Raw genomic sequence first — 47472 nt, 5'->3', positions numbered from 1 at the left:
AGCTTCTGCCCTTTCAGGGCGTGTGGGGAAAAACGTTAGCGCAGATTTTATTATCTTACTCTTCTCAAGATGTTCTGCAGCTCATAAACGATGCTAGGATGAGTATCTGCTACATTATCCTGCTCATAGAGATTGTCGGAGATGCGGTAGAGCTGAGGAAGAGGATCGTTGCCGGTCTCTATCTTCGGACCCCACTTGATCATCTTGGAACCATCGTTCGGCTCGATGTATTTCCACTCCTTGGTGCGGATGGAAAGTACATGGTTGCTCGACATTTCGGCTACCCATGGACGATGGGTGGTGTCGGTGCCGAGCAGATTGCCAAGATGGTTCCTGCTGTCTGGCGCACTGCCCTTAGGGAAGGTGGCACCAATCAGATTGCCGAATGAAGCCATGAAGTCGATCTGTGACATCAGAACATCGGAGGTCTGACCTGCCTTCACGTTCTTGGGCCAGCGCACGATGACCGGAATCGCCGTACCTCCCTCGAAGGCACTGTATTTGTTGCCGCGCCAAGGACCCGCTGGCTTGTGACCATTCAGGAGTTCCTCTGCCTGGTCCTGATAACCGTCATCTACCACAGGACCATTGTCGCTGGTCAGCAATACGATGGTGTTATCCGCAATGCCCAACTTATCCAGAGTCTCCATAATCTTACCCACCGACCAGTCGAACTGCACGATGGCATCGCCACGCACACCCATAGTGCTCTTTCCACGGAAACGCTGGTGTGGGAAACGAGGCACGTGGACATCATTGGTGGCAAAATAGAGGAAGAAAGGATTGTTGCTGTTCTTCTTGATGAAGTCGATGGCATGGGTAGTAATGGAATCGGCGATGTTCTCGTCTTTCCATAATGCCTTACCGCCACCCTTCATATAACCGATTCTGCCGATGCCGTTCACGATAGACATGTTGTGGCCGTGGCTCGACTTCATATTATAGCACAACTCAGGGTTGTCCTTTCCGGTAGGTTCGCCAGGGAAGTTTCTGTAATAGCTTACTTCGATAGGAGCCGACGGATCGTAGTTAGCCACCTTGCCATCTTCTATGAATACACAAGGCACACGGTCGGCTGTGGCAGCCATGATGTAATGATGGTCGAAGCCGATATCAGCCAGGGCTGACGGCAATGGGGCATTCCAGTCCTGCTTGCCAGTCTCGGCACCCAAGCCCAGATGCCACTTGCCGATAGCACAGGTAGAATAGCCTACGCTCTTGAACATATCTGCCATGGTAAACTGGGTAGGCTTGATAATCATTCCCGCATCGCCCGGAGCCACATCGGTGCCCGGCTTGCGCCACGCATATTCGCCCGTGAGCAGAGAGTAGCGGGATGGGGTACTGGTAGAGGCGATGGCGTGGGCATCGGTGAAACGGATTCCCTGTTCCGCCAGCTTATCCACATTCGGAGTCTCTACGTTCCTGGCACCATAGCATCCCAGGTCGCCATAACCCAGGTCATCGGCAAGGATGATGATGACGTTAGGCTTCTGCTGATTGCTTGCCTTCGCCTTCTTGGCTCCCATCGCAGCCGTGCAAGCCAGCGGCGACAGCAGGGCGATAGTCATATAAGTCTTGTTCATAATGATAATCGTTAGTTATTTTTTTAAAACATTCATGATGTTGGCTGGTGGACGCTGGGCGAGGAGTTCTCGCTTCATGAAGTCCATGTAGGGAGCCACATGCGAATAATACTGGTAATATCCCTGACAGAGATAGTTCAGTCCCGGCTCTCCATACTTATCCTTCTCGAAACGGTTCTTCGGGCATTCACCATGACAGGCGAACTCCATGTCGCACTCCTTGCACTGGCGGGGCAGCGAGGTATGTTTCAACCGGCTGAATGCCTGCTGTTTCTCGCCGTAAAGCATGTCGATGAGCGACTGCTCCCGGATGTTTCCAAGCTTGTATTCCGGAAAGACGAAGTGGTCGCAGGAATACACATCGCCATTGTGCTCCATCACGCCCGCATGACCGCACTCCTTGGAGTAGGCGCAGATGCCCGGCAGCACACCCATCCAGTTGGCAAGCGTGCAGTCGAAGATTTCCACAAACATCTTACCCACATCGTGGCGCACCCAGTCGTCAAAGATGGTGCAGAGGAAGTTGCCCCACTGTTCCGGAGTAACGGAAGCATCCGCAAGCGGAATCTCCCTGTCGTCTGCAAGACTTGCCAGGGTGCGACCGTCTTCATGTTCCGTCAGTCGCTCCACGATAGGGGTAAACTGCAGGTACTGGCAACCGTTGTCCCTGAAGAAATGATAGAACTCCAGCGGATGTTCAGCGTTGTAGGTATTGACCACCGCCATAGCGTTCCATTCCACCCGATGTTTCTTCAGCAGACTGATGCCCTGCATCACCTTTTCCCAGGAAGGCTTTCCGGCAGGAGTTACGCGATAGTGGTCGTGATACTCCTGGGGTCCGTCGATGGAAATGCCTACCAGCCAATGGTTCTGTGCAAAGAACTCGCACCACTCGTCGGTGAGGAGGGTGCCGTTGGTCTGGATGACATTGTCTATCTGTTTGCCGTGGGCGTACTTCTTCTGAAGCGCCAGCGCCTTTTTGTAGAAGTCGATGGAACGCATCAGCGGCTCGCCTCCGTGCCAGGTAAAGAGCACCTGGGGCATGGTCTGTGCCTCGATGTACTCCCGGGTGAATTGCTCCAGCATCTCATCGCTCATCAGATGTCGGGGAGTGTTCTGGTAAAGATGGTTCTTTTCCAGATAATAACAGTATTTGCAAGCCAGGTTGCAATGGGCACCTGCTGGCTTCAGCATCACATACAGGGGCTTGGCAAATGGGGTTGCTATGTTGTCGTTCATCATGTTTTCAAGTTTTACATATGGAGGAAGTTAACTCCTTAATCCACTTTTGTTAAGAATCAGAACTTAGGCAGGGTAATCTTGAAATCCTGGTTGTCTCTGTGCTCCTTCTGTATGGCAGCCAGGAGTTCCTTTACGATTTCAGGATGCTCTGCCGCTACATTATGGTCTTCGTGGATGTCCGATGCCAGGTTGTAGAGACGTGGCTCGCCCTTTACCACTACCATCTTCCAGTCGCCCTTTCTCACACCAATCTGGTCGGTCTCGTGGAACTCCCAGTAGAGATAGTCGTGGTGCTTCTGTTCGGCATCCTTGCCCAGAAGGGTAGGAGCGATGGAGATTCCGTCGAAACCATCACCTGCCAGCTTCTTGTTGGTGTAGCGCTTGGCGAAGTTCTTGATTCCGGCAAGGTCGCAGAAGGTTGGCATCAGGTCGTAGAAGGCAAACTGGGTATCATTTACGCTGCCCGCCTTGATGTGCTCCGGCCACCAGGCGATGAACGGGATGCGGATGCCGCCCTCGTAGCACTGGCGCTTCAAGCCCTTCAGCTTGCCGTCGCGACCGAAGAACTTTGGGTCGGCACCGCCCTCCTCGTGAGGACCGTTATCCGAGGTAAAGATCACCACGGTATTCTTGTCGAGACCCTTCTCCTTCAGCTTGGCGAAGATTTCGCCTACATACTGGTCAAGACGGGTAATCATTCCGGCAAACTGGGCGTGGGTATGAACCACGGCGTTGTATCGGGAACCTTCCTGTCCGCCCCAGGTCTTGTCCTCGAAGAACTTCTTCTGATAGTTCTCCAGGATGGAATCCTCCGGCTGAGCCAGTTCGGCATGAGGCAGGGTATAGGTGAGGAAGCCTACGAATGGATGTTTACTGTCCTGACGGTCAATCCACTCCAGTGCCTTGTCGTGGATGATGCGGGCAGAATACTGGTTGCGCTTGTGATAGTCCTTGCCGAACATCGGATACTGGATGTTCTGCTCCATGATGTCTCTTACCACCGCCGTATCTCCCAAAGCCTTGCTGTAGCGGTTGAGGAAGTTAGGATAGTAAAGATGTGCCTGGAACTGGCAGATGAAGCCGTAGAATTCATCTACGCCACGCTTGTCGGGAGTTGAGGCAGAACCTTCGTATCCGCCTGCCCACTTGCCGAAGACTCCGGTGCGATAACCCTTGTCCTTCAGCATCTCCGGAAGAATCTTATGCTGCGGGTCGTAAGGTTCCTGACCCACAACAGAAAAGTCCTCATTTACTCCATACTTCACCATTGGCACGTTTCTCCAGTACTCCTTGTTGCCTCTTACGTGGGTATGACCGGTATGCTGACCCGTCATGATGGTAGCACGTGATGGGGCTGAAACCGGCGAACCGGCGTATGCCTGGGTGAATCGCATACCCTCTCTTGCCATCTGGTCGATGTTGGGGGTATGGATGTAAGGCTGACCGTAGCAAGCCAAGTCACCATATCCCATATCATCGCAGAGGATGAAGAGAATGTTGGGCTGCTGTACGTTCTGCTTGGCGCACACCAGGGTAGGCAGGCAAATCATGCCTACCCCAGTGAGCCATATTGTCTTGTTTGTCTTCATAAATTTCTGTTTTTGGATTCTATTCATCTATATTTAGAATCTTCTACCTTTAGATTCTACTCATCTACCTTCAGATTCTTGCGGTAGTTGGCGAGCAACTTCTTCAGTTCCTTCTCAATCTTCTGAGTGCCTGGCTTGCCGTAGATGTTGTGTAGCTCGTTAGGGTCGCTCTTGATATCATACAACTCCCAGTAGTCGATGTCGGCATCATCGGTGAAGTAGTTGATTGACTTGAGGGCATTGAAGCAGTTGTTCTCTCTAGTGCCTGGTTGACCCTGGTACTTGTTTTCTACCACGGCTCTCTCGCCACCCTTGCCGTAGAAGTGAATCAGCTTGTAGCGCTCGGTGCGTACACCATCGTGCTTGCGTACCAGGTGGTAGGTAGGGTAATCATAATAATGATAGTACAGGCTCTTGCGCCACTTCTTGACAGGTGCTCCGGCAAACAGAGGCTGGAGTGAAGTGCCAGGCATGTACTTAGGCTTCTGCAAACCTGCCAGGTCGAGGAAGGTAGGTGCGAAGTCGATGTTCTGAACCATCTGGTTGCACTCGCTTCCCTCCTTGATGTGCTTAGGATAGCTGATGATGAGCGGTGTATGGAATGACTCCTCGTACATGAATCGCTTGTCGAACCAGCCGTGCTCGCCCATATAGAATCCCTGGTCGGATGTATAGACGATGATGGTGTTGTCGGTGAGGTTGTTCTTGTCGAGATATTCCAGCAGTCTGCCCACGCTCTCATCTACAGAGGCAATCACGGCCATATAGTCGCGGATGTAGTTCTGGTATTTCCACTCGATCAACTCCTTGCCGGTCAGGTTCTTGCTCAGGAACTCACGGTTTCTTGGCATGTAGTAGGCATCGATGATGGCACGCTGCTGTGGAGTCATGCGGTTCATCTCGCCCATCAGTCCGGCATAGGAATCTCTTCCCTCAGGAGTAGAAGGATCGTACATCTCAGGAACCTTCAGGTCGCGTACCATCTCCATATACTTGTCGATAGACATCTTCTGGGTAGATGCTGCAGAACCACGGGTCTCGTAATCATCCCAGAAAGTCTCTGGCAACGGGAAGTTGACGTTGGCATACTTGCTTACATACTTGGTGTTAGGCATCCAGAGCCGGTGAGGTGCCTTGTGGTGAACCAGCAGGCAGAATGGCTTGTTCTTGTCGCGGTTATTCAGGTACTCGATGGCATGGTCGGTGATGAGGTCGGTGGCATAGCCCATCTCCTGCTTGAAGTTACCGTACTGGCCGGTAGAAGCGAAGGTTGGGTTGTAGTACTGACCCTGGTCATCCAGAACATGATAGTAGTCGAATCCCTTCGGACTGCAGGACATGTGCCACTTGCCCACTACGGCAGTAGAATAGCCTGCCCCCTGCAGCAGTTCTGAGAAGAAGGTCTTGGTAGAGTCGATACCCTCGGCAAGCTGGCGCTGTCCGTTCTGGTGACTGTAAAGACCCGTCATCAGGCACGCACGGCTTGGAGTAGAGAGAGAGTTCTCCACGAAAGCTTCGTTGAATTTCATTCCCCTTTCAGCTAGGCGGTCGATGTTAGGTGTCGGTGCCAATTTGGAGATTGGACTACCGTATGCGCTGATGGCTTGCATGGCATGGTCATCACACATGATGTACAAGATGTTTGGTCGTTCTCCCTGAGCGAAGAGCGACAGCGGCATTACCTGCAAGGCAGCGAATGCCAGTAATGAACGATTGAGTTGATTTCGGTTATTATTCATCATGATTCTGGTGATATATAGTTAATAATGAATGAATTATAGACAAAGATAGTAGAGGTTGATAAAATGCCAAAAAGAGGGGGCGCCATCAGTTGGCGCACCCTCTTCAATTTAAACCTGAACCCAACAATTTCTTCAAGAGAAAACAGTTGAGTTATTCTTATAATAAACAAACCTAGCAAGCTTTTATCTCTTCAGGTTAGGGTTCTTCTCAACGTCTGTTGTTGGATATGGACAGTAGATTCTATCCTCAGACCAAGAACCTGAAACAGTTACACTTTCCTTAGCAGTATAGGTCTTGCCATTCTGCTCTGCTACTACGAGAGGAGCATTCGTTACGCGGTAGTCGAAGTTCTTCTTCAACTCGTTCATACGAAGCTCGTCAGAACGACGGGTAACCATAGATACCCAGTTGCCGGCAACTTCCCATCCGTGCTCAATGTAGCAAGCCTCAGCCAGCTGCTCTGCATTCATATCAGCAATCTTCACGGTAGTACCATCGCTCAAAGTAACGTTCTCAACATCGTTTACGGCACGGCTGCGAACCTGACGGAGGCACTCCTTAGCCTTGTTCAAGTCACCACCAGAGCGAGCTGCGCTCTCAGCATACCAGAGAAGAACCTCTGAATAGCGGATCAGGTTGTGACGACGGTCGTTAACCATACCACCCCAGTTAGGAGCCAGGTAATCGTAAGCCTGACGGAGCATGTTGCCGTTCTCATCAGAGTTAACGGTGAAGATACAGAACATTGGGTGATAAGCCTCAACCTCTGGAGTCTTTCCATCTTCTTTCAGTGCCCACCAATCAACAGCTTTTGTAATCTTGTTTCCATCCTGGAAAGTAACCTTAGGAGCGTAGATAGCATCCTTACGAGCTCCCTCTGGGAATCTCTTCCAGAATGCGATTTCACCCCAGGCGTCACCCCAGCCACCATCGCCGAGACCTTCGAAACGGCAGCAGGAAGAAAGCTGAGAGTCATGATCCCACCAGCCACGAGCATCGTTGTTGATACCAAGCACGGTCTCCATGTTGTAGTTGTTGCCCATAGAGTAAACATCCTTCCACTCTGGGTTCAGGATGAAACCGTAAGAACCGTTGTTGTCAATGACAGACTTAGCCTGCTCTGCAGCGAGCTTGTAGTACTCTGTACCCATATTGAGTGGGTAGCCAGCCATAGACATGTAAACTGCTGACAGGGTAGCCTGTGCAGCCTGCTTGGTTGTCCAGATATCCACACCGAACAAACGGCTAGGCTCCTTCTCATACTTGGTAGGAAGCTCGTTAACGGCTGCCTTCAAGTCTGATACAATCAGTTCATATACATCCTTTACACTAGATGGAGCAACCTCCAACTGTGAAACATCGGTACCGGTAATCAATGGCACAGGACCGAATACACGTACCAGATAGTAGTAAGCGTATGCACGCCAGAAGTGTGCATTACCCAAAGCTACATCAATCTTATCCTGAGCAACAGGAGCCTTGCTTGCACTCTCGGTAATCAGGTTGGCAGCCTTGATTACAGAATAGTGCTGGTTCCAGGCGTCAGTTACACCCTTGTTGGCACCATCAGATGCAAAAGCATCGAGGGCAGCACAAGCCTGCTTGTTAGAACCAGGGTTGGCTGTGATATCATCACCCTGCCACTGTGGGTACATAGGGTTGGTCCAGCTCTGTGTCTGGTTGATTCTGTCATACAGTGCGTTAACACTTGCTGTCAGGTCATCTTCACTATTGAAGAAGTTATCTGGGGTCAACTGTCCCTTAGGTTCCTCATCCAGGAAGTCTCCGCAAGAAGAGAAGGTAAGCAAGGATGCTGCCATGAGACAACCCATATATAATAATTTTCTAGTTCTCATAATTATTTCAGTTTTTAGATGATTGAAGTTAGAAGTTTACACGTACGCCCATTGTGATGGTACGAGGATTAGGGTAAGCACCCATATCCAAACCGTTATCACGGTCAACACCATTATCACTGAATGATGCACCAGCTGGGTCGATACCCTTATAGCCGGTAATGGTGAAGAGGTTCTGAGCTGAGAGAGAGAGACGGATGTCTGCAATCTTTGTCACGCTGCGTGGGAATGTATAAGCAATGCTGATATTCTCGCAACGGAGGTAATCTGCATTCTCCAACCACTTGTCTGAGTTACCGTATGTCTTGTTCTCGGCACCTACTGTTGGCATGGTGATTCCGATGTTGTTGAAGTAATCCTTATCAGTTACGAACATAGAGGCACCTACCATTGAGTTCATCGCGTAACGTACCATGTTCAAACGCTTAGCTCCGAAGGCTGCATTGAAGAATACGTTGAAGTCCCAATTCTTGTAGCTTACGGTGTTGTTCCATCCCAAAGTAACGTCTGGGTTTGAGCGGCCCAATACGAAGCGATCCTTTGATGCATCAGGAGTAGCGGTCTTGGTACCGTCTGCTGCATAATACATATCAACATACTGTCCCTTGTCGTTCTTCTCTACACCTGCCCACTTGAAGCCGTAGAATGTACCGATTGCCTCACCTTCCTTGATGATGGTACATGGGTCAACAGTACCTGGAGAAGGGCTGGTACCATAGAGGATAGGAGCATCTGCTGTCAACTTGGTTACCTCGTTCTTGATGTAGCTGGCATTCAAGGTTGATGACCATGACCAGTCCTTGGTCTGGATAATCTGTGCATTGATGGTTGCATCAAAACCCTTGTTGCTTACCTCACCGGCATTTACCCAGTAAGATGTGCCACCCAGGTAACCTGGAGCTGATGTGGTCAGGAGGGCATCCTTGGTCTTCTTGTCGAAGTAGTCTAAGCTGATGTTCAAGCGGTTGCCGAAGAAACCGAGGTCAACACCGAGGTCAAACTGGTGAACCTTCTCCCATGTCAAATCTGGAGTAGCAAGACCATTTGCCCAGTAACCTGTGTAAGACTGAGTTGTACCGTATGTGAAACCGGTTGTACCCAATGAACCGAGAGTAGAATATGGAGAGATATCCTGGTTACCGATGATACCGTAGCTGGCACGGATCTTCAAGTACTCTACTGCATCCTTGATTGGCTCCCAGAACTTCTCGTTAGAGATGGTCCAAGCTGCAGCTGCAGATGGGAAGTAACCCCACTTCTTGTTGGTAAAGCGGCTAGAACCATCCGCACGGAAGGTACCAGTCAACATATAACGGTCGGCATAGTTGTACATCAAACGAGCTACACCAGAGAGCATGGTCCACTTGCTATAGCCGTTGGTTGGTGTCTTGGAAGCAGCATCAGCTACGTTCCAGTAGCCCAACTGCTCGTGAGCAATACCTGTACCTGACATACCCATGCGGCGAACCTCGTTAGAGGTAACTTCCCATACACCTGTTGCTGTCAAGCCGTGCTCACCCCACTTGTTGCTGTAGGTCAAGTTGTTGGTTGACTGCAAAGCGGTTACGGTAGCATCGTTGTTGCCCATATTGTTACCAGCTGCGTTCACCTTGGTAGATGTGAAGCTGTACCACTTGTAATCGTTATAGTCGATACCGTTGGTGGTAGTGAAGGTCAAGCCCTTGAGAAGGTTGAACTTCAAGTCAACGTGACCAGTTACCATGGTACGCTTGCGGTCGTTCTGGCTGTCGTGGAGAATACCGTAAGGGTTGTTCTGGATGTTGTTGTATGGGTCCAGGTTGTACTTGCCGTTGGCAGCCATCATCTCCATGGTAGGAGAGTAGTTCAAACCTACCCAGATTGGGTTAGACTGGTTCTGAGCGAAGCCAGCACCTGAGTTGTCTGTCTGAGCAAGGTTGAGGTCGGCGGTCAACTCCAACCAGTCGAATACCTTATTATGAATGTTTGCCTTGATAGCGTAACGTCTAGACTTGGTGTCAACGATTACACCCTTCTGATCCATCAAGTTGGCAGAGAAGTAAGTCTGTGTTTTCTCGTTACCCTGTGACAAGGCAACCTTATAGTTCTGAGTAATACCTGTCTGGAGCAACTGATCCATCCAGTCGATACCTGGCTTGGTACCATTCAAATAATCCTGTACAGCGCTCTGATCCACACCCTTGTGGTCAACCAAAGCCTGTGCATACTGCTTGGTACCCATTACCTCTGGGATGTTGTAAGCGTTAGAGAAACCGAAGCTGCCGTCGAAGGTAACCTGGGTAACACCAGCCTTACCGCTCTTGGTCTGTACCATTACAACACCATTGGCACCACGGGCACCATAGATAGCGGTAGAAGAAGCATCCTTCAATACCTGAATGCTCTGGATATCTTCAGGGCTGATACCCTCAAGACCTGTCTCGCGAACGATACCATCTACTACGTAGAGAGGGTCGTTGCTCTTGTTTACTGAGCTGGCACCACGGACACGAATCTTCATGGATCCACCAGGTACGCCGCTAGACATAACCTGTACACCAGACATACGACCGTTGAGGGCATCCTCAACACGTGCAACTGGCTGATCCTTGAAGCTCTTGCCTTCCATCACAGCAACAGAACCTGCCAAGTCTGCCTTCTTTACTGTACCGTAACCGATGACTACAGTCTCCTCGAGTACGTTGGCATCGTCTTGCAAAGTGATGTCTAATGGAGTTCCGTTCCAAGTGATTGTCTGGGCCTTGTAACCTACGTAAGTAATAGTGAGCTTAGCGCCCTTAGTCAAATTGTTAAGGACGAAGTTACCGTCAAGGTCGGTCACGGTACCGCCGGTCTTGCCATCGATACGGATGGTAGCACCAATGATAGGCTCGCCAGAAGCGTCCTTTACTGTACCTTTACATGAGTTTTGCTGCTGGGTAGCGGTTGCAATTGCTGAATTGCTCTGAGCTGCCAATGCAGTGACAGTGCTAAGTGGTGACATGGCACCCAACAGCGCTGCAAAATACAAATTTGCCCTTTTGTTCATAGGACTAATATATGTTTTTGGTTTATTTCATTTATTATCATCAGCTACTTCTTCTGGAGTAGTCTTATATGATTGTTAGCTATTTATTTTTAGCTTTGTTGTTGTCTTTAGAAAGAGGGGGCGCCATTGGTTGGCGCGCCCCTCGTAATTCATATCATTACCCCCTTACAAGGAAGTAACTTTGAACTCAGATTTGCTGCAAACTACAATTTGCCCCTTTGTGTCATAGGTCATTTTAAATTGTTCTCATATAGGTGTAGTAATATTTGCATTTTTTGTCATCAAGCTAAAAGCTAGAATGCAGCGATAATGTTGATATATGGGCACCTATTCGCGCCGCCTAAGACGATGCAGATGCCGCTAGTCGTGATAGGTTTTATATTGTAAGCAACTTCTGTCGAGCTATCAGACACGCTCCGATGACACCGGCCTGGTCTTTCAGCTCAGAAGTGACGATTTGTGAATCTTCGTTCATGACATTGAGCGAATACTTCTTGATTCCCATGTTCACTGGAAGGGTGAGATAATCGCCTGTGACAGACATTTCTCCGCCGATGACCAGCATCTCTGGGTTGAATATATTGATGATGCCTGCCAGTTGCTTGCCCAACTCATCTGCGATGTGTTGCAGGGTGGCGAGACTCAGTACATCTTCCTTAGCGATGGCATCCATGATGTCTTCCAGCGTAAGCTCCTCTTTCTTCTTGAGTACCTTGTCCGAGAGAATGGATGGCTTGCCAGCCAGGATATTCTCCGTTAGTTTTCTCTTGAGTGCTCTGCCCGATACTTCTGTCTCCACGCAGCCGATCTTGCCGCAATGGCAGATGATGTTGTTGTTGTAGGCAGTCATGTGACCGAACTCTCCAGAATATCCCGACTTGCCGTAGTACAGCTTGCCGTCGATGATGATTCCGATGCCCAAACCCCAGCATATGTTGACGAAGATGACATCTTTCTTACCTTTACAGCATCCTTTGATAAACTCTCCGTAGGTCATACTGCGGGAATCGTTCTCGATGCAGGTTGGAAGCTCCAACAGCTTTGTGAGCTTCTCAGCCAGAGGTTCTTCCAGGAACGTGAACATGTTGTATGCTCTTCCTTCCAGAGATCTCACGCGTTCTGCCACGTTGACGCAAATTTCCAGGATTTCTTCTCTTTTAATAGGTAGATTGTCGATAAAGACATTAATAATCTTTCCCATCTCGGCAAGGCTCTCAGGCGTATTCTCATACACATAAGGAACTTTCTGCTTCTCTGTGATCAGATTGCCACAGAAGTCGCTCACTGCCAAAGCGAGGCAGTCCATTTCCGGGTTCACACCAACAAAGTAACCTGCGGTAGGTTCCAGGTCGTAAACCATCGGGATTCGGCCAGCGGAATCGGCTTTCTTTCCGATCTCCCTGACAAGTCCCTGTCCCATCAGTTCATTCAGAGCGTTCGTCGTTGTCGGGAGGCTCACCCCTATACCCTTTGATAATTCAGGTATGGTAGAAGCGCCCTTTGCTATGAACTGCTCTAGTAGTCGTCTAGGAACAGAAGGTTTTCGGTTGATGTTCTTAATATATTTTATTATGTCTTTAGCCATAACTAAAATTTTTTTGTTGCAAAGATACTCTTTTTTAAGTTTGGTACAATGATTTGTGAGTTAATAAAACTTAATTGGGGCTATTTTTATGCAAATTTCCTCTTCGGCGCTTCGTGATTTAGTATTATACCTATTTATATATAGAGACATAAGAGTGATTTTATCTGCAATCATTTCAGCAACAGATAAACCCTATGTAGCCATAACTGATTGATATAATGGTAAAAACGACACTTATTAATAGCCGCTTCTTGTCAATAAACTAAAAAAATAAAAGCCTTTTAGATTTATTAACCTAAAAATGATGGAACTAATTAATAAAAGACGTATCTTTGCAAAATAAAATATTTTATTAAGTATTCAACTAAAAATAAAAGATATTATTATCGAGGTTTCTAACTAACATTAATATATATCTACTTTGCCTTCCAGCCGCAAAAAAGCTGGGAGGCAATCATTGCAACTAACACAATATTCAACTTTATATGAAGAAAATCAACAAATTCTTAGGTTCGTTGGCAGCTTGCGCAGCGATGTTGGGGGGAGTCTCAACTCAGGCTGTAGCTGCAGATATTAATATTATCCCTGTGCCTGTGAAAACACAGGTGCAGAAGGGTGAGTTTGTATTGCCTCAAAAGGTAGTGATCTCTTATCAGACTGCGGATGGCAAGAACATCGCAGAGTATATGGCTGATAAGCTGAAGGCATCTACCGGCTATGATGTAACCGTAGGCGGCAAGAAGGGAAATATCTCTATCCAGATTTCTCCTTCCATGAAGATGGCTGAGGAAGGCTATCGCCTTACAGTTACCAGCAAGGGCGTAGTAATCAAGGCAAAGACCGGTAAGGGTGCTTTCTATGGTATGCAGAGCTTCATGCAGCTCCTGCCTGCACAGGTGGAGAGCGCTACCAAGGTGAGCGGCGTGAAGTGGGTGGCTCAGTGCTGTGACATCCAGGATGCTCCTCGCTTCGGCTACCGTGGCTTCCATCTCGATCCATGCCGTCACTTCATCACCGTAGAAAATGTGAAGAAGCAGCTCGACATCATGTCTATGTTCAAGGTAAACACCATGCACTTCCACCTCACTGAGGACCAGGGCTGGCGTATCGAAATAAAGAAATATCCTGAGCTGACTTCCATCGGCGGCTATCGCCTCCAGGGTGACGGTTCTACCTATGGCGGTTTCTATACACAGGAGGAAATCAAGGACATCGTGGATTATGCAGCCAAGCGCTACATCACCGTGATTCCTGAAATCGACCTTCCTGGCCACATGATGGCAGCAATCGCTGCTTATCCATCTCTCTCCTGCAAGGGCGAGCAGTGGACTCCTAGAATGGTTTGGGGTGTTGAGGATATCGTGATGTGTCCGGGTAAGGAAGATATGTTCAACTTCCTGGAGGATATCGTTCGCGAGGTTGTGCCTCTCTTCCCTGGCAAGTATTTCCACATCGGTGGCGATGAGTGCCCTAAGACTAGCTGGAAGAACTGTCCTACCTGCCAGAAGCGCATCGAGGCCGAAGGCTTGCAGGCTGACGGCAAGCACTCTGCTGAGGAAAGACTCCAGAGCTACGTAATCAAGCGCATGGAGAAGATGCTGGCTAAGTACGGCAGAAAAATCATCGGCTGGGATGAAATCCTCGAAGGTGGTTTGAGCCCTGAGGCTACCGTGATGTCTTGGCGTGGTACATCCGGAGGTATTTCGGCTGCTTTGCAGAAGCATGACGTAATCATGACTCCTGGTAGCGGCGGTTTGTATCTCGACCATTATCAGGGCGACTACAAGATTGAGCCGGTTACTATTCCTAGTGCTCCTGCTTATCTCTCTAGAACATATAACTATGAGCCTGTGCCAGATACCATCAAGTCTCTGGGACTGGAGAAGCATATCCTCGGTGTGCAGTGCAATAACTGGTCGGAGTATATGTACACCAATGCCAAGATGGAGTATCAGATGTATCCTCGCTCTCTCGCTCTCGCTGAGATTGCATGGTCACCAGCCAAGAAGAAGAACTTCACAGACTTCGCCCGCCGTGTAGATGCCAACAGCGTACGCCTGGATGAGCGCCACGTACGTTATCATATCCCATTGCCTGAGCAGCCATACGGTTCTTGCGACAAGGTAGTGATTACCAAGGATACCGTAGTTACCTTCCAGACTTCACGTCCAATGAAGATGGTCTATACCTTGGATGGTACTACTCCAACTCCAGCTTCTGCTGTCTATACCGAGCCTATCAAGGTGAGCGGTAATATGACCATCAAGATTGCTACCGTATTGCCTTCTGGAAAGATGAGCAAGGTGAGAACCATCGACGTAGAGAAGCAGAACTATGCTCCTGCTGTGAATGTAAGCGATACCAAGGCTGGCTTGCAGCTGCGCCGTATCAAGGGTAATTACTTGAAGGTGAATCAGTTGGATTTTGCTGATGCTGAGTGGCAGGACTGCGGTACTGTTACCAACCTGAACAAGATGAAGGTGAGCCAGCCAGACGATGCTGCTACCTTGCGTGGTGCCAACAACTATGGTGCGATTGCTGAGGGATTCATCAATGTTCCTGAGGATGGTGTTTACTATCTCTCTTCCCGCATGGAGCAGGTTTGGATCGACAACAAGCTCGTGATCAACAACGAGGGTGCCGTAAAGGCTGGTACCAACAGCGACAATGCTGTAGCTCTGGCTAAGGGTCTGCATCCTGTGAAGTTCGTTTATCTCTGCAATATCGTTGGTGGATGGCCATCTTGGTGGAGCAACCTCAACCTCGAAATGCGCAAGGATAATCAGAAGAAGTTCACAGCAGTAGAGGGAACTCAGTATTTCCACAAATAATTGAATTAAGAAGTTAAAGGAGTTAAGAAGTAATATCAATAACTGATTAGTAATATGAATATCAGAACCATCGCAAATGTATCACTTTGCCTTGCCATGCTTTCGATGAGCAGTGGGGCGCTGGCTCAGAGTGAGTCTCGCTGGCAGAATGTGAACATCAATCAGCAGAACCGAGAGCCTCGACGTGCCAATTTCTTCGCATTCGAGAATTTGGAGAAGGCGCAGAGTTTTGATAAGAAGAAGTCGGCCAACTACCTTTCCATGGAAGGTATGTGGAAGTTTAATTTCGTGAAGGACCACAACAAGCGTCCTGCCAACTTCTTTGCTCTGAAGTATGATGACTCACAGTGGAAGGATTTCCCTGTGCCTGGTTTGTTTGAGTTGAACGGATATGGTGATGCTACCTATAAGAACATCGGATATGCCTGGGCAACTCAGTTTGACCCGAACCCTCCTTACATCAGCGAGCTCAACAACTATACGGGTTCTTATCGCCGTACGTTCGAGCTTCCTAAGAACTGGAAGGGAAAGGATGTGTATTTCCACGTGGGTTCTGCCACCAGTAACCTGACTCTCTGGGTGAACGGCAAGTACGTGGGATACAGCGAGGACAGCAAGGTGGCTGCCGAGTTCAACATCTCTAAATATCTCAAGCCGGGAAAGAACCTTATTGCCATGCAGGTGATGCGATGGTGCGATGGTTCTTATTTCGAGGACCAGGACTTCTGGCGCTTCACGGGTATCGCCCGTGAGGTGTATCTCTATGCGCGTCCGAAACTGCATGCTGCTGACATCCGTCTGAACGCTGCTTTGGAAAACAACTACCAGGATGGTGTGTTGAACTACAAGGTTTCCTTGAAGGGAGGAAAGACAGACGTTGCCATCACCTTGTGTGATAAGGATGGCAAGCAGATTGCACAGGCTACAGGTGCACAGGGCGTCATCAAGGTGCCAAAGGTAAATGCCTGGACGGCTGAGACTCCTTACTTATATAAGGCATATATCACCCTGAAGAACAAGCAGGGCGCCGCTGAGGTGATTCCGCAAAAAGTGGGATTCCGAAACGTGGAAATCAAGAACGCACAGCTGCTCGTTAACGGACAGCCTGTGCTGGTGAAGGGTGCCGACCGCCACGAGATGGATCCGGACGGTGGATACGTAGTGAGCTTGGAGCGCATGATTCAGGATATCAAGATCATGAAGCAGTTGAACATCAACGCCGTTCGTACCAGCCACTATCCATGTGATCCTCGCTGGTATGACCTTTGTGATGAATACGGTATCTACATCACCGCTGAGGCAAACCTCGAATCTCATGGTATGGGATATGAAGAGAAGTCGCTTGCCAAGTTCCCTGAGTACATCGTGCCTCACATCGAGCGCAACGAGGGCAATGTGAAGCCGCTCATCAATCATCCTTCCGTCATCGTATGGAGTCTGGGTAATGAGTGCGGATACGGCGTCAACTTCGAGAAGGCTTACGACTGGGTGAAGGCGTGCGATAAGACCCGCCCTGCACAATATGAACGTGGCGGATACGACAGCAAGACAGATATCTACTGTCCGATGTACATCGGTTACGAGGAAAGCGAGAGCTATTGCAAGAGCAATGGTACCAAGCCATACATCCAGTGTGAGTATGCCCACGCCATGGGTAACTCTGAGGGTGGTTTCAAGGAGTACTGGGACCTGATCCGCAAGTATCCTAAGTACCAGGGTGGTTATATCTGGGACTTCGTTGATCAGGGTCTGCGCGACAAGAGTCCTGTCACCGGCAAGGAAATCTTTACCTATGGTGGCGACTACGGTCGCTATCCAGGCAGTGACTACAACTTCAACTGCAACGGTATCATCGCTCCTAACCGCCGTCTGAATCCTCATGCGTATGAGATTCAGTATGTTCTCCAGAACGTCTGGATCAAGGATTTTGATGCAGAGAACGGTTCTTTCAATGTCTATAACGAGAATTTCTTCAAGAACATTGATGACTTGAACCTGACAGCTACCCTCTTTGCCAACGGCGTGAAGTTGACTACCGTAACGATTCCTGATACCAAGGGCATTGCTCCACAGGCAACCAAGCTGGTGAAGAGCGAGGCGCTGAAGAGTGCCATCGAAAAGGCTGAGGCTGAGCACGCTACAGAGGAAATCACCATTAACTTTGCCTTTGCAAGTGATGGTAGCCAGCCTCTGGTTGACAAGGGTCAGGTGATGGCTCGCCAGCAGATTGTACTCAACGGATATGAGTTCGACAAGGTAGATGCTCCTGCCAACACCGGCAGCAAGATTGAGGTTGAGGAGACCAACAGCTATGTGAAGGTTTCTGCAGAGAGAATGTCGGTTACCATCGGCAAGAAGACCGGTATGATTGATTACCTCGATGTGGATGGCGAACCAATGTTGAAGTTCCGTGAGAGCATGACTCCAGAGTTCTGGCGTGCTCCTACCGACAACGACTATGGTGCATCTCTCCAGAAGAAGATGAGAGTCTGGAAGAATCCTCAGATGAACCTGAAGTCATTCGACAAGAGTGAGAGCAAGGACAGCGTGGTGCTGACTGCCAATTTCGAGATGCCTGAGGTGAAGGCTGAACTGATGCTCCGCTACCGTATCAATGCGGCTGGTGAAGTGACAGTTACAGAAAAGATGACAACAGACAAGGAGGCTAAGGTAGCTGATCTGTTCCGCTACGGCATGCAGTTGCAGATGCCTGCTTCTTTCTCTAAGTTGGAGTACTATGGTAGAGGTCCGGAGGAGAACTACATCGACCGTCATTCTTCATCTTTCATCGGAAAGTATGAGGCTAACGTGAAGGACGAGTATTATCCATACGTCCGTCCACAGGAGAGCGGTAACCATACAGACATCCGCTACTTCTCTATCTTCAACCCAACCACCGGCAAGGGAATCACCTTCGAGGGCTATGCTCCTATGGAGTGCAGCGCCATCCCTTATCTGGTAGAGGATTTGGATGCAGGTATCGAGAAGGAGCATGCCTGGGGACAGCACAGCGGCGACCTGGTAGAAAAGGGTCTCGTACAGTTGCACATCCAGCAGCGCCAGTTTGGTCTGGGTTGTATTGACAGTTGGGGTTCTTCGCCAATGGAGAAGTACCGCATGCACTATCAGGACCGCTGCTTCAGCTTCGTAATTAAAGCTAAGAAATAAGATATTTACACACTTGTGTATTCATGTAATTCATCGGATAAGTGCTCTTCTTGCAGGGATGCAAGGGGGCACTTTTTCTGTTTTATGGGGGAAAAGTTTAAAAATAGATTAAATCCTTTGTTGATTCCCCCTTTTTTTCTTATTTTTGCAATTCTAACAAAATATAAAGGCAAACATAAGAAAATTAAGATAATGGCAAACGATAACAAAGGTCTTACGCCGATGATGCGACAATTCTTCGAGATGAAATCCAAGCATCCCGAGGCTTTGCTGCTTTTCCGTTGTGGCGACTTCTACGAAACTTACTGCGAAGATGCGGTGGAGGCTTCCCGTATTCTCGGCATCACCCTGACCCGAAGAAACAACGGTGGGGCTACGGGCAGCATCGAGATGGCGGGATTCCCTCATCATGCACTCGATACTTACCTGCCTAAACTCATCAGGGCAGGAAAGCGAGTTGCCGTATGCGATCAGCTGGAAGACCCGAAGAAGAAACGCCTGGAAATCAAGGGCAAGAAGGGATTGAGCCAGATGGACAAGATGGTGAAGCGTGGCATCACCGAACTCGTTACTCCTGGTGTGGCGATGGGCGACAACGTGCTCAACTACAAGGAGAATAACTTCCTGGCTGCCATCCACTTCGGTAAGACTTCCTGCGGCGTAAGCTTCCTCGATATTTCTACCGGTGAATTCCTCACCGGCGAGGGAACCTATGATTATGTAGAGAAACTGATGGGTAACTTCATGCCGAAAGAGGTGCTCTACGACCGTGCCCGAAAGAATGATTTCGAGAAATACTTCGGTACCAAATACTGCACCTTCGAACTCGACGACTGGGTTTTCACCGAGCAGACGGCGATGCAGAAACTCCTGGGACACTTCAAGACCAAGTCGTTGAAAGGCTTCGGTGTGGAACATCTCAAGAATGGTGTCATCGCCAGCGGTGCCATCATGCAGTATCTGGAGATTACCCAGCATACGCAGATCAACCATATCACGGCACTTTCGCGCATCGAAGAGGATAAGTTCGTGCGCATGGACCGATTCACCATCCGAAGTCTGGAGCTGGTGGCTCCGATGCAGGACGATGGTCTGTCTCTGCTCAACGTCATCGACAAGACTGTAACGGCAATGGGCGGTCGAATGCTCCGCCGCTGGCTGGTGTTCCCGCTGAAGGATGTGCGCCCTATCAATGAGCGCCTAGACATCGTGGAGTATTTCTTCAAGGAGCCGGAGTTCCGTCAGCTTCTCGACGACCAGCTTCATCGCATCGGCGACCTGGAGCGTATCATCTCCAAGGTAGCCGTGGGCAGAGTATCGCCTAGAGAAGTGGTGCAGCTGAAGAATGCGCTCGAAGCCATCCAGCCTATCAAGGTGGCTTGCCAGCATGCCAAGAACGATGCCCTGAAGCGAGTGGGAGAGCAGCTCAACGTATGCGAAACCCTGAAGGACCGCATCGCCAGGGAGATTCAGCCTGATCCGCCTCAGCTTGTCAACAAGGGTGATGTGATAGCCGATGGGTATAATGCTGAACTCGACGATTTGCGCTCCATCAGCCGTCATGGCAAGGATTATCTTCTGAAGATTCAGGAGAGGGAGATCGAGAAGACGGGCATCAGCAGTCTGAAGGTAGGATATAATAATGTATTCGGTTATTATCTGGAAGTGCGCAACACCTTCAAGGACAAGGTGCCTGAGGAGTGGATCCGCAAGCAGACGCTGGCACAGGCTGAGCGATATATTACCCAGGAACTCAAGGAATACGAGGAGAAGATTCTCGGTGCCGATGAGAAGATCCTGATTCTGGAGGCACGACTCTTCAATGAGTTGATTGCTGCTATGCAGGAGTATATCCCTCAGATTCAGATCAATGCCAACCTCATCGCCCGCATGGACTGTCTCCTCTCTTTTGCCAAGGCTTCGGATGAGAACCGTTATGTGCGCCCGGTTATTGATGATTCGCAGATACTGGATATCAAGCAGGGACGCCATCCTGTGATTGAAACCCAATTGCCACTGGGCGAGCGATACGTGCCAAACGATGTGTTGCTCGACACCGAGAAGCAGCAGGTGATGATGATTACCGGTCCTAACATGGCGGGTAAATCTGCCTTGCTCCGCCAGACGGCGCTCATCGTGCTGCTGGCTCAGGTGGGCTGCTTTGTTCCTGCCGAGAGTGCAAGGGTGGGTCTGGTGGATAAGATCTTCACCCGTGTGGGAGCCAGCGATAACATCTCGTTGGGTGAATCAACCTTTATGGTGGAGATGACGGAGGCTGCCAACATCCTGAACAATGTGTCGCCCCGTTCGTTGGTACTCTTCGATGAGTTGGGTCGTGGAACATCCACCTACGATGGCATCAGCATCGCCTGGGCTATCGTGGAATATCTTCATGAGCACAAGAAGGCGCAGGCCCGTACGCTCTTTGCCACTCATTATCACGAGTTGAACGAGATGGAGAAGAATTTCCCTCGCATCAAGAACTTCAACGTGAGTGTGAAGGAGGTGGATGGTAAGGTTATCTTCCTTCGCAAGCTGGAGCCGGGTGGCAGCGAGCATTCCTTCGGTATCCATGTGGCAGAGATTGCCGGAATGCCGCGCAGCATCGTGAACCGTGCCAACGATATCCTGAAGCAGTTGGAGCAGGATAATGCTGGAGTTGGAGGTGCTGGCAAGCCGAACGTGCAGCATCTGGATGAACATAAAGAGGGTGTGCAGCTGAGTTTCTTCCAGCTGGATGACCCTGTGCTCAGCCAGATAAGGGATGAGATACTTGGCTTGGATGTGAACAATCTCACGCCAGTTGAGGCTCTCAATAAGCTCAATGACATCAAGAAGATTCTACTGGGTAGATAAAATGCTCTCTAGAACGGATAAAAAAGGTTAAATGTCCCCATTACAGAGGGGATATTTTCCTTCTGCTGCGTTTCCTTGGTAGAAGTATAACTAATATAAAAGGGAAGATTATGAAAGTGAAGTTTTTGCATTGGTACAATGCTTTGGCAGCCACACTCTTGTCGCTGCTGGGATTCTCTTCTTGCGGTGAGATTGGAACTGATGAACCTTGTTTGTATGGCTCTCCAACTAGTTCTTTTCATGCTAAGGGTAATGTTACAGCCGAAGATGGCACCCCTATCCAGGGCATCAAGGCGGTAGTGGTAGATGACTATGGTCATGACGGGGCTTATCGAATAGACTCAGCTTATACCGATAGTAAGGGCAATTATGTTACCAAGGAAAAGAGCATGGATGGCGCCATCGACTGGGTTCATAAAGAGAAACGACTGAAAGTGATTCTCGAAGATGTAGATGGTGAAGCCAATGGTGGTGAATTTGCCACGGATACCATCAAGTCGGAAAATATCACTGTAGAGCAAGTGGAAAAAGGTAAAGGAGATTGGAATTGGGGCTCTTTTGAGGTTACTGCCAATGGCAAGATGAAGAAAAAGAAGTAGTCGTATGACAAATCCAGAATCTTTATCCCTTCGTCGCCGCCTGGCATTGGAGATAGCTCGAAGTCTTTATCAGCAGAAGGTGAAGGAGCATCCTTTGCGCCAACTCTTCTGGGAGTGTACCCTGCGCTGCAACCTGCATTGCCGCCATTGCGGAAGCGACTGCAAGGTGAAGGCAGGGCAGCAAGACATGCCTCTGGCAGACTTCTTGCGAGTACTAGACAACATCGGGCAGCATACCGATCCTCATCAAGTGTTTGTCATCGTAACGGGTGGCGAACCCTTGATGCGTGAAGACATTGCCCAGTGTGGCGCAGCCATCTATCAGAAAGGTTTCCCTTGGGGTATGGTGACCAATGCCCTATATCTTACTCCTCAGAAATTCAATGATTTGCTCCGTGCTGGTCTCCATGCCATGACCATCAGTATGGATGGATTGGGTGAGGAGCACAACTGGATGCGAGGCAACAAGTATAGCTTCGATATGGTTTCTCAGGCGATAGATATGCTGGTGGCTCATCCAGAGATTAAGTTTGACATCCTCACCTGTGTGAATCGTCGCAATTATCCCCACCTCTCTGCCATCAAGCAATTCCTGATAGATAAAGGTGTCAAGCACTGGCGAGTCGTAGCTGTATTCCCAGTGGGTAGGGCAGCCACCGACCCCGATATGCACCTCACTCCCGAAGAATACCGTGGCATCTTAGACTTCATCAAGCTTACTCGTAAGGAGGGCTTGATTGATTGCAGCTACGGCTGTGAGGGCTTTATGGGCAATTACGAGGGCGATATCCGCAATCATTTCTATTCATGCCAAGCTGGCGTAACTGTTGGTTCCGTTTTGGTGGATGGCTCCATCTCTGCCTGTGCCAGCATCCGTTCCAATTATCATCAAGGCAACATCTACCAAGATGATTTTATGGAAGTGTGGCAGCATCGTTTTGCCCCTTATCGCAACCGAGAGTGGATGCGCAAGGATGAGTGCGCCCAGTGCCGCCACTTCCGCTATTGCCTAGGCAGTGGTATGCACTTGCGTGATGATGAGGGAAGGCTCATCATGTGCCCGCTGCATAGGTTGAAATAAGTTTTTAAGATCAGCTCAGATTGGCTAATAATTACAAAAAGTTACCCTAAGGTAAGTTACCTTTGGGTAACTTTTTCCTTTTTTACCGCACAGCAGCTGGATTCCATCCGCACAACACTTGATGTGCATCTGCACAACAGCTGATATGCAAGCGCACAACAGCTGTTGTGCGGTTCAAGGTGTTAACAATCTTGAAGACAGGTATTATATCTTCTGGCAATTTCTCCTATATCTTCCGATTACTTCTATTATACTTTCCTGCTGCTACTCCTATATCTTTCGATCACTTCTCCTATATCTTTCAATGATTATTGATACTTGATTATTATCTTAAATATCCGTAAAATAATTACGGTGCATTGTTTTTTTATATATCTTTGCAAATGCTAAGCAGCACTTGACATTATAATAATTGAATGATGGTTTTCATCGTTTTGGGGTGTGTTTGCTTTGCATCAACAATTTCGTTATCAATTAAAAATAAAGTATATAGAACCATGTTAGTAAAATTTGCCGTAACGAACTATAGAGGATTTGCTAATCGCATAGAATGGGATTTGTCGAAACCAAGTAACTATTCGTTCAATACTTTTGCCATTAAAGATGGTATCATCAAGAATGGCATCGTGTATGGACCTAACGGTTCTGGCAAGTCGAACTTTGCAATGGCCATCTTCGATATCACCAATCATCTTTCACAGAAGTGGAAGAAGGTGAACTATTATGATAACTTTACATATACGGGAAAGTTGAACTTCCCCGTAAAATTTGAATATGCCTTCAAGTTTAGAGATGATACGTTACAATATACATATAGCAAATCGCCTGATGGAAAACTGGAGGAAGAAGAACTTGTTGTGAATAACAAACTTATTTTCTGCAACAAGAATTCTGTCTTGACATTGGATGATGTTGAGTTCCCGATGGATTCTGCGGTGAAGGCAAACCTTGCCAATAACGCCAACAATGTATCCATCGTAAACTTTCTGCTTACTTCCTATCCTCTTGCCAAGGAGCATTATCTTCTGAAGTTGCAGCAATTCGTAAACTCAATGTTATGGTTCAGAAGTGTTGAAAAAAATGAGTTTATGGGGTTGGCTACTGCTCCGGCTAATCTCGATGAGTATATCATCAAGAATCAGCTGACTCGGGACTTTGAGGACTTCATCCATCGGGTAAGTGGACAAAGTTTTGAGTTTCAGGATCCAAAGGATGATGATAAAGAGTTGTATTGCGTATTTGGATTAGGTCGCATTCCATTCGATAAGATTGCATCAACGGGTACTCAATCTCTGATGCTGCTTTATTACTGGCTGAAACAGATGGCAAATGCATCGTTCGTTTTCATCGATGAATTTGATGCTTTCTATCATTTCAGACTCTCTTATGAGGTTTGCAAAACCCTCTTTGCTCTTCCATGTCAAGCTTTTACGTCATCACACAATACCTACCTGATGACCAACGACTTGCTTCGCCCAGACTGCAATTTCATCTTGCAAGACAACAAAATCAAGCCGTTGAGCGACTGCACCCAAAAAGAGTTGAGATTCGGGCATAATATAGAAAAAATGTTTAGAGGTAATGCATTCGAAGTATGATACTATTCGTTTTTGAAGGAGTAAAACGGGAGCCGGATTTGTTCCGCACCATTCAGCGATTATACTTTGCAAACAGAGATGAGCAGATAGTATGTTCCTATAACAACAACATCTATCAACTATACAAAGATTTGCAGGAGTATGATGGCGATGGAGATATTGTGTCTTTACTCATGGAGAAATTTGCCGGTCAAGCAGACAATCCGCTCAAGGATATTGATGCTTCTGCTGACATTTCGGAAATCTATCTGTTCTTCGACTATGACTTTCATAACCGGAATTTATCTCTCGAAGAAATCAACAGGCAGGTAAAGGAAATGCTTGAAACTTTCAATAATGAAACGGAGTTTGGTAGGCTTTATATTGACTATCCGATGGTTGAGTCTATACGATATACTAAGCAGTTGCCCGATGCAAACTATTGGACGTATTCTGTAACACGTTCTGAGTGTGGTAAGTTCAAAGGTGTATCTGCCGATTTTTCTGCGTATGACAGTTTCGATTTCATCCTACTGAAAGATCACCGAGAGCCAACAGAAGAAGAGACGAAGGAAATCAAGCAGAATTGGGAATATTTAAAGGAAATGAATGTGGGAAAAGCGAACTATCTATGTAAGGGGAAGAATTCGATGCCTGCATCTAAAGAAGACATACTTCAAGACAAAATATTCAACTCACAATTAAAGCAGTATGTGAATACCGAAGATTGTAAAGTAGCAGTACTCAATGCTTTCCCGATATTTCTGTTTGACTATTTCAAATGATATTTGTGACACCAGTGACACTTATGACACTTGTTTTCTAAAACTTTCTTCACGCGGGCGGGCAGGAAAAATTTTTCAGAAAAGTTTCCCGCCCGCCTACGTGAGAGAGTTTTTAAGAAAACCCTGTCACCAGTGTCATCCGTCATTCCTAAGTAAGTTACTTAGCTATCGTAACCAAGTCACTTAGCTATCCTAAGCAAGTTACTTAGCCGTCATAAGCAAGTCTCTTTTATCATTGGAATAAATCATCTTTCTGAGCTAATCATCAGAAAAAGAAAGAAAATCCGTGAGAAACAGTGAATAACCGTGAGAAACCGTGAATGCCGGATTCTCAGGGTTGTATCTTTGCATTGTGATTCAGAAAGGACTACAGGCAATGCGCAGCGCTACTTAACTTTGTATTTCAGAAAGTACATATAAAAAGTGTTTGAGAGAAGAATGAGGAAAGTTTACTGGTTATCAGTTACTTTCCTCATTTTGGTTAAAAGTGGCGAGGACAGACGAAGACGGGAATACGACAAGATGAGACAGAGGAACGTTACCTATCCGTAACCTATACCCCAAATGGGGAATGTTGAGGTTCGGAAGAATAAAGAAGGTTACGAATTGAATTTGAATGCTCTGATTTATAGTGAGTTACTAATGAGCAACGTAAGATTTTTGGTTACGAACCAAATTTGCCGTGTTCTGCCGTGAAATGCGTAGCAAGAAAAGACTCTTCATGTATTAATTTTGAACGCAAAAAAGAATGACGTTATGAAGAGTACATTTTCAATTATCTTCTACCTCAAAAGACAGGTAGTAAAGAAAGACGGTACTGTTCCAGTTATGGGACGTATCACAGTGGACGGAACACAGGCACAGTTCAGTTGCAAGATGACTGTGAATCCCAATTTGTGGGACACCAAGGGCGGACGCATGACTGGAAAAAGTATGCAAGCCTTGGAGGTGAACCGCAAACTGGACAAAATGCGTGTGAGTATCAGCAAGCATTATCAGGAGATAATAGATCGAGACAACTTTGTCTCTGCCGACAAGGTTAAGAACGCTTTTCTTGGATTGGAGTATCGCTGCCATACCTTGATGAAAGTCTATGAGCAAAGCAGGGATGAAATGGAAAAACAATACAAGGCTGGCATGAAATCTTTGAGCACATTCACAAAATATAGAATCGGTTGTGCTTACGTGGGCGAGTTTTTGCAGTCGCATTATCGTGTTAAGGACATTGCCTTGAAAGAATTGTCCCTGCCGTTTATTACGAACTATGAGACATTCCTTAGAATAGACAAGCAACTGAAGATAAATTCCGCAATGGTGTTTGTCCGTAATCTCCGTGCCATGATTTTTCGGGCGATTGATAACGAGTGGCTCGTCAAAGACCCTTTCAGACGATACGAGTACAAGAACGAGGAAACAACAAGGGAGATTCTGACAAAAGAAGAAATTCACCTGTTGATGGAAACTCCTATCACCAGAAAGCATATGGGGTTGGTGCGTGACTTGTATCTATTCTGCTGTTTCACAGGTCTCGCATTCATTGACTTGTACAACTTGAAGGAAGAGAACATCAAGACATTTTTTGACGATGGCGAGTGGATTGTTATCCACCGACAGAAGACAGGAACGGAAGCCGACATCAAGTTGCTTGACTATCCCAAGCAGATAATGGAGAAATATCGTGGATTGTGCAAGGATGGCAGAGTCTTTCCTGTACCACCTTATAGAAGTTGTCTGCGTTCGCTCAAAAGATTGGGAAAGAAATGCGGTATCACCAAGCCACTTTCCTGGCATGTCTCAAGGCACTCGTTCGCAACCTCGGTTTGCCTCTCCAATGGTGTACCAATAGAAACAGTAAGTTCCATGCTTGGTCACAAAGACATCAAGACCACGCAAGTGTACGCCAAGATTACCAAGGAAAAGTTGAGCAAGGATGTAGAAAAGTTGTCCCAACAACTCAATCACATTGAGGAATTCACATTCGGGAATATTTGCAGCGATAATACGAACACAAAAAAGGCATAGTATGAAACGACAAGTGATAACAATACAGGAAGATATGGTCATCTACGCCCCACATCATGGTGAGGTGTGGATGACAGTTTGGGAGATTGCCGAACTGTTGAATGTAACAGGGACAGCAGTGAAGAATACCATCAAGCGCATTTGGAAACAAAGTGTGCTGAAAGATTTCCAGCATTCTCAATACATCAAACTTGAAAATGGATATTCTGCGCATGTCTATGATATGGAAGTGATTATCGCCATAGCACTTCAAATGGATACATACCAAGCATTGCTTTTTAGAAGATGGCTTGTTGAAAAGATAGGAAATCGCAAAGAATGTCAAGCTACTCCAGGAAAGCAGGGGCGAACGACGATTATCGTGATGAATGGAACGATGCCTAGAGGTATCAGTTAAGCATTACACCTTAATTATATAATAGCGTACAGAGAAGAAATACCAAATGGTTGTATCACTCTGTGCGCTTTTTGCTTTCTATTTGTAGCGCAGTTTGCATATTTTAGAATGTTTGTCATCTATTACGGTGCGCTTTCTTACACAAAATAATCGAGATATTCAAGCGAATTGGCTTAAATAGTCTTAAATTCACGTCAAATAATAGATTTTCTCAATCATTAGTGCTGTTTTCTCGATTAATTTTCGTACTTTTGTACTCGGACTGTATATGCTCGACCGTTTTTGTCACAGTTAGACGTGTTCTTACAAGATAATCGAGTCGGCAGCCTACGCCGTGCTGAGTGTAGTGAAGTCACTTATCTGACAGATCTATACAAAAGCGGGTGTTGGGTGGGAAAAGCAGTCCAGACATAGAAGGCGTTTATCGACGCTGTGTTTGAGACAGTCTGAAATCTTGCAAACTCTCAGAATCTAAGTCTCGAATATGGTCAACGGTAGATGTCCCGGGTGTGATTATATCAATCCCGTGGAGACCTGTAAGCATGGATTGTACCCTTTTGGGCGCAGTCAAATGTTATATATAGGTCTCTTTGCGGTAATGATTTTCATATCGGCGTGGGCTCTGACGTTGTCTGTTCGACTTAGATAGGCAATGCAAGAGCCTCAGACTGTGGAATGGGCAACAGGACGATTCCACGCTTTTTTGTGTCAATTTATTAACTGGGTTCTGCTTAGAATAAGTTAACACCGATATGAAAGTCGATGAACGTGCATTGCAAGATGTACACACCGTAGGAGGTGGTGAAACTCCTCCCTGTGTTGGACTTACCTCCAACACCCTCCCCAAAGCTCAAAGCACAGTATCTGCGGAGAGTTCACAAACAGGGGTGTCCACCAGAAATGCACATATAGCAGTAAAGCCTAAAGCGCAAAAAGAGGAAGATGTTCCTCATTGGTATGCCTTACGTACCACTTATGGCAGAGAGAAAAAGGCATATGACTATATGACAGCCAAAGGCATTACGGCTTTCTATCCTACCATCGATACGGTTAAACTTATAAATGGTAAGCGCAAAGTTGTTACTGAGTCACGTTTACCTAACATCTTCTTCGCTCACGGAACAGAAGAACAACTCAAACTTTTTGTTTACGACAACGTAAACCTCCCATTCCTTCGTTTTTATTATCACCATACACATATTGGCAGCAGAATAGAGAAAACTCCATTGATTGTTCCCGACTATCAGATGGAAAGTCTCAAAATAGCGTGCGCTTCAGAGGAAGATGATGTCATCATTGTCTCTGGAGAAATCCAGAAGTTCGAGAAAGGTCAGTTGGTACGAGTGGTAAAAGGTGAGTTTGAAGGTTTTATGGGAATAGTGGCACGTCATAAAGGACAACAGCGAGTGGGCATTGTTGTGGACAACTTGCTGACTGTTTTGACGGCATACGTACCGAGTGCTTATTGTGAGGTTGTAGAAGATAAGCAGAAGTAAAAGGTTACTGTACCTTATTATGTAGAAATATAGCAATGATTGTAAAAAAGATATTTACACAAGATTTGCAAATAGCCAAGTCATTGATAAACAAGGACGAAATGGTTACACGCAAATACTTTTACCAACAATGCTATCCACTGTTTAAGTCCATCTATGACAACTACTATACCGATTGTGCAAATTGCAAGGAGTTTATAGACGAGATATACATTGTTGTTCTTGCTCCAAGCAAGGCTACAGGCAAATGTCAGATGGAAAATTTCAGAGGTGAAAGTACATTGACAAGTTGGTTGAAGACCGCATGTTTGTTTTATTGCTACAAGCAGTTTGAAACAAAAGAGAAAATGCCTAAGCATGAGCAGATTTCTCACTCCAATCTAAAAGAAAATGATGATGAGAGTGATAGAACGGATTCTATTTATGGTTCTATAGAGATAGATTTTTCTAATCTCAATCGTCAAGATGCTCTGACAATTATCAAACAGATGCCCAACAAGCGTTACAGCGAGTTAATACGTCTGCGATATTTAGAGCTGAAGACCAATGAGGAAACCGCAAAAGAATTGGGTATGTCAATGGAGAACTATTATAACAAGCATAAACTCGCCAAAGAGCAGTACGAGCGAATTTTCAGAAAGGAGGTAGGTCATGCATAAAGATTTTGTACCACCAGTAAGTATAGAGGAATTTGCTGCGTATTTGGATGGAAATCTTACGGAGGATGGAATGAATGAGATTGCATCGGCAATCCATGCAGATGACTCTTTGCAAGACATCATGTCGAGTTGCCATGCCATAGATGATACAATTGCAAATTATGAACCTTTGCAGTTGACTGTTCCAGAAGATATTTCATCTACAGATTTTGAGATTCCACAAATGGACGATAATGATTATTCGAATATTGGTGATTGGGCGGATTTAGATGTTGCCGCTTGTGCAGTAGACTCTTTAGAAGCAGATGCAATGGGGACAGAAGATGATAGTTCATCAATGACTGACCATATAGGATTAGATGAAGACTCTTCTGATATAACATCAGACCATTTGGAGACAGATTTTAGTGATACTATGAATCATGATGAACTCATAGACTTAGACAATACTAATTTTAACGATTTATAGATATGAACGGACATCAACAAGCATGTTTCAGTCCTTATATGCTAATCAGCTCAACACTTCAATCTGTGTTTGGGTATGATAGGCGTAAGGAACAAGACAAACAAGCCGATATTGCCCAGCAACACCAGTTGGAACTCCGTAAGGCAAAAGAAGAGTTTCAAGATGAACTTGAAGCACAGAAAGTTGCCGATATGAGAGCAAAGATGGCAGTTGCACGTAAGTATCGTGCCGAAGAAAGATTTGAACAGACTGTTTTGCAGCATAAGACAGAAGAGTTAAGAACCTATTTCATGAAATGTTTGCCTATAAAGCAAAAAGTAATATCTCAATTACTGGATGCAGCTAAAAGTTATAAAGCATTAGGATATAACAGCGATTGTCCTCTGAATGTTGTTCTATTGCATACGAAGCAAGCAGCATTGGATTACAATGACATTTGTAATGAGTTGGATAAAACTCAAATGCAACTTGGAAATCTTGTATATAGAAGATGGTGTGACAAAGATGTTGCTCACAATTCTGCAATATTGAATTTACATGCCATCATGAGTAATATTCCAACTTTGGTTATATCTCCTTTCTTTCAAGGTGGAAGCATTCATTTTACGGCATCCATGTGGGAGGCTCAATCCGAAGCAATGCCAATGATACGACCATTGTTTTCAATTCCTTGTCCAACGGAATATCTCGCACCTCAGCAAAAGTTCACTGTGGAAGGAAAGAAAGCTATTCAAGACCACATAACTTTAATCTCTACGATTGTTTCAGGTTGTGCTCGTGATAGTTATATGCTGATGACGCAAGGACGTACACCAACACTCCCTAACTATCTGAAGAATAATCCAAATGTATTGAAATCGCTGGTAAATGAGGATAACAAGGAGCTATGTTCATTTATGTTGAATGAATATAAAACGATGAATGACCTGTTAGAGAAGTCTGATTGTCCTTCACATTTGCTCACAAAAGAGGAAATCAAGCAACTTGCAATAGAGGCAGGAAAAGCGTCTAAGGAACTTCAATGTTTAACCCACAAATCTTTGGAGGCATAACAATGATAGATCCGATTACAATGATGGTGGCAAGTATTGGAATGCAATTTTTCAATAACTATGCCAACAGCAAGAAGACTACAGAAATTCAAAAGAAACAGCGTGAGTTTCAAAAAGCGGCAGCTGAGCATGACTTTGAAAGGATGCGTAAGCTGCAAGCAGAATCAGCCAAGCTTGCGTTAGAACTTGAAGCGGAAGTACATAAAGAACGTGTTGAGGACATAAATAGCAATTATGATGCTTTGTTGGAAAACTTTGCGCATAGTTTTACTATCCAGAATTGGCCTCTCAATGTTCTGCCTTTCATTATGAAAGGAGAATCATTTGGAAGTTTGTTCAATGGAACTACACAATCTGTAAATATGCATTGCATCTTTACGCCTTCTAACTGCGATTGGTTCAATGAAATGTTTTATGATGATATTGACCTTCGGTTAGAGGCAGAGATGAATAATAATTGGAATGCTCAATCAACGCATCCTATTGTATATTATGGTGGTGGATGGAATCGTCGTTCTTTGAAGCATGGTGTATCACAACCTAATCCGATAGACCTTGATGATATAGAACTGCTGAAAACGAATCTGAAAAATGTTCCTGTACTTGTTGTTACACCATACTTTGATCCTTGGCTTCATTTCAGAGTGAAACTCTGGGGTATGGGAAAGGATAGTGAACTTCCTTACAGAATAGATATTCCTCATGGGGATGATGTTGAGACTTCAAAACGTATCTTTTCTTATGACTATAATAAAGAAAAGAAAGAGGAAATGACGGATGATTTTTCAAACACAACCATTGAAGAGTTTGTGCCTTATCTTGAGAGTTTGATAGGTTTTGTTGCAGATAAGTACTTTTGGGGCGTTTATCATGTTGTACCCATGTTGCATAAAATTTGCAATATTCAAAGTTTAACACCTTTGGTAAAAAAGGAAAATATCAACAATCTTAAAGAATATTCTAACTATGCTGAATTTTGTGTAAAAACGTCCGTGGATTATCTTCAATCAATAAAAGAATGTGTTGAAAAAGATGAGTTCTACAAATTAGCATGCCAACAAATTCACGCAATAGAGAAATATGCCAATGCTAATGTTGTGGAGATAAAAAAATTGCACAATTTGGGCCTTTCTTCTGTACTAGAAGGGGAAATAAAGCAAGTTATAGATAATTTGTGTATTAAAAAAGAGGAATCATTAGAGGTAATAGAAGATGTTAATACATCGTTAGGAAGTATCTGTGATATAATTCGCGAATTGCAAAAAGACGCATTATATCCCAGTTTCTTTATCTTTTGCTTATGGAATTCTGATACAATAATTGGAACGTTCTGTGACGATAAATATTCTCAATGCATATATGAAAAATGCAATAACGTTCTGTATTTTGCATTTTTAAATAAGGCATTAAAAAATGGCATAGGTGATAGAACTAAAAAAGAATTTTATTCTATAGATTTGACTGATAATTATTCTCTAAAATTAATAAAAATGAAAACAACAAACAACAAACAACATCTTAGCCTAAAGGAACGAGTTGCACGCAAGCTTGTTGAACAGGGCTATCGTCTTATGGGACAAGGTTCTCCTAATTTTCCCCAAAAGGTAGAACCTTCAGATCCGTGGGGAGACGCTACACAGACTTCAAATTCTGTTGATGAATTAAAAAGCATCTTAACTTTCTTTGTAAATGGAGTTAACAATGGCAACATCCCTTTCAAAAAGATGGGAACTTATATGTCTATAAAGAATGTTCTCGATTGGTTGGACTCTATTGATGAGCATGATGTAGAAAATCTTAATCAAGTTTATGTCATTCGAGGAATTTACAGTGCAAAGAACAAAATTGTATATTGCGCATTTCTTGCTAAAAACGACAAATTCGAATTAAGGACAACTCCTAAGTTCTGTTTTATATGTGACTCAGACACTGAAGAAATGAAAGAGTTGTATAACGGAAAGTCAATATATGTAATACCTTTTGAAGATTAAAGATGGGATTTTTTAGTAGTTTATGGGAAGGCGCTAAAAATGTAGCAAGCAAGGCTTGGGATGCAGTATGCGCCGTAGCAGATTTTTTATTTGAAACAGCGTTTTGGCTTGTAGGAATTATTTTTTCTGCTATAGAAGCTTTCTTTGAATGGATTGATGATATGATTGATTCTATTATTGATGCCATAGGAAATTTCTTTAGCGGTGGTGATAGTGAAGGCGGTGTACTTCCTCCGACTCCTGAAGTAATACAAGTTGTTGAAAAGTATGACAAAGAATATGGAACCACATATTCTAGAAAAGTAAGAGAAGGAAAAGGAAGCCTTGGATATGTCACAGACTCTCAAGGAAAAATATGTGGAAGTAAGATTGTCGGTTCAGATAAAGGTTTTGACACGACAATTGCAGCTGCACATAAAAGAAAAAGAATTTATGCCTCAAAAATAACAGACTGATGAAAATGACACAAAATACAATTTTACTTTCAGCTTGCATCATTTCTATTGCAGCAATATCCTATTGCTTATACCGAATTAGCAATAGTAAGAAAAAATTAACTAATGTGTTAGACGAAACTGATATACAAAGAGTGAAGTCGTTGTCTATGAAATCCATAATAGATTGGATTGATAATGTATTAGGTGACACATTAGAACAATACGAAAAAGCTTACATAAACATTCTTCCTAATATAGCAACCAAAGAAGCATTAAAAGGAGGAATAGATATTCCAAAGAAGGATTTAAATAAAAGCATTCTTGTTATTGTGCTAGATAAGGAAACGAAACAAGTTATAAAAAGAAAATTAGTAATTCCTAATAGCATTGCAGATGATTTATCAGCTATTAGAGATGGTAAAATTTTTGAGATACCTGTAGAATAATGATTTTAGAAATACTAGCTTTGACGTTATTGTGTGCAGGAGCTTTAGTCTTATATGTAGACTACGTTACAGAGTCATCCTTGCGAGCCAAAATAAGAAGTGAGATTCCAGAAACAATGTATGCGGATGTTGAAAACATCACGCATAAATATGATACAGAATACGGAACAATTTATCATCTTAAAGCTAGAAAAAAAGATGGTACTACTAAAGATATAGAAGTAAAAAGTAAAGGAGGAAATGTTACTAAATATTCAAGAATACGTATATGATAAATATTAAGTATATTCACAAAATACATAACTGCAATTCAACTTTAGAAGTTGGTTCTTCGCTTAACAAGATAGAGAAACAACTCAACAATATGTTGCAGAACAAAAATGTTGACTATATAAAAGACAGTCAAGTCGATTTATATATAACTCTGATTGTCAATCCAACAAAAGAAGAACTTTCAGAAAGTCATAAACATACAGAAAACATTTATTCTGTGGTGTCAAAAGCTATTGATGGTGACGCATATCTTTACTCTGTGAGAAATCGCTTGGGACATTTGTCGTTACCAAATAATTTTTATCCATTATTAATAGCAATCGGACTTACAGAATATTCTTTGGATGTTGCTAACGATATAAAGTCACATGGTGAGGAAGGCGATGAAAGCCCAATCTTTTATGCCAAAGACCCCAAATGGTCATTTGATGATGTCATTCTAAATACAGAAACAAGAGAAAGAATTCTCCGTGCATTGTCAATTATAGAAAACAGAGAACAGATATTTAATGATTGGGGATTTTCTTCTGTTGATAAAGCAACAAAATCTATATTGTGTTTTTACGGTCCTGCAGGAACAGGTAAAACAATGACAGCAGAAGCTATTGGCAATTATTTGCAGAAATCGGTAGTTCATTCGAGCTATGCTGAAATCGAATCAAAATGGGTTGGAGAAGGTGCTAAAAATCTTCATGCAATATTCAAGTTTGCAGAAGAGAATGATAGTGTTTTGTTTTTTGATGAAGCTGATTCCTTTTTAAGTAGCAGAATCGAGAATACGGAAAGTAGTTCAGATAAGCATTACAACCGAATGTCGAATGAACTTTTCCAATTGTTGGAGGAATTTAATGGGTGTGTGATATTTTCAACAAATTTACTTAAAGATGTTGATGAAGCATTCAAGTCAAGAATCATCGATTCCATAAAGTTTGAACTTCCTGATAATGACACAAGGATACTGCTTATAAAAAAGATGTTGCCTAAACAATTCCCATTTGCTGTTCCTCTTTCAGAAGAGAATTATCAGAACTTATCTAATAAACTTGAAGGCTTTTCGGGGAGAGATATAAGAAAATCAATTCTTCTATCTTTAGCTGATGCAGCCCAAAAGAAAAAGCGTCTAGGTACAAGTGCTTTCACGTATGATGATATAACAATTGGATTTGACGAGGTGTTAGCGTATAAAAGAAACATGCTTGCAGAAAATGGTATAATGCCTACCGACGTTGTTGATAACCTTGTACATAAACAAAAACTTAACGAAAACATTATTGACATAGCAATTTATGCTATGCTTTGTGATGGGGTTATTCATGAGAAAGAGAAAGATTTATTGGACCAATTGTCTATGGCATTACTTGGTGTGCCATTATCTGAACCTATAGAAAGCCCACAAAAAACTGTTGAAGAAATTTGCAATGAAACAAAAAATATAGGAGATAAAAAAGTATTGTTAGAAACTGCCATACGAGTTGTTTGTATAGACGGTTTTCTTGATGAAACAGAAAAAGAATTCATCAATCAACTCATAGAATTGTTTGGAATAAATTCCGATGTAAGGGATAAAGTATTTGCTTATGTCTCCAAATTAACAGCATTAAATAAAGATTGGGGAAATATACTTTTTTCAGAAAATTAATTATAATGCTAACATTTGGACCAAAAGTAACTCAGACTGAGTTTGACACCAATATCTTTCAAGGCCACGACCCTATCTGTGCGATTCGTTGTCAAGAGATGATATTGCGTGATTACGGAATACAGATTCCAAAAGAAGAGTTGACAGCATACGCAACAGAGCAAGGCTGGTATCACGGAAGTGGTACCAAACCAAGCGATGTCGGGAATTTGCTTGAAACTTGCAATGTTGGGACACACTCACAGCATTGTGAATCAGTGTATGACCTTATAAATGAATTGAAAGATGGACATCGGGTGATTGTCGGTGTTGATTCGCATGAGTTATGGGCAGAACCAGGCTCTGAGGAATATGAGTTCTACCGCAATCTGACAAATGCCGACCATGCCCTTATTGTCACAAGTGTCAATATTGACCCGAACAATCCTGAAAACTCAACTGTCGTATTGACAGACCCAGGAAACGGCTCAATCATGGAGTACGATTTTGAGAGGTTCGCCCATTCATGGAGAGATTCCAACTTCTTTATGATGGCAACAGATGAACCAGCTCCTTATCAGTACAATGCCGAAACGCAAAGTATGGAGGTTTCTAACTTTGCAACTGACTATGCGCTGCAAGAATTCCCTTTCCACAATGAGTTTACGGACATTTGGCAAGTGGATGAATTGGGATATGTGCCATACTATACTGATGGACATTTATTGAGTATCACTGATGATTTGTCATACGATGATTTCGTTTACGCTTACGACAGTGATAGTTTTGGAACAATAGATGACTCTCTAAATATGGATGACACAGATGAAGGATGGTCGCATATAGACTATTCAGACAATGATGTCATTTCAGAAGTAATGCCAATGGACAATATGTTTGATTATGGTTCAGATGCCATGACAGACAATATGTCGTTGGATAGTTAATAACATTCAAAAACATAAATGCTATGGACGATATGGATTTTAATGAGGGCATGATGCCTTCAACAAATGGATTAGCAGATCCAAACGAAGACTTATTGGGAACATCTCACACCAATCCTTTTGACTCAGGTTTTGACGCAGAGCATCCTTTCCCGACTTATGAACAGTTGCGTAACGCAGGTTTTAGTTCGGAAGTTGCTCATAATATGATAGATGGTCTTGACCATGCATATTCGCAAAAGGAACTTTACCATGTACTTTATGAGTCTGATGACCCTCTGACAGCTTATAATGAAATGATGGACGGAAAGGTGCAAGAGACTTGTGACAAAATCGACGAACTGGTTGATGGCGTAGAAAAAAGCGGATTGCTTGGTAACACAGAAACAACCGAACAGCCAAGTGTTGAAACATCTCATTATAACAAACCAAGTTCTGTTGAGGCATCTGATGACGAAAAAGAAATTGGTTCATGTGATTGTCGCTCAGAATGTAGATACAATACAGGTAGCACTTATAAATACGCAGACTATGGTTATTCTGACTAAAACGTATGCATAGATTCACGACATCATCAGGAAAGCAACTGTGGTATAATGTAACAGACAACAGGATAAGTCTTTATTCGAAAGATAAAGAACAAGAAACTTGTCCTGTTGTCTGTTTCAACCAACCTACAACTGTTGATGGTAGTAGGATTACGATGTTCACCATCGAAATGACGCAACAATGCAATCTTAGGTGTTCCTATTGTTGCTATTCTGGAAGTTACAGAGACCGCAGAGCGCATAATGAGACGGAAATATCCTATGAGTTGCTGGGTGATGTTGTTGAATTTATAAAATCACACGCAGACAAAAATACTCCAGAGATAACTGTTTGCTTTTATGGTGGCGAGGCGTTGTTAGCAAGGAAGAAAATTGAATGGATTGCAGGTCAGTTATATTCCATATATGGCCAGCGCATACGATTTTCTCTCTCAACAAACGGACTTGCACTTACAGAAAGTGTTATAGATTGGCTTGCTTCGTTTGAGCATTTTCTTGTCAATGTCACTATTGACGGCAACAAGATGATGCACGATAAATGCAGAAAGACTATTACTGGCAAAGGCTCTTATGATACAATAATAAAGAACTTAGAGTTATTCAAAAGGAAATACCCATCCATATTTGACCAAAGAGTTAGGTTTCTGTCCACTGTGTATTCTTGGAATGATGTCAAGCAACTTGCGAAAGTATGGGATGACGAGCCTGTTCTCAAAGGGCATTATCCAGTGCATATCTCTCACATCCTTCCCGACTTCTTAGACTCCGCACGTTCGTATGACTCATGGGAAGTCAAGGATAGCTTTTATAGAGAAGCGTTCATTGCTTATGTAAATGGAGATAAAGGGATTATGGGTGGTTCTTTTCAAAAGTTGGTAAACATTATTGACAGAAGGAGTCTTCACAAGCTACCTAATGAACAGAACATCAAGACTTGTTTTCAAGAACTCTATTCTTGCTTTATCAATGTTGATGGAGATTTATATGCATGTGAGAAGTTCTGTGGAACAGCTAAGATTGGAAATGTCAAATGTGGTTTTGACGAACAATTGGCACTTCTACTATTAAAGGCATTTACCGATAGAAAGAACAAATTGTGTCCTTTTTGTTGGGCGCAACGTTTTTGCCGTATGTGTATGACGAGTTTGAATTATACAGATGAAGAAATAAAGAAAATGTGTAACATGGAACGTGACACCATTGATTTGGCATTGAAATACTATTGTGATTTAAAAGATTGGGAACAAACAAACCATAAAAAGATACAAAAATGAGCATATTATCAATATTTTCAAATATAGCTGAGGGTGATACTATGTATGTAGTTATCGCCATAGTTGTAATCCTAATTCTTTGGGGTATAACCAAGATTGGTAACAAAAAGAAATAAAGAATGGGACTGCTATCTGACATTTTTGACTTCCTTTCATCTTTCAATGAAGGCTCATATATAGATGACGCAAAAGATTGGGGAGATAAAATTTGGAATAAATCTATCAATAAGAAGTCTGCCTCATTGTACTTATACCTTGTAAACGACTGCTTGTATAAGCGGATGCGCATTGTCTTTTATGATGGAAATATAGCCAACGTGACCAATGAGGATGATAGAGGCTGGACTTATTCTGAAAAAAAACTTACTTGCTCTCAAAGAAGACAATTGAATGAAGAAGGGTTGATTGAAATAAAGAGATATGACTGAGAATAAATAAGGAGGGGCATGCGGACAGAAATCTGGCAACTTTCAACATAAAATCAGCCTACCTTCGATTTGAAATTAGCCTTATCCCTTGTTGCGGCATCAACAATAGATACCAATCTACAAATAACAACTTGCAACCTCGAATAATATCGTAGTTTGCAAGTTTTTCTTTTTCTGTGATAGATAGTTTTTCTTTCCCTACTCTATAATATAAAAATGTACAACAAAAAACATAGAAAACATGAATAAACCAAGTATTATAGACACTGCTGCTTTGAAAGACAAACTGCAAGAGTATGCAACAAAAGTCGGTCGTATTAGTGCTCGTCCACTCTTGTTGCTCTATTTCATCATGGTCAGCAAGAACACTCCAAAAAGTGATAAGTTGATGATTTTGTCAACCATATCCTATTTGGTGTTCCCAGTAGATTTGATTTCAGCGAAGCGTCTGCCTATCATAGGATGGATAGACGAGGCTTTTTCTCTTTCAGTTGTCTATCAGAAAGTGAGCAAGAACATCACACCAGAAATCGAACGAAAGACAGATGCATTGCTTGACAAGTGGTTTCCTGAATATACCAACTACATTGAAGTCTTTGATTGATGGTAAAAGCAATTAAACCCAAAATTTAAATATATAACACCTATGGAAGTAAAAATAAAATATTCAGAGCTTCAAGATTTTATCTTGCATAATTTCAAGAAAGAAGTGTCGTTGGCATTTGTCGCTCCATCTACAGTTTCCGTGTCAACGAAAATAAAGGTCTTTGGCTTTGCGAAGAGTATAGGCGTAGAAATGTGTGTTGAGAAAATAGATTGTTCCAACCTACAGATAGCATATAGTGGTAAGTTAGGGGTTGAATTGCTTATCACTCCTGCCATTGCTTTCTTGAAGAAACTCTTGCCAGACAAAACGAACTTTATAACTCAGAACTCAAACAATCGAGTAATCGTAAACATGGCAGAAATAGAGCAGTTGAAAGGTGTGCTTGAAAAGGTAACACTGAAGAGTATATGTTTTGATGAAGAGCATGTTGTAATTGAGTCTTCCTTGAACATACCAAATTGTAAGTAGGTTTATAGCCAGACTCATTAATACTTCGATAATGTTTACTACACAGTTTTGGCTTATAGTTATAGGCTTTGCGCAAATGATTGGTTGCAGTTGGATTTGCAGCAAGTTCCAGAAACGCTCTTACAAACGAGAAATCCGAAGCAGGCACTCGTATGTCTTGCTTGCCAAGTTGTTGGCAGAAGAGGAAAAACTTAGATGCAATATCAGTAAATGCAATGAGGATGGTACAGGAGAAGTTTATCTTGGTTTACCACAAGGAATAGTAAAAGTCTTTTCTTGTGGGTATGATAAATTTGCAATTTCGCTTGTTGGCGCAGTTATCATAAGTGATATACACGCTGATATGGCTCGTGAGTTTTGCAAGGAGTTGAATGCCAAAGAAAATCGAATAAGATATAGTGTTGGCTTTGAACCAGCTTTTTCCAAAACAGGAATATCTATGACTTGTGACTTTGAGGAAGATGGCGACGATGAAACTACCGAATACGATATTCTTAGTTATGCCAAGACATATTTAGAGCCAAAGCAACAAGAACTACAAACAATATGGACTCAGAAAATGGAAGAAATGCAATAATTCAAAAATATAAAAGACATGAACACAAATAAATACTTCAAGTTAGGCTTAATCACAATGTTTTTAGCCTTTTTCGGACAGTTGTCCTTCGCCCAAGAAGTGATAGTGGCTGACACTATTGATGCAGAAGAAGCATTTGGCAAAAAGCCCATCACCCAAGTACCATTGGAACAATGCGAACAGATAGACACTTGTAGCATTGCCAAGTTTGCCGTTGTTTCAAAAGGTGGCAAACAGGGTATCTATGACTTGGAGAAGCATGAGAATGTAACGGAGATAGATTTAGATGTTGCAGGTTTCTCACGTCGTTATGTGTCAGAAGATGGCATTGAGGTATTCTACTTCTATGTAGAAAAAGGGATTGAGCGTGGCACCATTGGCGTGGTTGGAGAAAACAATCAAACTGTTGGTGTATGGATGGACAATCCTGAATATGTAGCAAAACTTGATGAATGCACGACAATAGATAGCGTGATGACTCAAAAATGCCAAGATGTTTTGTCTGAGGGGTTGAAAATGTTGAATGGAACATACGGACAGATTGCTGTTATAGACGCACAAACAGGAAGACTGAAATCATGGGTTGCATTGGAGAAAGATAGAGATGATTATTCAGAGGGCAAGCTATTGAAACAAGCATGTAGTCCTCGCATTTTGACACTTGTAGGCATTACTCCTATGTTGGCAGATATCAATGGTTCACTCAATGACATGATGGATTTGTGCGGTGGCATATATAATATAGGTGACAGCATCAGCATTCGTGACCATAACTGGCGGTCTGGCGGTTATGGTGTAATGACTTGTCGCCAAGCATTGACACATAAATCTAACGTGGCTATGTTCAAGATACTCTTGGTAAATCGTGGCGACAATGCTTTTGGTATATGGAAGAAAATGACAAGTGACGAAAAGCAAACAAACGCCATGGAATTGGCTGCGCTCTTTAATGGTGTCTATCAGAAGAATACTCTGACATTCCCGACTTTGCAAGGGGACTCAGTTACAGAGGAAACTTACAATAATATTACGCCTTTAGGACGTAAATATCTGCAAGAGGTATTGATTGGTCTGAACAAAGGGAAAGGCATACAAGCATCTTATGCCCCAAAGAAAGTGGATATAGCAGGAGTATATGGCAACTATCAAGGCAAAGAACTTGAAAACGGTGAACATGAATTGGCAGAAATGTCCTTTGTCGGAGTTTTTCCACGCAAGAAACCTCGCTATGCCTTGGCTGTAATCATCAATAGACCGAATGAACAAACTCATGGTCCAAAGGATTTAGCCAATGGCATCGTGAATAATCTTGTGGAATGGTTGTCTAAACATTAACACTTGGAAATTATGGAAGAGGTTATCTACAAACATGAAACGAATGGTGAGTTCACAGGAATCTATGCGCAAATAGAAGATGGCAAACTCACCATTACCGAGCAAGATATGGGTGAATTTGAGAAAGAATATTCAAGAGACGGCGAGGTTGAGTCTTTCGTATTCTTTGATGTGGCAAATACCAATCGTCTGATGAGGTCTTTGCACGCATCTGACGACTATAGTCTTATCGAATCATTAAAAAAGAAGTTCAAAAAACATGGGAGTTGCATGAAAAGCGAGATCTGCTATTATTGCGATGAACATGACATCAAGTATCAAACACAAGTATATTATTGATAGAACAATATGACACAGCAAGCCATGATTCCCATATTATTGAATATAATATTGTCGGAAATATTACGTTACAGATAGATTAGAGGTTACATTTGCCTCTATACTATCATAAACTAAAAATAATCGTAATATGGAGATAAGATATGCAACAATAAGCAAGACTGGTAGAAGGCATAATAACGAGGATGCTTACAAGGTCATTGATATGCCACAAAACAACAGGTTTATGGGAATAGTCTGTGATGGTATGGGTGGTCATTCCTTTGGAGAGACTGCCAGTGAAACGGTATGCAATACTATATCTGACTTTTGGAAGAAGCATATCAGTACGCCCGATTGTGACTCAAAGGTAAAACTCGCTTGCAAGAAAGCAAATTGTGCTATTGATCAAAAGGCATTTGAGCTTCATCATGCAGAGATGGGTACGACTATGGTCATGGTAAGTATTGAAAACGAAGTGGCAACCATTGCGCATATTGGTGATAGTCGTTGTTATGTACAAAGGCCAGGTGATGGATTACTTTATCAGACAAAAGACCATATCCGGCTTGATTTTGGATGGGAGATTGTTGCCAAGTGCTTCTTCTCTTACCGCCCAGAAGTGGCAGTACCAGACATCCGACAAATCAAACTACAGACTGGTGACAGAGTTTTACTTTGTTCGGATGGACTATACAAAAGCATGGCTCCTGAAATTTTGCAAGCAAGGATGATGGATGACAAACCCTTGGAAGAGATACTTGACGTTTATGATTTCCTTTGTAAGAAACAAGGAGATGACAATTATACGGCAATATTGATTGAATGTTTCTGAATATAGGGAAAAGAATTATGAAGACTCGTTATACATTGTTTGTATTGGGCGTTGCACTGTTATTGATAGCTTCTTGTTATAGAGAAGATATAAGAATAACCTATTTCAAACAACTGCAAAGTACTTCTGACAATACCAACAAGGAAGACTCCTTGATGATGCCTTGTGGATTTATAGAATATGACTCCGTTCGATTCTCGGATGGTTCATATGCTGTACATCGTTTGCAATATGCACCGCAGAACAGTCTGACGGAGTTCTTTGATAACAAGGGACGAACGATTGCCACGATAGCAAGGGCATCGGAATGTTATGCACAAACTCTTGTGTATGATTACGATGATGAAGGACGGTTGTCTCATCTCCTCCAATATAAAAGTGAAATATGTGAAGGCTTGGATTCAGACAGCGCAAGTTATGGAAGGAATAAAGATGGGTATCTTGGCTTTCGGCAAATGATAGCAGATATGGTTTATGAACATCCTAACACTGCAAAATACCAACAGACGAACATTGAATATGATAAAGATGGCGATGCTGTAAAAGCCTATATGGTATATGGCAGTGATAGCATTGTTGCGCCAAGCGGATATAAGTTGACCATAGCGGTAAAACCTTGCCTGAGTTTTTGGCAAAGCGACTTGCATGGTGGCTTTTATATCTTCCATGTGACAATGGAACCTAAAAGAAAGAATTTGCAAAATTATAAGGTTTGCCGATTTGCAGATTATCTGCCCTCAATGGAATCGGAATATCGGAATGGGCGCATTGTCAAAACAGTATGGCACCATGATCCATGTATAGAGTCAGATGATAAAGACCTTGTCTTCATTCCAATAATAACTGATGACTTGAATGCGTATTCCGTTACGTGGGAGGATGGCAACAAGCATCAACGTGTATATAAAGACGGGCTATTGGCATATAAGCAAGAAATCAGCAAGTATGGTACTGCGTTGAAAAAGGAAACGTACTCTTTCCTATCAGACAAAAAGGTCAAAGTTACATTTGAGACCATTGATTATAAAACCAAAGCATTGAAGACAATATCAACTTCAGTCATGAATGTTCCTAACATGGAAAAGTTTCGTGAGGACATGAATGTAATCAGTGGAAATTACAGATGGGAAAATTATTACAACAAATAAAAACTTACGGATATGGACAAGAATAATTTAAAGGATGCCTACGATATAGGTGAGAATATGGCAGTGTTTAGTGGTGAAGGAAGAAGTTACACCATCATCAATAAGGAAACAGGTAAGACAAGGCAACTTGTAAGTGAAGACGGAAGCCTTCTTGTGACAGATAACGAGATTGACTTTGATGCAATATATGAGGGATGTCCTGATTTCAATGGATGTAAATCTGTTCGATATTGGTTCGGCAGATATGACAATTTCAGAAATGGTGTTTGTGCCATCTGCTGGACAATATATCCCGATGGACGCTACTTTGCTGATGAGGATGGTTTCGGAATGGAAGATAATGACGAAGAGAATGCTTATTGCATTATCAATAAGGATTTGGAAATCATCGTGCCTTTTCAACCAATGGACGATGTAAAGGAAATGTTGAAAAAATAAGAGAAGTAAGTATGTTAGTTGTACATCCAAAAGACAGAACGACTTCTGTACTCTCTACTCTATATGAGGGTATGGATGCAAATGTGGTTAGTGGCAAATGTTCCAACAAAGAAATGGAACATTTGCTGCATCATGTTTCCACGCAAGAACGAATCATGCTACTTGGACATGGCTCAGACAAAGGGCTGTTCTATCGAGAGGATGACACTAAGGATGAGTTTGACAAAATCATTGTTGGACACCCACACGCATTCCATTTGCGTAAGCACGGTGGTAATCAGATTGGTATATGGTGTCATGCTGATAAGTTTGCAAGAGCAGAAGGTCTGCATGGGCTGTTCTCTGGCATGATAATATCTGAGGAGCAAGAAGCGGTGGAATATGGTGTCATGGCTACACAACAGGAGATTCTAAAGTCCAATACCATCATGTTTGGACACTTACGTTGGCTACTTGACGAGGATATCCCTCTATGCGAAATACCACAGCGTATCAAAAACATGGATGCTGAAAGAACTTCACTATCCGTATTTAACTATAACAATTTCCATTACATATAATCAAAAAGGATATGCAAGTAATTAAACTTAATGGTGATCATTTGACATTCAAAGGCAGGGTTTATGGCTCTGTTGGCATAGAATATCGTATAGAGTATGATAAAACTGCTTTTCAAGTTGAATATAACTGCGAATATGTATATTCCAAAGAAGATAGGGACATGTTAGATGGTGCAGACGATTCTATTGTAATATACGAACTTACTCCATTAAAGAAAGGACTGTTTGATATTTATGAAGTAGAAGGCTTTCGGGGTCAAGAAACCGCAAGAAAAAAGCATACGATAGTAGTCATATAACACCAACCATAAGACTTCATCAAGAAATTTATAACCGATGAATGTATGTAAAATAAGTTTTAAAAATAGTATTCTTGCCATTTGGAACCAATTGACAAGAAAGGGTGCTTGGCGAAACATTTTTGTCACACATAATGCCTTTGGAATATTCAGTAAGTATAGCCATATTTCTCGTCGTAGCGGAACCCCCAAGATTCCTTATCCGAATAAGAGGGTGGCATTAAGAGCAGCTGAGGCTATGGGCAAAAAGCATGGTGTGCATTTCTCGGTATACAAATGTGCATGGTGCGACGGATGGCATATAGGAAAGAATGCGCAGAACAAGATCAAGTCTGACGCATTGGAGGATAAACGCCAACTTTAGTTCTTCTCATATATATAATAGCAATGAGGGTATCGAAACATAAAATCATGAAGTAACAATCTTGGATGAAGGAATAATCAGTGGTGAACAGAAGGGATTTTTATATTCTTTGATGATAGGAATGGTTACTTGTTTCACTCTATATTCATAAAGATATAAAGTTTGTAACACAAAAATATCAGATAATATGGAAGAAACAAGAAACAAGACAGCAATGCAGAAGACTCAAATCTTCAATGTGATAATCCTTGACCGTAGTGGTTCTATGCAGAGAATACGTCAAGCAGCGGTGGATGGATTCAACGAAACCTTGGTTGGAATCAAGAAAGCGCAAGAGAAATTTGCCGACACACAGGAGCATTTCGTTTCACTAGTTACTTTTTGTAGCTGTGAGACATGTAATGTTTTTGACAAAGTACCTGTGGGTAAAGCACATCCGTTGAGCATGAACGACTATGAACCATGTTGTTCAACTCCTTTATACGATGCTATGGGATTCACCCTTACTGCGATGCATAAACAGATCAAAGACATTGAGGATGTTGCGGTTGTTGTTACTATCATTACTGACGGTTATGAGAATGCGTCCAAAGAATATAATGGTAGTAGCATCAAGGCACTTGTGGAAACACTTCGCAAAGAAGGCTGGACATTCACTTACATGGGAGCAAATCAAGATTCAATGGAAGTTGCTATGTCGATGTCTATCCGCAATGCTCGTAATTTTGATTATAGTTCAGAAGGAACACGTGCTTCCATGCGCAAAGACACCACGACCCGTATGAATTTCTTTTCTCGTCTTTCTCAAATGAAGAATGAGGCTGCTTTTTGTGCAGAACCGATATCAAAGGAAGAACGTCTTGGTTGCTATGGTAGATTGGCAGATGAAGCCTTTGATGAGGAGGAAAATAAATCAATAGTTCGTTAAAATTTGAGATAA

Annotated in this window: 41 protein-coding genes; 34 read left to right on the top strand and 7 right to left on the bottom strand. The window is 43.5% G+C overall.

Going from position 1 to position 47472, the window contains the following annotated elements:
• Positions 1-50: 50 nt before the first annotated feature.
• The 7 genes from DW657_RS08005 to DW657_RS07975 all read right to left on the bottom strand — a co-directional run bounded on the left by DW657_RS08005 (position 51) and on the right by DW657_RS07975 (position 12629).
• Positions 51-1586, bottom strand: coding sequence for an arylsulfatase (locus tag DW657_RS08005; RefSeq protein WP_118312095.1), 1536 nt, complete (start codon positions 1584-1586; stop codon positions 51-53).
• Positions 1587-1601: 15 nt separating this feature from the next.
• A complete protein-coding gene (locus tag DW657_RS08000; protein ID WP_118312100.1) occupies positions 1602-2825 on the bottom strand; it encodes an anaerobic sulfatase-maturation protein in 1224 nt (407 codons plus the stop codon).
• A 59-nt stretch (positions 2826-2884) separates the two neighbouring features.
• Positions 2885-4378 (bottom strand): arylsulfatase, encoded by a 1494-nt coding sequence (locus DW657_RS07995; RefSeq protein WP_118312099.1) that lies wholly within the window; start codon positions 4376-4378, stop codon positions 2885-2887.
• Positions 4379-4473: 95 nt separating this feature from the next.
• Entirely contained in the window at positions 4474-6096 is a 1623-nt protein-coding gene (locus DW657_RS07990) for a sulfatase (protein WP_233546675.1), read from the bottom strand.
• 246 nt (positions 6097-6342) lie between these two features.
• Positions 6343-8016, bottom strand: coding sequence for a RagB/SusD family nutrient uptake outer membrane protein (locus DW657_RS07985; protein WP_118312094.1), 1674 nt, complete (start codon positions 8014-8016; stop codon positions 6343-6345).
• Between the two features lie 28 nt (positions 8017-8044).
• Positions 8045-11044, bottom strand: coding sequence for a TonB-dependent receptor (locus DW657_RS07980; protein WP_233546664.1), 3000 nt, complete (start codon positions 11042-11044; stop codon positions 8045-8047).
• Between the two features lie 376 nt (positions 11045-11420).
• Positions 11421-12629 (bottom strand): ROK family transcriptional regulator, encoded by a 1209-nt coding sequence (locus DW657_RS07975; RefSeq protein WP_118312093.1) that lies wholly within the window; start codon positions 12627-12629, stop codon positions 11421-11423.
• A gap of 485 nt (positions 12630-13114) precedes the next feature.
• Here DW657_RS07975 and DW657_RS07970 point away from each other — a divergent pair, with 485 nt between their 5' ends.
• The 34 genes from DW657_RS07970 to DW657_RS07805 all read left to right on the top strand — a co-directional run bounded on the left by DW657_RS07970 (position 13115) and on the right by DW657_RS07805 (position 47460).
• Positions 13115-15460 (top strand): family 20 glycosylhydrolase, encoded by a 2346-nt coding sequence (locus tag DW657_RS07970; protein WP_118312092.1) that lies wholly within the window; start codon positions 13115-13117, stop codon positions 15458-15460.
• Between the two features lie 54 nt (positions 15461-15514).
• Entirely contained in the window at positions 15515-18628 is a 3114-nt protein-coding gene (locus DW657_RS07965) for a glycoside hydrolase family 2 TIM barrel-domain containing protein (RefSeq protein ID WP_199658323.1), read from the top strand.
• Between the two features lie 192 nt (positions 18629-18820).
• Positions 18821-21484, top strand: a complete 2664-nt coding sequence (mutS, locus tag DW657_RS07960; RefSeq protein ID WP_118312091.1) for a DNA mismatch repair protein MutS — start codon at positions 18821-18823, stop codon at positions 21482-21484.
• A 110-nt stretch (positions 21485-21594) separates the two neighbouring features.
• On the top strand, positions 21595-22083 hold the full coding sequence (locus tag DW657_RS07955; RefSeq protein WP_118312090.1) for a radical SAM-associated putative lipoprotein: 489 nt from the start codon (positions 21595-21597) through the stop codon (positions 22081-22083).
• Positions 22084-22087: 4 nt separating this feature from the next.
• Positions 22088-23164 carry a TIGR04133 family radical SAM/SPASM protein gene (locus DW657_RS07950; RefSeq protein ID WP_118312089.1) on the top strand — a complete coding sequence of 359 codons (1077 nt, stop codon included), beginning with the start codon at positions 22088-22090 and terminating at the stop codon, positions 23162-23164.
• 497 nt (positions 23165-23661) lie between these two features.
• Complete coding sequence (locus DW657_RS07945) at positions 23662-24762, top strand: ATP/GTP-binding protein (RefSeq protein ID WP_118312088.1); 1101 nt, start codon at positions 23662-23664, stop codon at positions 24760-24762.
• The gene (locus tag DW657_RS07940) at positions 24759-25526 is read left to right on the top strand and encodes a hypothetical protein (protein WP_118312087.1); all 768 of its coding nucleotides are present in this window, start codon (positions 24759-24761) and stop codon (positions 25524-25526) included. The genes DW657_RS07945 and DW657_RS07940 overlap by 4 nt, the downstream gene beginning before the upstream one ends.
• Positions 25527-26282: 756 nt before the next feature.
• A complete protein-coding gene (locus DW657_RS07935) occupies positions 26283-27548 on the top strand; it encodes a site-specific integrase (protein WP_118312086.1) in 1266 nt (421 codons plus the stop codon).
• Between the two features lie 13 nt (positions 27549-27561).
• Complete coding sequence (locus tag DW657_RS07930) at positions 27562-27945, top strand: hypothetical protein (RefSeq protein WP_233546662.1); 384 nt, start codon at positions 27562-27564, stop codon at positions 27943-27945.
• 752 nt (positions 27946-28697) lie between these two features.
• The gene (locus tag DW657_RS07925) at positions 28698-29441 is read left to right on the top strand and encodes a UpxY family transcription antiterminator (RefSeq protein WP_118312084.1); all 744 of its coding nucleotides are present in this window, start codon (positions 28698-28700) and stop codon (positions 29439-29441) included.
• A gap of 35 nt (positions 29442-29476) precedes the next feature.
• On the top strand, positions 29477-30100 hold the full coding sequence (locus DW657_RS07920; RefSeq protein ID WP_118312083.1) for a sigma-70 family RNA polymerase sigma factor: 624 nt from the start codon (positions 29477-29479) through the stop codon (positions 30098-30100).
• Complete coding sequence (locus DW657_RS07915) at positions 30093-30569, top strand: hypothetical protein (RefSeq protein ID WP_118312082.1); 477 nt, start codon at positions 30093-30095, stop codon at positions 30567-30569. Before DW657_RS07920 ends, DW657_RS07915 begins: the two co-directional genes overlap by 8 nt.
• Before the next feature lie 2 nt (positions 30570-30571).
• Complete coding sequence (locus DW657_RS07910) at positions 30572-31621, top strand: hypothetical protein (RefSeq protein WP_118312081.1); 1050 nt, start codon at positions 30572-30574, stop codon at positions 31619-31621.
• A 2-nt stretch (positions 31622-31623) separates the two neighbouring features.
• Positions 31624-33612: a hypothetical protein gene (locus DW657_RS07905; RefSeq protein WP_147381908.1), complete on the top strand. Its 1989-nt coding sequence runs from the start codon at positions 31624-31626 to the stop codon at positions 33610-33612.
• A 2-nt stretch (positions 33613-33614) separates the two neighbouring features.
• Positions 33615-34067 carry a hypothetical protein gene (locus DW657_RS07900; protein ID WP_118312079.1) on the top strand — a complete coding sequence of 151 codons (453 nt, stop codon included), beginning with the start codon at positions 33615-33617 and terminating at the stop codon, positions 34065-34067.
• Positions 34067-34495: a hypothetical protein gene (locus tag DW657_RS07895; protein WP_118312078.1), complete on the top strand. Its 429-nt coding sequence runs from the start codon at positions 34067-34069 to the stop codon at positions 34493-34495. The genes DW657_RS07900 and DW657_RS07895 overlap by 1 nt, the downstream gene beginning before the upstream one ends.
• Entirely contained in the window at positions 34495-34767 is a 273-nt protein-coding gene (locus tag DW657_RS07890; RefSeq protein ID WP_118312077.1) for a hypothetical protein, read from the top strand. Before DW657_RS07895 ends, DW657_RS07890 begins: the two co-directional genes overlap by 1 nt.
• Entirely contained in the window at positions 34764-36407 is a 1644-nt protein-coding gene (locus DW657_RS07885) for an AAA family ATPase (RefSeq protein ID WP_118312076.1), read from the top strand. The genes DW657_RS07890 and DW657_RS07885 overlap by 4 nt, the downstream gene beginning before the upstream one ends.
• 257 nt (positions 36408-36664) lie before the next feature.
• The gene (locus tag DW657_RS07880) at positions 36665-37333 is read left to right on the top strand and encodes a hypothetical protein (protein WP_147381907.1); all 669 of its coding nucleotides are present in this window, start codon (positions 36665-36667) and stop codon (positions 37331-37333) included.
• Between the two features lie 23 nt (positions 37334-37356).
• The gene (locus DW657_RS07875; RefSeq protein WP_118312074.1) at positions 37357-37881 is read left to right on the top strand and encodes a hypothetical protein; all 525 of its coding nucleotides are present in this window, start codon (positions 37357-37359) and stop codon (positions 37879-37881) included.
• 5 nt (positions 37882-37886) lie between these two features.
• Positions 37887-39155 carry a radical SAM protein gene (locus DW657_RS07870; protein WP_118312073.1) on the top strand — a complete coding sequence of 423 codons (1269 nt, stop codon included), beginning with the start codon at positions 37887-37889 and terminating at the stop codon, positions 39153-39155.
• 119 nt (positions 39156-39274) lie between these two features.
• Positions 39275-39583 (top strand): hypothetical protein, encoded by a 309-nt coding sequence (locus DW657_RS07865; protein ID WP_118312072.1) that lies wholly within the window; start codon positions 39275-39277, stop codon positions 39581-39583.
• A 241-nt stretch (positions 39584-39824) separates the two neighbouring features.
• Positions 39825-40187, top strand: coding sequence for a YkvA family protein (locus tag DW657_RS07860; protein ID WP_118312071.1), 363 nt, complete (start codon positions 39825-39827; stop codon positions 40185-40187).
• A gap of 42 nt (positions 40188-40229) precedes the next feature.
• Positions 40230-40658, top strand: a complete 429-nt coding sequence (locus DW657_RS07855; protein WP_118312070.1) for a hypothetical protein — start codon at positions 40230-40232, stop codon at positions 40656-40658.
• A gap of 172 nt (positions 40659-40830) precedes the next feature.
• Positions 40831-41235 (top strand): hypothetical protein, encoded by a 405-nt coding sequence (locus DW657_RS07850; protein ID WP_147381906.1) that lies wholly within the window; start codon positions 40831-40833, stop codon positions 41233-41235.
• Between the two features lie 18 nt (positions 41236-41253).
• The gene (locus DW657_RS07845) at positions 41254-42570 is read left to right on the top strand and encodes a hypothetical protein (RefSeq protein ID WP_118312068.1); all 1317 of its coding nucleotides are present in this window, start codon (positions 41254-41256) and stop codon (positions 42568-42570) included.
• 12 nt (positions 42571-42582) lie between these two features.
• Positions 42583-42909: a hypothetical protein gene (locus DW657_RS07840; RefSeq protein ID WP_118312067.1), complete on the top strand. Its 327-nt coding sequence runs from the start codon at positions 42583-42585 to the stop codon at positions 42907-42909.
• 130 nt (positions 42910-43039) lie between these two features.
• Complete coding sequence (locus tag DW657_RS07835; protein ID WP_118312066.1) at positions 43040-43723, top strand: PP2C family serine/threonine-protein phosphatase; 684 nt, start codon at positions 43040-43042, stop codon at positions 43721-43723.
• A 17-nt stretch (positions 43724-43740) separates the two neighbouring features.
• Positions 43741-44871, top strand: coding sequence for a hypothetical protein (locus DW657_RS07830; protein ID WP_147381905.1), 1131 nt, complete (start codon positions 43741-43743; stop codon positions 44869-44871).
• 12 nt (positions 44872-44883) lie between these two features.
• On the top strand, positions 44884-45309 hold the full coding sequence (locus tag DW657_RS07825) for a hypothetical protein (RefSeq protein ID WP_118312064.1): 426 nt from the start codon (positions 44884-44886) through the stop codon (positions 45307-45309).
• Positions 45310-45320: 11 nt separating this feature from the next.
• The gene (locus DW657_RS07820; RefSeq protein WP_118312063.1) at positions 45321-45869 is read left to right on the top strand and encodes a hypothetical protein; all 549 of its coding nucleotides are present in this window, start codon (positions 45321-45323) and stop codon (positions 45867-45869) included.
• An 11-nt stretch (positions 45870-45880) separates the two neighbouring features.
• Entirely contained in the window at positions 45881-46168 is a 288-nt protein-coding gene (locus DW657_RS07815; protein WP_118312062.1) for a hypothetical protein, read from the top strand.
• 214 nt (positions 46169-46382) lie between these two features.
• Positions 46383-46532 (top strand): hypothetical protein, encoded by a 150-nt coding sequence (locus DW657_RS17725; RefSeq protein ID WP_158577332.1) that lies wholly within the window; start codon positions 46383-46385, stop codon positions 46530-46532.
• A gap of 187 nt (positions 46533-46719) precedes the next feature.
• Entirely contained in the window at positions 46720-47460 is a 741-nt protein-coding gene (locus DW657_RS07805) for a VWA domain-containing protein (RefSeq protein WP_118312060.1), read from the top strand.
• Positions 47461-47472 lie beyond the last annotated feature (12 nt).

The sequence above is a fragment of the Prevotella sp. AM23-5 genome, from assembly GCF_003473645.1.
GTDB classification, from domain to species: domain Bacteria; phylum Bacteroidota; class Bacteroidia; order Bacteroidales; family Bacteroidaceae; genus Prevotella; species Prevotella copri_A.
Note: the sequence above shows the minus strand (reverse complement) of the source record. Positions and strands in the feature narration are given on the sequence as shown.

Coding starts and splice junctions, on each gene's coding strand:
- DW657_RS08005 (WP_118312095.1), bottom strand. CDS start 1,586: ATGAACAAGACTTATATGACTATCGCCCTGCTGTCGCCGCTGGCTTGC.
- DW657_RS08000 (WP_118312100.1), bottom strand. CDS start 2,825: ATGAACGACAACATAGCAACCCCATTTGCCAAGCCCCTGTATGTGATG.
- DW657_RS07995 (WP_118312099.1), bottom strand. CDS start 4,378: ATGATTTGCCTGCCTACCCTGGTGTGCGCCAAGCAGAACGTACAGCAG.
- DW657_RS07990 (WP_233546675.1), bottom strand. CDS start 6,096: ATGCCGCTGTCGCTCTTCGCTCAGGGAGAACGACCAAACATCTTGTAC.
- DW657_RS07985 (WP_118312094.1), bottom strand. CDS start 8,016: ATGAGAACTAGAAAATTATTATATATGGGTTGTCTCATGGCAGCATCC.
- DW657_RS07980 (WP_233546664.1), bottom strand. CDS start 11,044: ATGAACAAAAGGGCAAATTTGTATTTTGCAGCGCTGTTGGGTGCCATG.
- DW657_RS07975 (WP_118312093.1), bottom strand. CDS start 12,629: ATGGCTAAAGACATAATAAAATATATTAAGAACATCAACCGAAAACCT.
- DW657_RS07970 (WP_118312092.1), top strand. CDS start 13,115: ATGAAGAAAATCAACAAATTCTTAGGTTCGTTGGCAGCTTGCGCAGCG.
- DW657_RS07965 (WP_199658323.1), top strand. CDS start 15,515: ATGAATATCAGAACCATCGCAAATGTATCACTTTGCCTTGCCATGCTT.
- mutS (WP_118312091.1), top strand. CDS start 18,821: ATGGCAAACGATAACAAAGGTCTTACGCCGATGATGCGACAATTCTTC.
- DW657_RS07955 (WP_118312090.1), top strand. CDS start 21,595: ATGAAAGTGAAGTTTTTGCATTGGTACAATGCTTTGGCAGCCACACTC.
- DW657_RS07950 (WP_118312089.1), top strand. CDS start 22,088: ATGACAAATCCAGAATCTTTATCCCTTCGTCGCCGCCTGGCATTGGAG.
- DW657_RS07945 (WP_118312088.1), top strand. CDS start 23,662: ATGTTAGTAAAATTTGCCGTAACGAACTATAGAGGATTTGCTAATCGC.
- DW657_RS07940 (WP_118312087.1), top strand. CDS start 24,759: ATGATACTATTCGTTTTTGAAGGAGTAAAACGGGAGCCGGATTTGTTC.
- DW657_RS07935 (WP_118312086.1), top strand. CDS start 26,283: ATGAAGAGTACATTTTCAATTATCTTCTACCTCAAAAGACAGGTAGTA.
- DW657_RS07925 (WP_118312084.1), top strand. CDS start 28,698: ATGAAAGTCGATGAACGTGCATTGCAAGATGTACACACCGTAGGAGGT.
- DW657_RS07920 (WP_118312083.1), top strand. CDS start 29,477: ATGATTGTAAAAAAGATATTTACACAAGATTTGCAAATAGCCAAGTCA.
- DW657_RS07915 (WP_118312082.1), top strand. CDS start 30,093: ATGCATAAAGATTTTGTACCACCAGTAAGTATAGAGGAATTTGCTGCG.
- DW657_RS07910 (WP_118312081.1), top strand. CDS start 30,572: ATGAACGGACATCAACAAGCATGTTTCAGTCCTTATATGCTAATCAGC.
- DW657_RS07905 (WP_147381908.1), top strand. CDS start 31,624: ATGATAGATCCGATTACAATGATGGTGGCAAGTATTGGAATGCAATTT.
- DW657_RS07900 (WP_118312079.1), top strand. CDS start 33,615: ATGGGATTTTTTAGTAGTTTATGGGAAGGCGCTAAAAATGTAGCAAGC.
- DW657_RS07895 (WP_118312078.1), top strand. CDS start 34,067: ATGAAAATGACACAAAATACAATTTTACTTTCAGCTTGCATCATTTCT.
- DW657_RS07890 (WP_118312077.1), top strand. CDS start 34,495: ATGATTTTAGAAATACTAGCTTTGACGTTATTGTGTGCAGGAGCTTTA.
- DW657_RS07885 (WP_118312076.1), top strand. CDS start 34,764: ATGATAAATATTAAGTATATTCACAAAATACATAACTGCAATTCAACT.
- DW657_RS07875 (WP_118312074.1), top strand. CDS start 37,357: ATGGACGATATGGATTTTAATGAGGGCATGATGCCTTCAACAAATGGA.
- DW657_RS07870 (WP_118312073.1), top strand. CDS start 37,887: ATGCATAGATTCACGACATCATCAGGAAAGCAACTGTGGTATAATGTA.
- DW657_RS07865 (WP_118312072.1), top strand. CDS start 39,275: ATGGGACTGCTATCTGACATTTTTGACTTCCTTTCATCTTTCAATGAA.
- DW657_RS07860 (WP_118312071.1), top strand. CDS start 39,825: ATGAATAAACCAAGTATTATAGACACTGCTGCTTTGAAAGACAAACTG.
- DW657_RS07855 (WP_118312070.1), top strand. CDS start 40,230: ATGGAAGTAAAAATAAAATATTCAGAGCTTCAAGATTTTATCTTGCAT.
- DW657_RS07845 (WP_118312068.1), top strand. CDS start 41,254: ATGAACACAAATAAATACTTCAAGTTAGGCTTAATCACAATGTTTTTA.
- DW657_RS07840 (WP_118312067.1), top strand. CDS start 42,583: ATGGAAGAGGTTATCTACAAACATGAAACGAATGGTGAGTTCACAGGA.
- DW657_RS07835 (WP_118312066.1), top strand. CDS start 43,040: ATGGAGATAAGATATGCAACAATAAGCAAGACTGGTAGAAGGCATAAT.
- DW657_RS07830 (WP_147381905.1), top strand. CDS start 43,741: ATGAAGACTCGTTATACATTGTTTGTATTGGGCGTTGCACTGTTATTG.
- DW657_RS07825 (WP_118312064.1), top strand. CDS start 44,884: ATGGACAAGAATAATTTAAAGGATGCCTACGATATAGGTGAGAATATG.
- DW657_RS07820 (WP_118312063.1), top strand. CDS start 45,321: ATGTTAGTTGTACATCCAAAAGACAGAACGACTTCTGTACTCTCTACT.
- DW657_RS07815 (WP_118312062.1), top strand. CDS start 45,881: ATGCAAGTAATTAAACTTAATGGTGATCATTTGACATTCAAAGGCAGG.
- DW657_RS07805 (WP_118312060.1), top strand. CDS start 46,720: ATGGAAGAAACAAGAAACAAGACAGCAATGCAGAAGACTCAAATCTTC.